Raw genomic sequence first — 57671 nt, forward strand, 5'->3', positions numbered from 1 at the left:
CCCGCCACGGCTGCCCCAGGTAGTCGTGCTTGCCGTCCAGGATCACCGCGTCGGGGCGGACGGGAAGGGCGTCCAGGGCGCGGCCGGCGGCCAGCCGCAGTGCCGCGGTCATCCCGAGCTCGTCGATCTCCTCCGGAGAGGCGTGCCCGAGAGCATGCGAGGTGACCCACTTCTCCACCTCCTCGGCCAGTTCGGCGCGGCGCTTGGGGCTGATGAGTTTGGAATCGGTCAGTCCGACGGGCGGTCGGCGCAGTCCGGTGACAGCGGCACAGACCGTGACGGGACCGGCCCACGCCCCGCGTCCGACCTCGTCGACTCCGGCGATGATCTTGGCGCCGGTGGTCGCTCTGATCGAGCGCTCGACGGTGTGGGTGGGTGGTTCGTACGGCATGGCGCCAGACAGGTTACGCCGCCCGACCCCGCCCGCGATACCCGGATTGGGTTCCTCATGCCGGACGGCGCACCCGGCCGCACGCCGGGCAGCCGTCCGGTGGGGAGCCCCGCCGCGCCGCGAGCGCCTTCCGGGCGTCCCCTTCAGGCGGTCGGCGGCCGCAGGAGCGGAATCATGACCCGGTCGATCATCTCCGCCACGTCCGCGTCGGTCCATTCGCTCCCGCACATCTTTGATCGGTACATCATCATGGCCGGCACCACGTCGACAACCATGTCGTCGGTCGCGTCGGCTCGGACGTCACCGCGCTGGATTCCACGGCGTACGACCTCCCGCATAAGGCGGGTGAAGGGCTCGACCACTCCCTTGAGGATCAGCCCATGGAGCCGTTCGGCCGTCACGGCATCGCACTCGTGAATCACCGAACGGATCGCGAAACCGGGCTTGGAGTACATCGCGTCACGCATCCGGAGGCCGAGCCGGTAGAGGTCCTCCCGGAAGCTGCCATGGTCGGCGGCCTCGTCGAACGCCGGGAGTCCGGCCTGCAGCGCGTCCGCAACCAGGTCCTCCTTCGAGGGCCAGCGGCGATAGACGGCGGCCTTGCCCGTCTGGGCGCGAGCCGCGACACCCTCCATGGTCAGCCCGTTCCAGCCGACCGTACTCAACTGCTCCAGGGCGGCGTCCAGGATCGCCCGCTCCAATACGGCACCCCGGCGCCGCAAGGACACCGGTTGCGGCCGAGCGGCGGCCGACGAGCGCGTAGTAACCATCAACAACTCTCCATCGAAACGGCTCCGTTGGCGAGGACAGTGAACGATTGCGTTCACTGACGGGCATTCACTATCGTTGGCGAGACAGTGAACGGATGCGTTCACTAACTCACTCATGGGGGATCCATAGTGACAACCTCTCCACTGGAGACACAGAGCAAGCCGGGTGCCGCCCGCCGGGAGGGACGCCCCGGAATCGCCCTCACCGTCATCGCCGCCTGTCAGTTGATGGTCGTGCTGGACGCGACGATCGTGAACATCGCGCTTCCCCACATCCAGGACGCGCTCTCCTTCTCGACCACCGACCTCTCGTGGGTGCTCAGCGCGTACACCCTCACGTTCGGCGGACTGCTGCTGCTCGGCGGCAGGGCGGGGGACATCCTGGGGCGCCGCCGGGTCTTCATGACCGGAATCCTCATCTTCACCTTCGCCTCCCTGCTGGGCGGTTTCGCCCAGGAGCCGTGGCAGTTGCTCGCCGCACGCGTGCTTCAGGGGGTGGGCGGGGCGATAGCCTCGCCCACCTCGCTCGCCCTCATCACCACCACTTTCCCGGAAGGGCCGGAGCGGAACCGGGCGTTCGGGGTCTTCGCCGCCGTCTCGGCGGGCGGCGGCGCGATCGGGCTGCTGGCCGGCGGGATGCTCACCGAGTGGCTCGACTGGCGCTGGGTCCTCTTCGTCAACGTACCGATCGGCGTGCTGATCGCCGTCCTCACGCCGCTCTACATCACCGAGTCGGAGCGCCGTCCCGGCCGCTTCGACGCCGCGGGCGCGCTGACCTCGACGGTCGGCATGGCCTCCCTCGTGTACGGATTCATCCGCGCGTCCGAGGAGGGCTGGCGCGACGCGCTCACCATCGGCTCCTTCGCCGCAGCCGTCGTGCTGCTGGCCGCCTTCGGGGTCATCGAAACGCGGGCGCGCGAGCCCATCACGCCGCTCAGGATGTTCGCCGACCGGAATCGATCGGGTACGTACATCATCATGCTGAGCCTGTCCGCCGCCATGTTCGGCATGTTCTTCTTCATCGTGCTGTTCGTGCAGAACGTGCTCGCTTACAGCCCGATCGAGTCCGGGCTCGCCTTCCTGCCCGTGACAGTGGCGATCATCACCGGAGCGGGGCTCTCCCAGCGCCTCCTCCCGGTGCTCGGTCCGAAGCCGTTCATGGTGACGGGCGCGGTGATCACGGGCGTGGGGCTCTTCTGGCAGACGCTCATCTCACCGGACAGTTCGTACGTGGGCGGTGTCCTCGGTCCGATGCTGCTGTTCGGCTTCGGCATGGGGCTGAACTTCGTGACCCTGACGCTGACGGCCGTCTCCGGCGTCGCGCAGCACGAGGCGGGCGCGGCCTCCGGTCTGCTCAACGCCTCACAACAGGTGGGTGGTTCCCTGGGCCTGTCCATCCTGGTGACGGTTTTCGGCACGGCGAGCCGGGAGGAGGCCCAGAAGCAGGTCCCGGCCTTGATGGCGGAGGCCAGTCCTCAGCAGCGGGAACAGTTCGCGGCCAGCCACGAACTCCCCCCGCCGTGGGGGCACGACGTGCTGACGGCAGGGATCTCGACGGCGTTCACGGCCGCGGTGGGCATGGTCGCCGTGGCGCTGCTCACCGCGTTGATCGTGATACGGGTCCGGAAGAGCGACCTGGAGGCGCTCAACGGCACATCGGCGGCGGCCGGACCGGTCGGGCCGGGGGTGTAGCCCCCGGCCCGGGGTGACGTGCGCCGGCCCCCGGCCGCCTAGTAGTCGTGCTCGTCGAATTCGTCGTCGTAGCCGTTGCGCTGCGGTGTGCAGGAGTAGCCCGTGACCCGGACACCGCGCTTGTCGAGGATGTCCTGGGCACGGGTCTCGCCCCGGCTCACCGCGTACCAGGGCGTCTCGTCGGCGTCGAGGGTCCCCGCGATGTTCGCGAGGGCGCAGGAGCGCAGGGGCTCGGGGAGCCGGTCGAGGGCGGGCACGGCGTCGGCCGACAGGCCGTCCAGATAGCCGATGTCGATCTGCCCGGTCCTCTCGTAGCGCTGTACGTTCCGCTCGGCGACGAGCCCGTCCGGCGACACGAGCCCGAAGGCGAGGACGCCTGCCGCCGCGCTCACCGCGACGGCGCGCGGCAGGTGCAGTCGGCGCGCGCCGAGAACGCCGGCTGCCATGATCAGTACGATCACCAGGCCGAGCCACAGTTCCATGGCGGCCACCGAGATCCTGAGCCGGGTGAGCCCGTACGCGTCGACGTACAGATCCATACGGCGCAGCGCTGACGCCACCACGACCAGGGTGAGCAGGCAGAGGGTGCCGAGGACGGACCGGACCAGGGCGCGGTCGCGGGCGCCGTCACGGGGAGCCCAGCGGAGGGCCAGGGCGATGACGGCCAGGGTGAGCAGGGTGGCCCACAGGAGTTGCCAGAAGCCCTGGCGTGCGTACTCGGCGTAGGTGAGCCCGGTCTGGCTCAGCACCTTCTCGTACCCGCCGAAGAGCACGGTGAGCTGGACGGCGTTGAAGACGGCGAAGAGCAGGTTGAGCACGATGAGCGGAAGCGCCCATTCGAGGCGGGCTCGCGGCCGGCCCGGGCGTGCCTTCAGGCGGTCCCATCGCAGCGGGGCGGCGGCCGTACGGGCGGCGGCGAGCGCGCCGACCAGTCCCAGGGCGAACAGGAGGGAATGCCAGGGCCCGTCGGTGGCCGACACGTCCGGTGTCAGCGAGCCGAGCAGGTCGGCGAAGGCGGCGTCGGCGCCAGCGAACAGGGCGCCGAACACGATCAGCAGGCCGACGGCCACCCCGATCGTACGCAGCACCGGGCCCACCCGGCCCTGGGCGCCGCCGGTGCGCTCACGCAGTCCGCGCCAGGCCCAGACGAGGCCGGGACCGATCGAGTCGACGAGACCGAAGGGGCTGAAGAGGATGCCGCGCCAGTTGCGGCTGCCGTGCAAGGCGAGCGACGCGAGGCCCAGGGCGGAGACGACGGCGAGGAAGGTGGGCCAGCCCGCGTCGCGCAGGGCGGGTACCACCAGCAGGGCGAGGCCGCCGAGACCCCAGACCACGGTCCAGGGGCGGAGGCGCCGGCCGGCCGCGACAGCGGCGAAGTAGGCGGTGAGGGTGGCCGGTATGGCGACGATCAGCAGGTTGAGGCCGAGACCGTCGCCGAGCAGGAGCGTGCTGAGGACGGCGGTGGCCAGGGCCGACCAGAGCGCGGCGGCCGGTATCGGGCCGGGCGGGCGCGGGCGGATGCGCGTCAGCCAGGTCTCGACCGGCGGCGGTGCGGCGGGCCGGAACCCCGGCTGGGCGGCGGCCGGCCTCCCGGGCACTGCTCCGGCGCGGGTGCGGGCGTCGCTGGGGGCGGTGCCGGGGGCGGCGCTGGGGGCGTTCCCCGGGGCCGCGCTGGGTGCCTTCTCCATGGAGGGCGGGGCCTGCGAGGCCTGCGGTTCTTGTGGCACCTGTGGGGCCTCAGAGGCCGACGAATCCTGCGAGTCCTGCGAGTCCTGCGAGTCCTGCGAGTCCTGTGAGGACTGCGGGGACTGCGAGCCTTGAGGGGACCGCGAGTCCTGAAGGGACTGCGAATCCTGAAGGGACTGCGAGTCCTGCGAGGACCGCGGAGACTGCGGAGACTGCGGTGATGGAGATGGCGATGATGGCGATGCGGACGGCGTATCTGGCACGGGACCCCCTCCCGACCGGGGCCCGCACACGTCGAAGCGGCAGTGTCGTACGGTCCCGGTGTCTGGTCAGCGCGCGCTTGTCATGATCAAGGCGGCGGTGTGGCCGAAAGGGTAGCCCGGAAGCCGGCCTGTTCCCCTTCGGCCTCCGCCCTGTGGCAGGACCGTGACACTTCCGTCAGTGGCCGGCCGGCCCCGCGGGCAGCCAGTCGGGCAGCGCCTCGGTCCGGTCCAGCCACTCGGCCGGCGGAGCCCCGGCAGCCGTGGCGGCCACCACTCCCCCGGCGATGGCGCACGTCGTGTCGACGTCCCCGCCGACCTGCGCCGTGGTCCAGAAGGCCCGCTCGTAGTCGCCCAGCGCGCGGGCGGCCGACCAGAGCGCGAACGGCACCGTGTCGTGCGCACTCGTACGCCGACCGCTGCCGAGCACCGCCGCGACCGTCGCCGCGTCGCCGTAGTCGAGCATGTCCCGGGCGCGCCGCAGCCCCGCACCCACCGCGCTGCGCGGCACGAGCGCGACGACGCCGTCGAGCAGCTCCTCCGGCTTGGGCGGCCCGGCCGGATCGGCCGCGAGGGCGGCGGCGGCCGCGACCGCCATGCATCCCACGACGGCTTCCCGGTGCTGATGGGTGGTGTACGAGGAGATCTCCGCCTGGTGCGTCGCCTGCTCCGGGTCGTCGGCGTACCAGGCGCCCAGCGGGGCGATGCGCATGGCGGCGCCGTTGCCCCAGGAGCCCTGCCCCTTGAACAGCCCGGCGGCCAGTTCCCGCCAGTCGCCGCCCTCGCGGATCAGCCGGAGCATCCGGTTGACGGCGGGCCCGTACCCGCGGTCGAAGTCGTGGTGCTCGGCGAACGAGTGGGCGAGCGCGTCCTGGTCGATCCGGCCGTGCTCGGCGAGCACGGCCAGCACGGAGCAGGCCATCTCGGTGTCGTCGGTCCACTGCCAGGACCCGGGCGGCAGCTCGCGCCGCTTCAGCAGTGGATAGTTGGCAGGTACGAAGAACTGGGAGCCCAGGGCGTCTCCCACGGACAGCCCGCGCAGGCTGGCCAGGGCGCGGTCGAAGCGCCGGTCGGAAGAGGAATCAGCGGTCATCGCACTGCCACTCTAATTCGTGGCTAACGGATCCAGCACCATCCAGGTGGTTCCGCTGGGTCTGTTCGAGCACGGGGACCGTGACATCTATTGCCACTCCGGCTGATGGAAGCCTCCGGATAGACCGGTGCACGGTCCTGGTGCTTGTGGTGGTGGCGGCCGCGTGGGCGTCGAACGGATGTCTTCATGCGACTTGGTCCAGGAGAGACCTACCCAGAGAACGGCGGCGCTCGACGTCCTCGCGACCGCCACCACCGAGGCGGAAGTTGACGGGCCCGCGAGCGTCGATCGGACGCCTATAAAGGGCCTGGCCTCGAGGCCTCCTATCAGAGCGGCAGCGATCGCCCCCCCCCCCCATCCCGTCAACAACCGTCGGCTTGATCACTCGTTGGAGTTGGTGGTGCGAGCCCTCCGCATGGTGACCTCTTGAAGCTCCCGAGCCGGTTCGAGCTCCCGAGTAGACCGAGGCCCGTGAGGGTGAGCTGGTGCCACGAACACGGCTGATGAGGTGTCGGACCAGCCCCTGGTGGCTGAGTCCTGGAATTAGGTCGCTGCGTGGCCCGCATGCGCTCGTGACCAGCGCAAACACCCGCAACCATGGGGAGGGGAACAACTTGATCTACTGCGGTATCGACTGGGCCGAACGCCACCACGACGTCGCTCTGGTCGACGACACCGGCGAGCTGCTTGCCAAGCGCCGGATCACCGACGACGCTGCCGGCTATCAACTTCTGCTGGAGCTGCTCGCCGAGTACGGCGACACGGAAGACGCTCCGATCCCGGTGGCGATCGAGACCTCCCGCGGCCTGCTGGTCGCCGTGCTGCGGACCGGCAAGCGCCAGGTCTTCGCCATCAACCCGATGGCCGCCGCCCGCTACCGCGACCGCCACTCCGTCTCCCGCAAGAAGTCCGACCCGGGCGACGCCCTGGTCCTGGCAAACATTCTCCGCACCGACATGCACGCGCACCGGCCGCTGCCGCAGGACAGCGACTTGGCCCGCGCTATCGCTGTCCTGGCCCGAGCTCAGCAGGACGCCACCTGGAACCGGCAGCAGTCCTCCAACCAGCTCCGCTCTCTGCTGCGCGAGTACTACCCGTCCGCCCTGGACGCCTTCGCGACCTGGCAGAACGGCCTGTGCCGTCCCGAGGCACGTGAGCTGCTCAGGCTCGCTCCCACGCCCTCCCAGGCCGCGCGGCTGAGCCGCACGCAGATTCAGGCTGCTCTCAAGCGAGCCGGCCGCAAGCGCGGCATCGAGGCCGAGGCCGACCGGATCCGCGAAGCCTTCCGCGCCGAGTGGGCCCACCAGCCGCCTCTGGTCGAGGACGCGCTCGGCAAGCAGATGCTCGCCCTCCTGGGCCAGCTCCAGGCTGCCTGCACCGCCGCCGACGATCTCGCGAAGGCGGTGGAAGAGGCTTTCCCTCAGCACCCGGACGCTGAAGTCATCCTCAGCTTCCCCGGCCTCGGCGTCCAGCTCGGCGCCCGGGTGCTGGCCGAGATCGGCGACGACCGAAGCCGGTTCGCCGACGCCCGCGGCCTGAAGGCTTACGCCGGCTCCTCACCTATCACCAGGGCTTCCGGCAAGAAGTCGAGCATCATCCGGCGAAGGGTGAAGAACGACCGTCTCAACCACGCCGGCTATCTGTGGGCCTTCGCGGCCCCCAACGGATCACCCGGGGCTAAGGCCCACTACCGTCGTCGACGCGATGTCCACGGAGACTGGCACGCGGCTGCCCTGCGCAACCTCTTCAACCGGATGCTCGGCCAGCTCTATCGCTGCCTGCGGGAGCACGAGCTGTTCGATGAACAGACGGCGTTCCCCGTCCCGCTCGCCGCCGCAGCTTGACTCTTAGCTTCATGAGGTGTCTATCCGGTGGTGCCATACGGTTCGGGGGTCCGCCAGCGCTCGAAGGGCCGGTCCAGCGTGTACCGCCCGTTCTCGCCGAGCAGCAGCATGCGTGTCTCGCCGTTGCGCGGGTTGGACAGTGACTCGAAGTCCGCGACCGTCCAGTGGAACCAGCGCATGCAGAACAGCCGCATGGTGAGGCCATGGGTGACCAGCAGGACGTTCGGCGGATGGTCGGGCGCCTCGAAGCTGCGGTGGAGGCTCTCCAGAAAGGCCCCGACCCGGTCGTACACGTCCGCCCCGGACTCGCCCTGGGCGAACCGGTAGAAGAAGTGCCCGTACGCGTCCCGGTACGCCTTCTGGAGCCGGACGTCATCCCTGTCCTGCCAGTTTCCCCAGTCCTGCTCCCGCAGCCGCGGTTCCTCCCTGACCCGTACCAGGGCCGGGTCCAGCCCGAACAGCTGGAAGGTCTCGTGGGTGCGGCGGTACGGCGAGATGTAGACGCTGACCCGCTCGTCGCCGAACAGTGCCCGCAGCCGCTCGCCCGTCTCCTCGGCCTGGCGCCGCCCCCGCTCGGTGAGCCTCAGCGCGTGATCGGGCTCGCGTTCGTACACGGTGTCATCGTCATTGCCCTCCGATTCGCCGTGCCGTACGAGAACGATGCGCCGCGGTCGTGCCATGCCACGACCCTAGAGGGCCCGTACGGGCCGGGCTCAGCCGGACAGGTGTCCGGACTCCATCCGGCGTACGAGCCGCCCTGACCGCCCGCACGCGTGCGTGCCCCCGCCTCACACCGTCCAGGCCGCTTCCAGGTCCACGACGTCCCCCGTCAGCGCCGCCACGTCCGCCTCGATCTGCGCGCGCAGCGCGAGCCGCTCCACGCGCTCCGCGCGGTACTTGCCGTGCTCGGCCGCCGACCGCCACATCGACAGGACCAGGAACTCGTTCCCCGGCGCTTCCCCGAACAGCCCGCGCAGCATCCCCGGCGACCCCGCCATGGCCGGGTTCCACACCTTCTCCTGCATGAGCGCGTAGTGCTCGACCCGCTCCTCGTGGATCCTGCTGTGCGCGACGCGGACGACGTCGGCGTCGGTGAAGCGGGGCTCGAACCCCGTCTTCACGTCGAAGCGGTGGTCGAACAGCTTGACCTGTACGTCCTTGTACGTGCCCGACTGCGCGGCCGCCAGCCTGTCGTGCGAGCGCGCCATGAACGAATCGTAGAAGGGCCGGCTCTCCCAGAAGGCGAAAACATGGGCGACGCCGGGTCGGCTCCGGCTCCAACCACCGCCCTGCCCACGGAATCCCGGCTCACCCAGCAGCCCCGCCCACTTCCGCTGCCCCCGCTCGAACCCACGACGGTCCACCACGGTGCAGCGAATCCACTTGACCAGCACCGCGCCATCGTACGGCGCCGGGCGAGGCACCGGTCCCGGTCTCGCACACTGCGCCACCATCGGCCAACGGCCGTGGAACACACGTCCGGACGCGGTCCGAACGGCCCCGGCACAATGACCGGATGACCGCGCTGCACATCAACCCTCTCTTCGCCCGCCTCGAATCCGCCGAACGCGTCCTCGTCGCGGGCGCCGGCGGCGGCTTCGACATCTACGCGGGGCTCCCGCTGGCGCTGTCACTGCGCCACCAGGGCAAGGAGGTCCACCTCGCCAACCTGGCCTTCAGCGCCGTGGAGGGCCTGCCCCTCGATGCCTGGCTCGCGCCCGACGTCGCCGTCGTCACCCCCGATTCGGCGCCGCATCAGACGTACTTCCCGGAACGCACCCTCGCCCAATGGCTCGCGCTGCACGGCTTCCCCAGCACCGTCCACGCCTTCGCGCGCGTGGGGGTCCAGCCGCTGCGTGCGGCGTACAAGGCGCTGATCGAGCACTACGGGATCGACGCGGTCGTCCTGGTCGACGGCGGCACCGACATCCTCATGCGGGGCGACGAGTCCGGTCTTGGCACCCCGGAGGAGGACCTGACCAGCGTCGCCGCCCTCGCGGGCCTGGATGTGCCCGAACGCCTCATCGCGTCGATCGGTTTCGGTGTCGACGCGTACCACGGCGTCAGCCATGGCCTGGTGCTGGAGAACATCGCCGCCCTGGAGAAGGACGGCGCCTATCTGGGTGCCTTTTCCGTTCCGCGTACAACCCGTGAGGGTGCTCTTTTCGTGGACGCGGTCGCGCACGCGCAGAGCCGTACGCCCGACTTCCCGAGCATCGTCAACGGCTCCATAGCGGCCGCTGTCCAGGGCTCTTTCGGGGACGTCCAGTTCACCTCCCGTACCCGTGGCAGTGAACTGTTCATCAACCCCCTCATGTCGATCTACTTCGCCTTCGAGCTGGAGGGTGTGGCGCGCCGCTGCCTGTACCTGGACCGTATCGAGGACACGCATCTCATCCGTCAGGTGAGCAGCCGTATAGAGGCCTTCCGTGAGGAGGTCCCCCGGCAGCGTCCGTCACGCCGGATCCCCCACTGAGTCCGCGTGACACCATGGGCAAGGAGCTGTGTGCCACGGGCAGTTGGCCTTGCCCGTACGAGAGAGGGGAATCCCGTGAGCAGTGCCAACAAGGGGGTCGGCAAGGTCGAGGTGACACTCAAGTGGGATCCGAGCCCCGCGGGCGTCTCCGACCATGATCTCGACATCATCGCCGCCGTCTACCGGGCCGAGGACCCCTATGGCGCCCCGGTGTATCTGGTGCACTTCGGCAGCCGTTCGCCGGACGGGACCATCACCCTCCAGAGGGAAAGCCGCACCGGCCAGGGCTTCGGCTTCGACGAGGCGATGACGCTGGAGCTGAACCGCCTGTCACCGGCCTACGCGCGCGTGGTGGTGGGCGTGGCCATACAGCAGGGCGGCGGACGCACCACGTTCTCCGAGATCACCAATGCCCTGGTGCTGGTGAAGGAGGGCTACCGGGAGCTGGACCGCTACGACTTCGCGGACCTCCGCCACGCCACGGCCGTGACCGTGGCGGAGTTCTTCCGCGACGGTACGGGGGGATGGGGCTGGCGCCGTGCCGTGCGGGGTTTCGACGCCGACCCGCAGGCCTTCACGGAGCTGATGGGCGCGAAACCGGCCTGAGCCGCGCATACAGAACGGGAGAGCCGGAATGTCCGGCTCTCCCGTTCTGCTCAGTCGGTCAACGCCCGTGCGTCAGCAGCCGTCAGCAGCCGTCAGCTGCAGCCGCTGGTCGAGCCGCAGCCCTCGCAGATGTAGCAGGAACCGGCCCGCTGCATCTTCGTACCGCACGAGAAGCACAGCGGAGCGTCCGCGCTGATGCCCAGCTGCATCTCGACGAGCTCCGCCGAGGTGTGTGCCTGCTTGGGCGCCGGGGCCTCGGCCTTCGGCGCGGCGGCCACGGCCTTCGGGGCCTCCTGCTGGCGCGGGGCGGACTGGGCCAGGCCCTCGACGTCCACCTCGTCGTCGGCCGGCTCGTACGAACCGGTCTCCAGGTGACGCTGACGCTCCTCGGCCGAGTGGATGCCGAGCGCCGAGCGGGTCTCGAAGGGCAGGAAGTCCAGCGCCAGGCGGCGGAAGATGTAGTCGACGATCGACTGCGCCATCCGCACGTCCGGGTCGTCCGTCATACCGGCCGGCTCGAAGCGCATGTTGGTGAACTTCGAGACGTACGTCTCCAGGGGCACGCCGTACTGGAGACCGACCGAGACGGCGATGGAGAAGGCGTCCATCATGCCCGCGAGCGTCGAGCCCTGCTTCGACATCTTCAGGAAGACCTCGCCGAGACCGTCGTCAGGGTAGGAGTTGGCGGTCATGTAGCCCTCGGCGCCGCCCACCGTGAAGGAGGTGGTGATGCCGGGACGGCCCTTGGGGAGGCGCTTGCGGACGGGGCGGTACTCGACGACCTTCTCGACCGCCGCGCGGATCGTCTCCTCGGCCTTCTCGGTGACCTCGGCCTTTTCCTGCTCCTTCTTCTTCGCGGAGAGGGGCTGGCCGACCTTGCAGTTGTCGCGGTAGATCGCGAGCGCCTTGACGCCCATCTTCCACGCCTCGAAGTAGACCTCCTCGACGTCCTCGACGGTGGCCGTCTCGGGGAGGTTGACCGTCTTCGAGAGCGCGCCGGAGATCCACGGCTGGATGGCGGCCATCATGCGGACGTGGCCCATCGCGGAGATGGAACGCTCGCCCATGGCGCAGTCGAAGACCTCGTAGTGCTCCTGCTTGAGGCCAGGCGCGTCGATCACATTGCCGTGCTCGGCGATGTGGGCGACGATCGCCTCGATCTGCTCCTCCTGGTAACCCAGGCGGCGCAGGGCCTGCGGCACGGTGCCGTTGACGATCTGCATCGAGCCGCCGCCGACCAGCTTCTTGAACTTGACCAGGGCGAGGTCGGGCTCCAGGCCGGTGGTGTCGCAGGACATCGCCAGACCGATGGTGCCGGTCGGGGCGATGACGGACGCCTGGGAGTTGCGGAAGCCGTTCTTCTCGCCGAGGCGGAGCACGTCCTGCCAGGCCTCCGTGGCGGCGGCCCAGACCGGGGTGTCCAGGTCATCCATGCGGACGGCCTTGGCGTTGGCGTCGGCGTGCTGCCTCATGACGCGCTTGTGCGGCTCGGCGTTGAGGGCGTAGCCGTCGTACGGGCCGACGACCGCGGCCAGCTCGGCGGAGCGGCGGTACGAGGTTCCGGTCATGAGGGAGGTGATGGCACCGGCGAGCGCACGGCCGCCGTCGGAGTCGTACGCGTGGCCCGTGGCCATCAGCAGGGCGCCGAGGTTGGCGTAGCCGATGCCCAGCTGGCGGAAGGCGCGGGTGTTCTCGCCGATCTTCTGGGTCGGGAAGTCCGCGAAGCAGATGGAGATGTCCATCGCGGTGATGACCAGCTCGACGACCTTGGCGAAGCGCTCGGACTCGAACGACTGGTTGCCCTTGCCGTCGTCCTTCAGGAACTTCATCAGGTTCAGCGAGGCGAGGTTGCACGAGGTGTTGTCCAGGTGCATGTACTCGCTGCACGGGTTCGAGCCGTTGATGCGGCCGGACTCCGGGCACGTGTGCCAGCGGTTGATCGTGTCGTCGTACTGGATGCCCGGGTCGGCGCAGGCCCAGGCGGCCTCGGCCATCTTGCGGAAGAGCGCCTTGGCCTCGACCTGCTCGATGACCTCGCCGGTCATACGGGCGCGCAGGCCGAACGTGCCGCCGGACTCCACGGCCTTCATGAACTCGTCGTTCACGCGGACGGAGTTGTTGGCGTTCTGGTACTGGACGGACGTGATGTCGTCGCCGCCCAGGTCCATGTCGAAGCCCGCGTCACGCAGGGCGCGGATCTTCTCCTCTTCCTTGACCTTGGTCTCGATGAAGTCCTCGATGTCGGGGTGGTCGACATCCAGGATGACCATCTTGGCGGCGCGGCGGGTGGCGCCACCGGACTTGATCGTTCCGGCGGAGGCGTCGGCGCCACGCATGAAGGAGACGGGACCGGAGGCGTTGCCACCGGAGGAGAGCAGCTCCTTGGAGGAGCGGATACGGGAGAGGTTCAGGCCGGCGCCGGAGCCGCCCTTGAAGATCATGCCCTCTTCCTTGTACCAGTCGAGGATCGACTCCATGGAGTCGTCGACGGACAGGATGAAACAGGCGGAGACCTGCTGCGGCTGCGGCGTGCCGACGTTGAACCACACCGGCGAGTTGAAGCTGAAGATCTGGTGCAGGAGGGCGTACGCCAGTTCGTGCTCGAAGATCTCGGCGTCGGCCGGGGTGGCGAAGTAGTTGTAGTCCTCACCGGCCTTGCGGTAGGTCTGCACGATCCGGTCGATCAGCTGCTTGAGGCCGGTCTCGCGCTGCGGGGTGCCGACGGCCCCGCGGAAGTACTTGCTGGTGACGATGTTGACCGCGTTCACCGACCAGAAGTCGGGGAACTCGACGCCACGCTGCTCGAAGTTCACCGAGCCGTCGCGCCAGTTGGTCATGACGACGTCACGACGCTCCCACACGACCTCGTCGTACGGATGCACGCCAGGGGTGGTGTGGATGCGCTCGATACGCAGGCCCTTGCTCACCTTGGACCCCTTGGTACGGGACCCTCGTGCCGGGCCGCTCGCCGTCTCTGTCATGCCGCCTCCCATATACGGGCAAAAACACCCTGAAGTGCCCAGATCTTCCCAAGGCACGGTTTCTGTCTGTTGTCACGGGCACCACGCACAGCACCTGTGACACGTCAATTGCCGCTCAGCGGCTGATCGCCGGTCGCTCGCCGGTCCGGACGATCAGTCGGCGGCGACCGCGGGAACCGGGACCTCTGGGGTCGCACCGGTCCCGCTTTCCTCCACGGGGGGCCGCCGCTCGCGGAGCTCCGCGATGGCGGCCTCGAAGTCTTCGAGCGAGTCGAACGCCCGGTACACGGACGCGAAGCGCAGGTACGCGACGAGGTCGAGCTCCTGCAGCGGGCCGAGTATGGCGAGTCCGACGTCGTGAGTGGTCAGTTCCGCGCTGCCGGTGGCACGCACCGCCTCCTCGACCCGCTGGCCGAGCTTCGCGAGAGCATCCTCGGTGACCGGCCGCCCCTGGCACGCCTTGCGCACCCCGGAGATGACCTTGGTGCGGCTGAAGGGTTCCGTGACCCCGCTGCGCTTGATCACCATGAGGGACGCGGTCTCCACCGTGGTGAAACGGCGGGAGCAGTCGGGGCACTGGCGGCGGCGGCGGATGGCCGTCCCGTCGTCGGTGGTGCGACTGTCGACGACACGGCTGTCGGGGTGCCTGCAGAAGGGGCAGTGCATCTCCCAACCCTCCTTCACAGCACGACTGAATAGCCTCGTCAGGGCCCGTCAGAGCCCCTCGAAGCAGCCACAAGCATAGGCGATGACCACACCCCCAACAGACCGGGGACCACAACTTGTGGGTGGCCGGGTCAATCCAACCACTAGATCTGGGGTCCAGCCGTCTTTTCGGCCCACAGCGCGTGTCGCGCACCCCGTCATCGCCGACCGGCCCAGAGCCTACGGGAGGGGCACGTCGCCACGGATTCCGGGGGTCGGGGTCATCGCCCCGGTCGGCCTGCCGGAGGCCAGGCCGGACCGCCTCGGCGCCGCCTCATGGCTGCCTCGCGGGTCACCGTGGGCGGCGACCGTTGGGGCCGCCGCCCCGGAGGCAGCGGCCGGGACCGTACGCCCGACGGGGGCGCCCACGGACGGCCGGGAGCACCGCAACCGCCGGGCGCCGCCGGGCGCCCGGTACGCCACCGGGCGCCGCCGCGTCGCCAGCGGGTGCCACCGGATGCCCGGAGCGCCACCCGGTGCCACCGAGCGCCGCAGCCACCAGGCGCCACCGGCCGCCACCAGGTGTCCCGGGGGGTGCCGCAGGCCACCGCCTGGGCGTCCCAACAGCCGCCGGCACCGCCGGGCACCGGGATGGGTGCCGCAGGGCCGCCGGGTTGCCTCTGGCGCCGCCGGGCGTCGCGTGCCCGGGTTGCCGCCACGTGCCCGGTGCCGCCGGGCCGCCGGGGCCCGCGGGGGCCGCCGGGGCCCGCTCGGAGGTCGCCGACGGTGCCGCCGGGCGCCGCGTGGCGCCGCCGTGCGCATCGGGACCCCCGGCGGACCCGCCATGGAGGCTGGTGCGGGTGCCGGCGGAATGCACCCGAGGTGACCGTGGAGATCACCGTGCAGATCGCTGTGAAGATCGCTGCGGGGCTGCCTGGAAATACAAGGCGGCTATAGGCGGGGTCCCACCGACACCCCACGAGTCACCTGGCGGTGGCGGATTCCCGCAGTGCCCAGGTGATCGCCTTGCGGCACCGCGGCAATCGCTCGGCGGGCATTTCGAAGATCGTCAGGCGGAACGCCGTGACGATCACGGTACGGGACCACCCGGCGGGCCAAGCGGCCACGCGGCCCGCGGCCGTCCTGCGGGGCCACCAGGGCGAACGCCCGACCGCGCTCGATTCATGCCCCGCCCCACCCGGCGTCGGCGGTGGGCGTTACCGTGATGGCCTGAATTGCCACCGCGCAAGAGGCCCACGGGGCGCGAGAGACCCCACGGGCCGTAGAAAGATCACCAAGCGATCGCACATACACCTAGTCACACGCACACGTAAGCCAATCTGCGATTTTTCACTCGAACGTGTGTTTGGCGCAACCTTTCGAAAGCAACTACCGTTGTCCAGCTAGGGAGACCATTCGAGAGGGGCCGACGTGACCACCACCGCAGACAGTGCCACTATCACTGCCCAGGACCGTTCCCAGAGCCGACTCGAGCCGGTGCATGCCATGAACGAAGTGACCACGAGTGCGGAGGGCCCCAAGCCCACGCGCTCGCTGCCCGGGCGACCTCCAGGCATCCGGGCGGACAGCTCCGGGCTCACGGACCGGCAGCGGCGGGTCATCGAGGTCATTCGGGACTCGGTGCAGCGGCGCGGTTACCCGCCGTCGATGCGCGAGATCGGCCAGGCGGTGGGGCTGTCCAGCACCTCGTCGGTCGCGCACCAGCTGATGGCACTGGAGCGCAAGGGGTTCTTGCGCAGGGACCCGCACCGGCCCAGGGCCTACGAGGTCCGCGGGTCCGACCAGCCGAGCACCCAGCCGACCGACACCACGGGCAAGCCCGCCGCGTCGTACGTCCCGCTCGTCGGCCGTATCGCGGCCGGTGGCCCCATTCTCGCCGAGGAATCGGTCGAGGACGTGTTCCCCCTCCCCCGCCAGCTGGTCGGTGACGGCGAGCTGTTCGTGCTGAAGGTCGTCGGCGACTCGATGATCGAGGCCGCCATCTGTGACGGCGACTGGGTGACCGTGCGCCGCCAGCCCGTCGCGGAGAACGGCGACATCGTCGCCGCGATGCTGGACGGCGAAGCCACCGTCAAGCGCTTCAAGCGGGAGGACGGCCATGTCTGGCTGCTCCCGCACAACGCGGCATACCAGCCGATCCCGGGTGACGAGGCGACGATCCTCGGCAAGGTGGTGGCGGTACTGCGGCGGGTGTGACACACCTCGCCGGCTCCGACCGGGCCCCGGGACCCACTGCGCCGGTCCCGGGGTCTGCTTGTGCGCACACGGCTCCTGCGGCTCCCCGGTCCCGGCCGGTCCCGCCGGTGAACCGGCGGGACCGGCCGGACCCGCCGGGACCGGGCAGGCGTAACCGTTACGCGTCGGCCGCCTTGGCGGCGGCATCGATCGCGGCAAGGGAGCGGCGCACCTGGTTGCGGTCCGTGGTGTACCAGAAGTCGGGCAGCGAGGCCCGCAGGTAGCTGCCGTACCGGGCGTTCGCCAGGCGGGGGTCCAGAACGGCGACCACTCCACGGTCGCCCGTGGCACGGACCAGCCGCCCCGCACCCTGCGCCATGAGCAGCGCCGCGTGCGTCGCCGCGACAGCCATGAAGCCGTTCCCGCCCGCCTCCTCCACCGCCTTCTGGCGGGCGCTCATCAGCGGGTCGTCGGGCCTGGGGAACGGGATGCGGTCCATCACGACGAGCTGGCAGTTCGGCCCGGGAACATCGACGCCCTGCCAGAGCGAGAGGGTGCCGAAGAGGCAGGTCTCCGGGTCATTCGCGAAGTTCTTGATCAGTTCGCCCAGCGTGTCCTCACCCTGGAGCAGGATCGGCTTGTCGAGCCTGCCGCGAAGCTCCTCAGCCGCGGCCTGGGCCGCCCGCATGGACGAGAAGAGACCCAGCGTACGGCCGCCGGCGGCTTCGACGAGCTCGGCGAGCTCATCCATCATGTCGCCGCGGCTGCCCTCCCTGCCCGGGGTGGCCAGGTGCCTGGCGACGTACAGGATTCCCTGCTTGGGGTAGTCGAACGGCGAGCCGACGTCGATGCCCTTCCAGACCGGTACGTCCTCGTCCTCCGTGCCGGCGGTGCCCTCCGGGGGAAGGCCGAGGGAGGCGCCGACACCGTTGAAGTCACCGCCGAGCTTGAGCGTGGCGGAGGTGAGGACGACGGACCGCTCGGCGAAGAGCTTCTCGCGCAGCAGGCCGGAGACGGACAGCGGCGCCACCCGCAGCGACGCCCCGAAACGGTCATGGCGCTCGTACCAGACGACGTCGTACTCGGATCCCTGGGTGATGCGCTCGGCCACGTCATGGACGGTCTCCACGGACGCCTTGGCCTGCTTGCGGACCGCGTCCTCGTCCTGGACGGACTTGTCACGCGTCGTGCCCAGGGACGAGATGACCGCCCGCGCCGCGTCACGCAGCGCCATCAGCGCGTACGCGAGGTCCTCCGGGATCTCCTCCAGGCGGCCGGGCAGGGCCAGCTCCATCAGCCGCTCGAAGCCTTCGGCCGCAGTCTGGAGCTGATCGGCGACCTTCTCGTCGACCAGCTTGGCCGCTCGGCGTACGGCACGGTTGACCTGGCCGGGCGTGAGCTCGCCGGTGGCGACGCCGGTGACCCGGGAGACCAGCTCGTGAGCCTCGTCGACGATCAGGACGTCGTGCTGCGGGAGCACCGGCGCGCCCTCGATCGCGTCGATGGCGAGCAGGGCGTGGTTGGTGACCACGACATCGGCGAGCTTGGCGCGCTCCCGCGCGGCCTCGGCGAAGCACTCGGCTCCGTAGGCGCACTTCGACGCGCCCAGGCATTCGCGGGACGAGACGGAGACCTGGCCCCAGGCGCGGTCCGACACACCGGGCGTCAGATCGTCCCTGTCCCCGGTCTCGGTCTCGTCGGACCAGTCGCGCAGGCGCAGCAGGTCCTGGCCGAGCTTGCTGGTCGGCGCGGCCGCCTCGAAGGGATCGAAGAGGCCGTCCTCCTCTTCCTGCGGGACGCCCTCGTGGAGGCGGTGCAGACACAGGTAGTTCGAGCGTCCCTTGAGCATGGCGAACTCCGGGCGGCGCCGCAGCTGCGGATGCAGGGCGTCGACCGTGCGCGGCAGGTCGCGCTCCACGAGCTGCCGCTGGAGGGCCAGCGTCGCGGTGGCGACCACCACCCGGTCCCCGTGGGCCAGCGCGGGCACCAGGTAACCCAGGGACTTTCCGGTGCCGGTGCCGGCCTGGACCAGCAGGTGGGAACCGTCGTCGATGGCCTGCGCGACGGCCTCGGCCATGGTGACCTGGCCTGGCCGTTCCACGCCGCCGACGGCGGTGACGGCGGCGTGGAGGAGCTCGGGGAGGGATGGCTTCGTCATAGCCAGTCCACCCTACGGCGCGCCACTGACAATCGGATCACGCGAGTGGATTGCGGACGGTGCCGTGGATGGCGGCGTGCGGGCGCTCGGAACGGTCGCGGTAGCCGTCCAGGTGCAGCCGGTTGCGGTTGAGGCACAGCCGCTGGATACGCGGTGTGAGCAGGTCGAACAGCTCGTAACGGTCCTTGAGCGCCGGGAAGCGCGCCTGGTGCCGCAGGATTTCAGCCCGTACGAGTGACCAGAAGTCCTCCTCGGGTACTCCCAGTTGCTCTTCGCACAGGGGCGCCAGGAAGCGGAAAACGCCGACGAAGAGGCCGGAGTGGATGAACTGGGTCAGGAAGCCGGGCTCCTCGGTCAGGAGGACGGCCCGTACGTCGTCCGGCATCGTGTCGTGCTCGGGCAGCGGCCGGGCACTGACGTTGATGTCGTCGACGAAGTCCTTGATCGCCAGCCGTACGGGGACGTCGTGGTCGTCGAAGACGACGATGGCGTTCTCGCCGTGCGGGGAGAAGACGGTGCCGTAGCGGTAGAGGAAGTGCAGGAGGGGTGGCAGCAGGGCGGCGAAGAGGTGGCGGAGCCAGGCTTTGGGGGTCAGCCCCGACCGGGCCACCAGTTCGGCGGTGAAGGCGCGGCCCCGGGGGTCGGTGTGGAGGAGCGACGCGAGGGTACGGGCGCGTTCGCCGGGCGGCAGGCACAGCGGTTCGCGCCAGATCGCGCCGAGCAGTTCCTTGTACTGGTACGGGGCCTCGGGGAGGTGGTCGTACAGCGGATGCTCGACCGTGACGGAGGCGACCTCGCCCAGGAGGATCACACCGCAGTCGTCGCGCAGGAACGGATCGGCGTCCCGCAGCGCGTGCACCCAGGCGGTGACGGCGGGAGCCGCCAGGGTGCGCTCGGTCGGCAGTCCGCGCCAGACGAGGGTGTTCAGGACGGACAGCGGCAGCTTGACGCTGAACCGGTCGGGCCGGCTGACGTTGAGGAACGTACGGATCGACTGCTGCGGCAGCCGCAGATCGCTGTCGGCGGGGAGCGGCACGATCGCGCCCTCGGCGACGGCGGGCGCGTAGAGCGGCAGCAGCACCTCGTCCCACTGCCAGGGGTGCACGGGGAGGTAGAGGTACGTCGCGGGGTCGAGGCCGCGGGCGCGGAGTACGGCGGCGAAGGTGTCGCGGACGGCCGGGGCGAGCTCGCGGTCGTAGAGGTGCGCGGGGGTGTCGAGTGCGGGAACCCCGCGGTAGGCGGCGAGAGCGGTGCTCACGGCGATCCAGGGCAGCGGGGCGGGTCGGCGTGCTTCGGGCGCCCACTGGACCGCGTCGGTGGCGGAGAAGCCGATGCGGCCCTTGTTGAAGACGATCCACGGGTGGCCGGTCTGGTGGCCTTCGAGTTCCGCGTAACCGAGGTCGGCGAGCCGGTCGGCCGGGAGGGCGCTGTGGTCCAGCCGGGCGTCGGCGGCGAGGGTGATGGTCAGCTCGCGGAGGAGGTGGCCGAGCGTGGCTCCGTCCAGGCGGAGGAGGCGGCGGGCCCGGACCAGGAAGTCGAGGGGGTCGGTGTAGGGGTGGCCGTCGCGGGCGATCGAGTGGGGGTCGACCCGCCAGCTGCCGTAGGCGGTCCGGCGCGCCGCGAAGGCGAGGGCGGAGCCGTCGTCGAGTCTCAGCGTGTACGCGTCGGTCGGCGGCCCTCCGTCCGGCGTGTGCCGGGCACCGGTCCCGCTCCGGCCGGCTGCGTGACCGGCCCGGGAGGCGGCGGAGTCACCGTCCTGCGCGGTGGATGGCCGGGTCGGCTCGATGATCTCCTCGTAGGCGAATTCGCCGAGCATCTTCGCGAGGAGGCGGCGGGAGGCCCGGGCCCACGCCTGCGGATTCAGCTCGGCCGGCGCGGCCGGAGCCGGCGGCACCGGGTGCGTCGGCGGGATGGCCGGGGCCGGCGGTGCTGCGGGCGTCGGCGGAGTGGTCCGGGCCGGCGGCACTGCGGGCGTCGGCGGGGCGGGTGCTGTCGGCGGGGCGGGCGGCTCCGCGGAGTCATGGGTGGCAGGGGGTTTCGGCACGGGGACTCCTCCGGGTGGAACCGATGCGGGTCGAGCGGTGTATGTAAAGCAGCAGGGTGTTCACAGCAGGTGTCGCAAGGCTCGGTCGCGGATCATGAGGGCAGCTCGCTTGTCGGGAAGGTCGAGTTCGGCGGAGAAGCGGAAGCCGGCGCTCAGAAAGGCCGAGACGGAGGGGGTGTTGCGGATGTCCGGTTCGGCGATGACACGTGTGCAGCTGAGGCGGTTGTCGAGGACGAGGTCGGAGACGGCTCTGAGCAGGGTGGTGCCGACGCCCCGGCCGCGGTCGGCGACGCCTCCGATGAGCAGGTGGATACCGGTGTCGTGAGGCCGGGCCGGATACTGGCGGGCCAGCGGGTCGAGGTCGGCGCGGTAGATCTCGAAGTAGCTCACGGGAGTGCCTTCGAGCACGCCCAGGCACGGCACGCTGCGTCCGTCGCCGTCGAGTTGGGCGCGCAGGTGGGCGTCCGTGACGGACTCGGGTCCGGCGAGTTCCCAGAACGCGGCGACTGCGGGGTCGTTCATCCACCGGCTGATCAGCGCGAGGTCGCGCGCGATGCGTACGGGGACGAGTTGGAAGTGACCGAGGGGGGTGGGGGCAGGGCCCCAGCCGGCGACGGTGTCGAGCAGATCGCCGGCGCCGTCGTCCAGCGGCTGGTGTCCGCTGGACGGGCCGTCCGGGCCGTCCGGGCCGTCCGGGCCGTCCGGGCCGTCCGGGCCGTCCGGGCCGTCCGGGCCGAACAGCGAGATCAGCTCGTCGGGCAACCGCAGATCCAGGGTGTCCTCCGTGCCCACGCCGGCCGGCGCGGGGGAACTGGGTCCGGTGTCGGAGCTCGCATCGGTGGGAGGCACGGGGCGCTGTCCTCTCGGCGGTTCGGGTGGTGTGTGGGGTCAGCGACGAAGGGGGTTGGCGATGGTGACGTAGACGGACTGGGTGTCCACGGGGCCGACGAGCTCGTCGAGACCGTTCAGCCGGGTCAGGAGGTTGGCCTTGCAGCGGAGGGTCGGGCTGTCCAGGAGGCGGGTGGGCAGGGGTGAGCCGAGTCCGGTGGCCGTGGTGAGGAACTGGCGGAAGGCGGCGAGGAGGAGGCGTTCGTCGGCGAGGCGCTGCGCGCCGAATGCCCCGATCAGGCCGAGGACGTTGTTGATGCCGAGGTAGTAGGCGAAGCGCTCGTCGGTGACGTCGTCGGAGACGAAGGTGTCGCTGTGGGTGCCGATGCCCGGGAGTCGGCGCTCCAGTGCGGCGCGGTGGGACTCGCGGAAGTAGTAGCCCTGGTTGTCGCGGTAGCGGCCGCCGCGGGGCCAGCCGTCGGGGTCGAGGATGACCAGGGTGTTCTGCTGGTGGGCCTCCAGGGCCACACCGGCCGTGCCGTCCAGCCAGAGGACGGGGCGGACCACCTGGTCGAGGTAGCGCAGGAACCACTCGGCGGCGACGGCCCCGGTGGGCCGGCCGGTGCGGGCGGCGAGCCGGGACACCGTGACGGCCAGGCGCGATCGCATCCGGGGGCTTCCGGGCCAGGGCCGCGGGGCGGTGAGGCTGGCGATGCAGACGGCGTCGTCGCCGAGGCCGAAGGGGTTGTGCCGGAGCATCACGTCGAGTCCGGGGACGGGCTCGCCGGAGGGGGTGTCGACGGCGAGCCACGCCGGGTCGCGCACGATGTCGAAGCCCGGGTGGGCGGCCTGCCACTCCTTGGCGAGGCCGGTGCGCAGCAGGCGGTGCACTTCGGCGCCTCGGTGGAGTTCCTTGCGCAGGTTCTCCCGGCGGGAGTTGGTGATGCGTACACCGAGGGACAGCTTGAGCATGGCGGGCGCGCCCGGCCGGTGGACGGTTCGGACGGAGGAGGTGGGGTGCCAGGGGTCACCGTGGGGGCCCAGGTCGTGGAGGAGGCCGGCGGAGAGGAGTTCGGTGACGGCGGGGCGGTGGAGCAGTTCGCGCGCCTGCCAGGGGTGCAGGGGCAGGGCTGCGGTGTTGTCGGGGAGGGTGAGGTCTTGGGCGAGACGGGAGGTGAGTTGCCCGGCGGTCAGTGTGCGGCCCTGTTCGGTCCAGGCCGAGTCGGTGGCGAGTACGGACCGGTCGACGGCCACCCAGTGCAGGGGGAAGCAGCCGTTCAACTCGGGTGAGTAGAGCCTGGCTTCGGATTCGGAGAGACCTTCGCGGCTCTTGGGCGTGGGATGGAGGGGGTGGCCCAGCAGCAGGGACTGTTCGGCGGTGAGGAAGAAGTCGGCGTCGGCGGTGGGGCCGGGGTGCCGGCGCCGGTGGGTGATGAAGTCGGCGGTACGGCGGGTGGAGTCGGCGACCCTGCCGACCAGGTCGGCACCCTCCCGGTGGTTGCCGGCGGGGCCCGACTCACGGCTGAGGAGGGCCGCGACGGTCACCGCGTCGACGGACGGGGCGGTGGGCGGAGCGCCTTCGAGGGCGGGCGGGCCGAAGCGGTGCCAGCCGGTGGGTGACCAGTAGTGGACGGGGACGAGGAGAGCGGTCCCGCTGGCGGCGAGGGGGACGCGCAGGGTCTTCCCGGCCGGTTGGGGGAGGTTCTTCTCCCGTGCCCAGCAGCGGAGGAGGTTCTCGACGGTGGCCGCGTCGGCGGCGTGGTGCGCGTCCGGGTGGTCGAGGTGGTCGGCCTCACGGCGGTCGTGGGCGGGGCTGGGCCCGGGCAGGTCTTCGTACCCGCCCGAATGCTGGCGCGGCACTGTTGTCGACTCGCCCGGGCGGGGGCCGCCGGGGGCGGAGGGAGGGCCGTCGGCGCCGGGGGCTTCGGGTACGGGGGTGGGGTTCACGGAGGGATCTTTCTGGTGAGGAGGTTCGGGTTCAGCGGGACGGTCCTGGGTCGCTCGGGAGGGAGGGGGTGCGCTCGGCGGCGGCCAGAGCGTCGGCGAAGCGGTCGAGGACGGCCACCGCCTGTTCGTCGGTGAGCGTCAGGGGAGGGAGGAGGCGTACGACGGCGCTGTGGCGGCCGCCGAGTTCGACGATGAGCCCGCGCCGGAGGCACTCGCGCTGGACGGCCGCGGCGAGGGCGGGGTCGGGGGGCGGAACGTCGGCGGTGGTGTCCGGGGCGACGAGTTCGATGCCGATCATCAGGCCCCGGCCGCGCACGTCCCCGACGCTGGGGTGGGCGGCGGCCAGGCCCTGGAGCTGCCCCAGCATGCGCGCGCCGAGGGTCGCCGCGCGCTCGGCGAGGCGGTTCTCGCGTACGAAGGCGAGGGTGGCCGCGCCGGCCGCCATGGCGAGCTGGTTGCCGCGGAAGGTGCCCGCGTGGGCGCCGGGCTGCCAGACGTCCAGCGCCGACCGGTAGACGATGACGGCCAGGGGAAGGGAGCCTCCGATGGCCTTGGACAGGACCATCACATCGGGGACGACGCCGCTGTGCTCGACCGCCCAGAAAGCGCCGGTGCGGCCCACGCCCGTCTGCACCTCGTCGGCGATCAGCGGGATGGAGCGGTCGGCGGTGATCCGGCGCATCCGGCGCAGCCAGGTGTCGGGCGCGGGGATCACACCGCCCTCGCCCTGGACGGGTTCGAGGATCATCCCGGCCGGTGTCGGGACGCCGGACTTGGGGTCGTCGAGGAGGCTCTCGGTCCAGCGGGCGGCGATGTCGGCGCCGCGCTCGCCGCCGAGCCCGAAGGGGCATCGGTAGTCGTGCGGGAAGGGCAGGCGGGTGACCGTGACGTCGGTGGCGCCGCCGGAGGCGGCCAGGGCGCCGGCCGTCATGCCGTGGTACGCGCCGGTGAAGGCGAGCAGGCCGCGGCGGCCGGTCGCGTTGCGGACGAGTTTGAGCGCCGCCTCGACCGCGTCCGTACCGGCCGGTCCGCAGAACTGGATCCGTGCGTCGTCGGCGAGCGGGCGTGGCAGCGTGGTGAACAGCTCGGTGGTGAAGGCGTCCTTGACCGGCGTGGCGAGGTCGAGGACGTGCAGCGGGGCGCCGGAGTCGATGACCTTCTTGATGGCCTCCAGGACCACCGGGTGGTTGTGACCGAGGGCCAGTGTTCCCGCTCCGGAGAGGCAGTCGAGGTAGCGTCGCCCGTCGGCGCCCTCGATCGTCAGACCGCGTGCCCGCACCGGGACGATGGGCAGGGAGCGCGCATAGGTACGGGCGGCCGATTCGCGCAGTGACTGGCGGCGCAGGATCCCTTCGTGCGTGGACGTCGGTGCCACCGGGGCTGATTCGGTCACGGCCACGGTTCGGGTCCTCCCGGTCACGGTTGCGTTGCTCATCGGTAGGTGACTCGTCCGCCGCAAGGCAGCGACGAGCGCCGACCTTGTGTCCCCCGTACGTACCAACGACGACATGTGTTCAGGATCACGGCCGCCGCGAAGATCCTTGAGGTGGGGGAACCGCGGCCCTGCCGCGTGCCGTCCCCAACGGCACCGGCATAGTGGGGGGCCGCACTCCGGTGCCGAAGTTCAGCCGAGTACAGACGTGTTCTGTCACGAAGTCCCAGGGGGATCACGACATGCGACCCATTCGTCCGCTGCTCGCCGCAGCCTCCGTCGCCGCGGCGCTGGCGATGACGGCCACTGCCTGTGGCCCGAGCGAGGACAACGCGGGCGGTGAGCCGACCGCTTCCGCGAGCCAGACGGCCGACGGGAAGATCACGATTCCGGACGATCTGAAGGACCGGCTCAAGGAGCACGGGATCGATCTGGACAAGTGGAAGAACGGCGAGTGGAAGAACTGGGACAAGGACACCTGGCTGCGTGAGGCCAAGGACTACGTCAACCCGATCATCGAGGACCTGTGGGACCCGGACCGGATGAGGGACGCCGAGCAGCCTGAACGGCCGGTCGAGGACGGCGACATCTCCGGCGACGAGGGCGTCACGGACCCGACGCCCGAGCCGGTCGAGGCGACGGCCGTGAAGGCGCCGTACCACTCCAGTGTCCCGGAGGCCGGCAAGGTCCTCTTCGACGGGCCCGAGGGCTCGATGGTGTGTTCCGCGACGGTGGTGAAGGACCCCGCGAACCCGGGCAAGTCCAACCTGGTGTGGACCGCGGGCCACTGCGTGCACGCGGGCAAGAACGGCGGCTGGTACCGCAACATCGCGTTCGTCCCCTCGTACAACGACGGCGGCAAGACCGGCGCGGAGCTGGAGAACGCGACCCGCGAGGACATCGCTCCGTACGGTGTGTGGTGGGGTGACTGGGCGCAAACCTCCGAGCAGTGGATCTCCCAGGGTGCGGCCACCGGTGGCCAGGGAGCCCCGTACGACTACGCGGTCATCCACGTGACCCCGGAGAAGGGCGGCAACGGCAAGTCGCTGGAGGAGACGGTCGGTTCGGCGCTTCCGGTCGAGTTCAACGCCCCGGCCGCGCCGGAGATCACGAAGATGGAGGCGACGGGGTACCCGGCGGCGCCGCCGTTCGACGGCCAGCAGATGTTCCAGTGCGCGGACAAGCCGGGCCGGCTGTCCCTCGACACCGCCCAGCCGACGATGTACCGCATCGGCTGCACCATGACGGGCGGTTCCTCCGGTGGCGGCTGGGTCGCGCGGGGCCAGGACGGCAAGCCCGCACTGGTGTCCAACACCTCCATCGGCCCGGTGACGGCGGGGTGGCTGGCCGGTCCGCGCCTGGGCGACGAGGCGAAGGGCATCTACGAGGCGGTCAGCAAGAAGTTCGCAGGGCGGTAACAGCGGGAGCAAAGGGCCGGCCCGTCCAGGGTCGGCGGGCCGGGCGTTTCGGTCGTGTACGAAGACGCCCGGCCCCGGCGGCGCCGCCAGGTGGAGACTCCGTGCAGGTCACCGTGGGTGGCAACTGCCCCTGGGGGGACCGGCATAGAGTAGGGGCGCATTCTCACGCGGGCGGTCCCGGAAGACCGCCCATTTGCGTGACAGGTCCATGGCATTTCGTACATGCACATGCGTTATCAGGGGGAATCGTTCTCATGCGATCACGATCCATACGCCCACTCCTGGCCGTCACCGGCCTGGCCGCGGCGCTGGCGCTGACGGCCACCGCCTGTGGCCCCACCGAGGACAAGGCAATCGGCACACCGGCCACGGCGAGCCCCGCCGACGGTCAGGGCGGCGGCGACGCCGAACTTCCCAAGGACTTCGCCGACAAGCTCAAGGAGCACGGCGTCGACCCGGAGAAGTGGAAGAACGGCGAGTGGAAGAACTGGGACAAGGACACATGGCTGCGTGAGGCCAAGGACTTCGTCAACCCGGTGATCGAGGGGCTGTGGAAGCCCGAGCGGATGCGGTCCGCCACGTCCCCGCAGAAGACGATGGCCGCCGGAGCCGTCACGGGCGACCAGGGTGCCACCGACCCCGAGCCCCGGCCGGTCCAGGCCGTGGCGGAGGAGAAGCCGTACCACAAGAACGCCGCTCCGGTCGGCAAGGTCTTCTTCGACGCACCCGAGGGCTCGATGGTCTGCTCCGCCACGGTGATCAAGGACCCCAAGAACCCCGGCAAGTCCAACCTCGTCTGGACCGCGGGCCACTGCGTGCACGCCGGCAAGGCGGGCGGCTGGTTCCGCAACATCGCCTTCGTCCCCGCCTACAACGACCTGGGCAAGTCCCCGGCCGCGCTGGAGAACGCCCGGCCGCAGGAGGTCGCCCCCTACGGCGTCTACTGGGCGGACTGGGTCGCGACCTCCGGCGAGTGGATCTCGCAGGGCGGCCCGACCGGCGGCGAGGGAGCCCCGTACGACTACGCCGTGATGCACGTGAAGCCGGAGAACGGCACCAAGTCCCTGGAGGAGACGGTCGGCGTCGCACTCGACGTCGACTTCAACGCCCCACAGGCGGCGGGCATCCCCGCGATGGGCGCCTGGGGCTACCCGGCCGCCCCGCCGTACGACGGTGCGCTGATGCACAAGTGCGTCGACCGCCCCGGCCGCCTCACCCTGACGCCCGGTACGCCGACCATGTGGCGGATCGGCTGCACCATGACCGGCGGTTCCTCCGGCGGTGGCTGGTTCATCGAGAAGCCGGGCAACAAGCTGGCGCTGGTGTCCAACACCTCCATCGGCCCGGTCACGGCCGGCTGGCTGGCCGGCCCGCGCCTGGACCGGGACGCGGAGCAGATCTACACGATGATGAGCGAGAAGTTCGCCGGTCAGTAACAGACGACCGGCGAAAGGCGAAGGCCCGCCCCCTCTTTGGGAGGGGACGGGCCTTCGGTCGCTCGGTCCTTCGTACGACGGCCGTCAGTGCGCCGCAGGGACGTACGGCGCCAGGAACGCGGCCAGTTCCTCGTGCACCCGCGCCTTGAGCAGCGTGCCCTCCGGGGTGTGCTCCTCGGAGAGGACCTCGCCCTCGGCGTGCGCCCGCGAGACCAGCCCGCCCTGCGTGTACGGCAGGAGCACCTCGATCTCCACCTGCGGGCGCGGCAGCTCGGCGTCGATCAGCGCGAGCAGCTCGTCCATGCCCGCGCCGGTCCGCGCCGACACCGCGATCGAGTGCCGCTCGATGCGCAGCAGCCGCTGCAGTACGAGCGGGTCGGCGGCGTCCGCCTTGTTGATGACCACGATCTCGGGCACGTCCACCGCGCCCACGTCGCGGATCACCTCGCGCACGGCGGCCAGCTGCTCCTCCGGCGCCGGGTGCGAGCCGTCCACCACGTGCAGGATCAGATCGGAGTCGCCGACCTCCTCCATGGTGGAGCGGAACGCCTCGACGAGGTGGTGCGGCAGGTGCCGTACGAACCCGACGGTGTCCGCCAGCGTGTACAGGCGGCCGCTGGGCGTCTCGGCCCGGCGCACGGTCGGGTCGAGGGTGGCGAACAGCGCGTTCTCCACCAGCACGCCCGCGCCCGTCAGCCGGTTCAGCAGGGACGACTTGCCGGCGTTGGTGTACCCGGCGATGGCGACCGACGGCACCTTGTTGCGCCGCCGCTCCTGCCGCTTGATGTCACGGCCGGTCTTCATCTCCGCGATCTCACGGCGCATCTTCGCCATCTTCTCGCGGATCCGTCGCCGGTCCGTCTCGATCTTGGTCTCACCGGGACCACGGGTGGCCATGCCGCCACCGCCGCCGCCACCCATCTGCCGGGACAGCGACTGACCCCAGCCTCGCAGCCGCGGCAGCATGTACTGCATCTGCGCGAGCGCGACCTGTGCCTTGCCCTCACGGGACTTGGCGTGCTGGGCGAAGATGTCGAGGATCAGGGCGGTCCGGTCGACCACCTTGACCTTGACGACGTCCTCGAGGTGGATCAGCTGGCCGGGGCTGAGCTCACCGTCGCAGACGACGGTGTCGGCCCCGGTCTCGAGCACGATGTCACGCAGCTCGTCCGCCTTGCCCGAGCCGATGTACGTGGCCGGGTCCGGCTTGTCGCGGCGCTGGATCACTCCGTCGAGGACCAGCGCGCCCGCCGTCTCGGCGAGCGCGGCCAGCTCCGCGAGGGAGTTCTCCGCGTCCTGCACGGTCCCCGAGGTCCATACGCCGACCAGCACCACACGCTCCAGGCGCAGCTGCCGGTACTCGACCTCGGTGACGTCCTCGAGTTCGGTGGAGAGACCCGCCACGCGGCGCAGCGCCGCGCGCTCGGACCGGTCGAACTGGTCGCCGTCCCGCTCTCCGTCGATCTCGAAGCTCCAGGCGACGTCCTCTTCCATCAGGGCATCGGCCCGAAGGCTCTCGGTGCGGTTCGTGTCCGCGAAGCTCTGCGCGTCCTGGGAAGGGGATGAAGAGGAGGTCATTGGATCCTTACGTCGTGGGAGTACTCGGGCGGCTCAAGCGCCTCGAGCGGAAACACTCGTACGTCAGTCACAACGCGTGACTCCCCCGGATCATTCCCGGGGGCGGGCCCTCGGCATTCCGGGGGTCCGGCAGCGCCGCCGACACCTTGATGGTCGCACGGTACGGCCGGGCCCGTCACGCGGGTTTTCCGTGCTTGGCGGCGGAGGCCGGCGCCTTCGTGGAGCCCTTCGCCGGGGCCTTGCTGCTCCACTCCGGGTGGCCCGGCATCCTCGGGGTGCGCTCCCCGTACAGCCATCCCTTCATGAACCCGGTCAGGTCCCGCCCTGCCTCCTCCGAGGCCAGGCGTACGAAGTCGGCGGTGCTCGCCGTCCCGTGCGCGTACTGCGTCACCCAGCGCCGCTCCAGCCGCTCGAAGGCGTCCCTGCCGATCTCCTGCCGCAGCGCGTACAGGACCAGGGCGCTGCCGTCGTAGACGACCGGCCGGAACAGGCTGATCTTCTGGCCCGCCGCGGGCGGCCTGGGCGCGGCCGGTGGCCCGCCCGCGGCGCGCCAGCGGTCGGAGTCGGCGTACGCCTGGCGCATGCGCCGCTCCAGGGACTGGTTCGCGGTCTCCTCCGCGTACAGCGCCTCGTACCAGGTGGCGTGTCCTTCGTTGAGCCACAGGTCGGCCCAACGGCGCGGCGAGACGCTGTTGCCGAACCAGTGGTGGGCCAGCTCGTGCACCATGATCGATTCGACGAACCACTTGGGGAGGGTGCCCCGGGTGAACAGCGAGCGTTCGAAGAGGGAGAGCGTCTGGGTCTCCAGCTCGAAGCCGGTGTCGGCGTCGGCGACGAGCAGCCCGTACGTCTCGAAGGGGTAGCGGCCGACCTTGCGCTCCATCCACTCCAGGTGGGCGGGGGTCCTCTTCAGCCACGGTTCCATCCGCTCGACGTCGGCGGAGGGCACCACGTCGCGTACGGGCAGGCCGTGCGGGCCGGTGCGGTGGACGACGGTGGAGCGGCCGATGGACACCTGGGCCAGCTCCGTGGCCATGGGCTCGCTGCCCCGGTACAGCCAGGTCCGGATGTCGCCGGTGAGCGCCCGGGCGACCCTGCGCCCGTTGGCGACCACGGTCAGGTCCTTGGGGGCGGTGATACGGAAGGTGAAGTACGCCTTGTCGGCGGGGTGGTCGTTGCCGGGGAAGACGCGGTGGGCGGCGTCGGCCTGGTTGGCCATGGCCAGTCCGTCGGCGGTACGGACCCAGCCGCCGGCGTTCCTGGGACCGACCGGGTCGCTGGTGTGGGTGACGGCGAGGCGTACCTGTTCGCCGGCGCGGACGGCCTGTGGCGGCTCGATGACCAGGTCCTCGCCGGTGAGCGCGAACTCCGCGGGCTTGCCGTCGACCTCGACGGTGCGGACGGTGCCGTGCGCGAAGTCCAGGTTGATGCGGTCGAGCCGGTCGGTCGCCCGCGCCTCGATCGTGGTGACGGCGTCCAGCGGCTTGCTGTTGTCGCCCCGGTAGGTGAAGGCGATGTCGTACGAGAGGACGTCGTAGCCGGGGTTCCCGAGCTGCGGGAAGAGCGGGTCGCCGATGCCGAGCGGCTGCGGTGAGGGCAGCGCCGCGCCGATCAGCCCCGCCGAGGCGGCTGCCACCAGGGCCACGCGGAGGCGTCGGGACGCGCGGCGAGCGGTGCGAGGTGTACGTGATGTGAGGGACATGGAGCAACCGCTACCAGCGCGCCGACCCGGGAACGCGACGGCGCGCGCCCCGCGCACCCGAACGGAGCCGAGGGGGCGGCGGCTCACCCGGTGGCGGCCGCGGGCTGCTGGGCGCGGCTCACGTCGTACACGCCGGGCACATCGCGCATGGCGCGCATCAGGGCGGGCAGCTCGGCGGCGTCGGGGAGCTGGAGCGTGTACGTGTGGCGGACGCGCTGCTCGCTGGGCGGCTCCACGGTGGCCGAGACGATCGCCGCGCCCGCCGTGGCGATGGCCTCCGTGAGGTCGGCGAGCAGCCGTGGCCGCCCGAACGATTCGGCGACCAGGGTGACCCGGCACTCGGCCGCCTCGCCCCACCGCACCTCGACCGGCACCCGCCCGGCCGCCTCCATGCGCCGTACGGCGGGGCATCCGACCCGGTGGACGGTGACGTTCCCGCCGCGTACCGGAAAGCCGGTGACCGCGTCGGGCGGCACGGGTGTGCAGCAGCGGGCCAGCCGCACGGGGGCGTCCGGCAGGTCGACGACGACGGCGTTCGCCGCGGCGTCCCGCGCCGGGGGGTCGGCGCTCACGGTGGTGGCCGGCGCGCGGGGGGCGGCCGCCGGTACCTTCGCGCCCTCCGGATGCGCCGCGAGCCAGCCGCTGATCGCGATCCGCGCGGCCGGGGTACGCGCGTACGTCAACCACTCGGGCGACGGCCCGGCGGCGGGGTCGTCGGCGTCGGGAACGCCGTGGGCGGGGCCGGGGACGGGGCCGGGGCCCGCGTGGGCGGGGCCGGGATGGGCGGGGGCGTCCTGGGCGCAGACGGGGGCGGGGTCACCGTAGGCGGAAGCGCGGTGGGCGCTGGCGTCCGGGGCGGGGGCGCCGTGCGGTGGGGCCCCGTGCGCGGAAGCGCCGGGGGCGGGGGCGTCCCCTGCAGGGTCACCGTGGGCGGGGGCACCGTGCGGTGGGGCCCCTGGCGCGCCCCCGTTGTGGGTACGGGCTCCATGCGCGGCCCTCCCGTGGGCTCCGGCACCGTGGGCTCCGGCACCGTGGGCACAGCCCCCGTCGGCCGCCCCGTGCGCGCCGGCAGCGGAGGCGGAGGCTCCGCGGGCGGAAGCGCGGGGGGCGCTGACGTCCTGGGCGAGGGCGCCGTGCGGTGGGGCCACGTGGGCGCCCCCGTCGTGGGTACGGGCTCCGTGCGCGTCGGCGTCGTGGGGGCCCGCCCCGTGCGTACCGCACCCGTGGGCGTACACGTCCTGGGCCGGGGCGCCACACGCCCCGCCGCATCGCGCGGGGTCCTCGGCGGCCGAGTCGGCGCGGGCGGGACCGGGGCCTGACCCGCCCCCGGGGCGGCCGCCCGGCTCGCCCCGTGCGAGCAGCAGTTGCACCGTGTCCCCGTCGTTCAGGACCGTCCCCAGCGCCGCCAGGCGGCCGTTGACGCGCGCGCCGACGCAGGTGTGGGCCGCCTCGCCGTACTGCGCGTAGGCGGCGTCCACGCACGTCGCACCGGCCGGCAGCGCGAGCGTGCCGCCGTCGGAGCGGAAGACGGTGATCTCGCCGTCCTGGGCGAGGTCGGCGCGCAGCGAGGTCCAGAAGGTGTCGGGGTCGGGGGTGGCCTGCTGCCACTCGAGCAGCCGGGAGAGCCAGCCGGGCCGGGTCGGGTCGGTACGCTCGCCGTCCTCGGCCGGACCGGCGGGAACGGCCGGGTCGACGCCCTCGGCCGGCGTCGCGTACGGGTTGCCGAGGGCGACGACGCCCGCTTCGGCGACCTTGTGCATCTGGTGCGTACGGATGAGGACTTCGGCGACGGCTCCGTCGGGCGCGGCGACGGCCGTGTGCAGCGACTGGTAGAGGTTGAACTTGGGCGCGGCGATGAAATCCTTGAACTCGGAGATCACCGGGGTGAAGCAGGTGTGCAGCTCACCGAGCACTCCGTAGCAGTCCGCGTCCTCCCCCACCAGGACGAGCAGCCGCCCGAAGTCGGTGCCGCGCATGTCGCCGCGCTTGAGCCGGACGCGGTGCACGGAGACGAAGTGGCGTGGCCGGACGAGCACTTCGGCCGGGATGCGGGCCTCCCTGAGGACGGCCCTGACGTCGTCGGCGATGGCGGTCAGCGCGTCCACCGCGGTGGCGTTGTCGGCGATGAGGGCGCGGGTGTTCTCGTACTCGGCGGGGTGGAGGATGGCGAAGACCAGATCCTCCAGCTCGGTCTTGAGGGCCTGTACGCCGAGCCGTTCGGCGAGCGGGATGAGCACGTCGCGGGTGACCTTGGCGATGCGGACCTGTTTCTCGGGGCGCATCACGCCGAGGGTGCGCATGTTGTGCAGCCGATCGGCGAGCTTGATGGACATGACGCGTACGTCGTTTCCCGTCGCGACGAGCATCTTGCGGAAGGTCTCGGGCTCGGCGGCGGCCCCGTAGTCGACCTTCTCGAGTTTGGTGACGCCGTCGACGAGGTAGCAGACCTCCTCGCCGAACTCCTCCCTCACCTGATCCAGGGTCACGTCCGTGTCCTCGACGGTGTCGTGGAGGAGGGACGCGGTCAAGGTGGTGGTTTCGGCGCCCAGTTCGGCGAGGATGAGGGTGACGGCCAGTGGGTGGGTGATGTACGGCTCGCCGCTCTTGCGGAACTGGCCCCGGTGCGAGGACTCGGCGAGCACGTACGCCCGGTGCAGGACGGCCAGGTCGGCGTCCGGGTGGTGGGCGCGGTGCGCCTCGGCGACATGACTGATCGCGTCGGGCAGCCGGTCCCGCGTGCCGGGACCGAGCAGTGCGGCGCGGCCGAGCCTCCGGAGGTCGATCCTCGGGCGGCCGCGCCGACGGCTGGGCGCGGGGTTCGTGGCCTCTGCACTCAGGTTGGTGGCCTCTGCGCTCATGGGGCACCTCCGACGGCGTCGACCGGCGGTGGGACGGGCAAGGAATGCCCGCCGGGCCGGTGCTTGATGCTACCGAGCCCACCACGTAGCGCCGACCTGCTCTCGCTCAGCGTGAACCGGATCACCCATTCGAGCGAAGGCTGCGCAAAGGTCCAGGCGGACGTTCAGACGAGCGCGGAGGCGAACCAGGCCAGGTCGATGTGGCCTTCGGCGACGATGACCGCGGGGCCGGTCATCTCGATCTCACCGTCGGGGCGCTCGGTGATCAGCAGCGTGCCGCCGAGGACGTCGACGGTGTACGTGACCGGCGTCCCCGTCTCGGCCGGGTCGGCGCCGTCGCGGCGGGCGGCGGCGACGGCCACCGCGCACGCGCCCGTGCCGCACGAGCGGGTCTCGGCGGCGCCGCGCTCGTGGACGCGCATGGCCACGTGGTGGGGGCCGCGGTCGACGACGAACTCGATGTTGACGCCGTCCGGGTAGACCGCAGTGGGGGCGTACGGCGGCTCGGTGAACAGATCACCGGCGTGGTCGAGGTCCTCGACGAAGGCCACCGCGTGCGGGTTGCCCATGTTCACGTTCCGCGCGGGCCAGCTGCGGCCGCCGACGGTCACGGTGACGCCGTCCTCGGGGAGCCGGGCGCGGCCCATGGAGACGGTGACGTCCCCGTTCTTGGCGAGGTGGACGCGCTTGACGCCGCCGCGGGTGGCGACGGAGAGGTCACCGGCGGTGACGTGTCCGGCGTGCTGGAGGTAGCGGGCGAAGACCCGGACGCCGTTGCCGCACATCTCGGCGACCGAGCCGTCGGCGTTGCGGTAGTCCATGAACCACTCTGCCTCGCCGGCCATGTCCCGCGCCTCCGGATGGGCGGCGGACCGGACGACGTGCAGCAACCCGTCGCCGCCGATGCCGGCCCGGCGGTCGCAGACGCGGGCCACGACGGAGGCGGGCAGGTCGATGGCGTTGTCCGGGTCGGGCACGATCACGAAGTCGTTCTCGGTGCCGTGGCCCTTGAGGAAGGCGATGGGCGCGGTGGTCACGGGATCAATCGTACGGGTGGGGTCCGACACCCGACCGCTCAGCCCGTCCCAGGCCCGGCCGGCACGGTCCGGTGCCGGGTGGGGTGCCGTGCCCGGGCGGGGGTCACCGCACCGCGGGCGTCAGCGGAGGCGGGCGACGCGCCAGACGGCGAGGATCACCGGGACGGCGACGCCGACGGCGTACAGGGCGATCACGCGCCAGTCGGGGCGCTCGCCGGAGCCGCGGGCGGGCAGGCCCGGCCAGGTGTAGCCGACGCGGCGGGCGGCCATCATGCCCCAGCCGGCGGCGCAGCCGCACAGCAGCAGGCCCAGCATGGCGAGGACCGCGCCACCGTCGCCCGAGCCGAAGGCGAGGGGGAAACCGAACATCAGCGAGCCGATCACGGCGAGGCCGACGATGGGGGCGAGCTGCCAGATGCGCAGCTTGCGCTGCGGGCGCAGTTCGACCTCGACCTCGTCGGGGGTGATCTCCGGGGTCCCGTCCTCGTTGAGGTCGGGACCGTCCGGGCTCAGGCCCGGTGCGTCACTGGCCACCTGGGGTTCGTCCGGTACTTCCTGGTGTTCTCTGTCGCGAGGGCCGGCCTCCATCGCCACGCGCCCTCCCAAATCGGATCCACTGGTCGATCGATGCTCGATGATGGCACGCCCCCGACCGCCTGAATGACGGGCAGGGCGTCCCGATGCCATCACGTGATCAGGCTGTAACCGCTCGTTCGACCAACGTCAGCGCCTGATGCGGAAGTTCCGCGCGGTGGGCGGCGGCGCCGCTCAGCCAGTGCACGCGCGGGTCGCGCCGGAACCACGAGTCCTGGCGGCGCGCGAAGCGCTTGGTGGCGCGTACGGTCTCGGCGCGCGCCTCCTCCTCGGTGCACTCGCCCGCGAGCGCGGCGAGCACCTGCTGGTAGCCGAGCGCGCGGGAGGCGGTGCGGCCCTCGCGCAGGCCGCGGGCCTCCAGGGCGCGGACCTCGTCGACGAGTCCCGCCTCCCACATCCGGTCCACGCGCGCGGTGATCCGCTCGTCGAGCTCGGGGCGTTCGACGTCGACGCCGATCTGGACGGTGTCGTACACCGAGTCGTGACCGGGGAGGTTGGCTGTGAAGGGCTTGCCGGTGATCTCGATGACCTCCAGGGCGCGTACGATCCGGCGGCCGTTGCTGGGCAGGATGACGCGCGCGGCCTCGGGGTCGGCGGCGGCGAGGCGGGCGTGCAGGACCCCGGAGCCGCGCTCTTCGAGCTCGGCCTCGAGGCGGGCGCGGACGGCCGGGTCGGTGCCGGGGAACTCCAGGGTGTCGATGGCGCCGCGTACGTACAGCCCGGAGCCGCCGACGAGGACGGGCGTACGGCCGGCGGCGAGCAGTCGGTCGATCTCCGCGCGGGCCAGCCTCTGGTACTCGGCGACGCTGGCGGCCTCGGTGACGTCCCAGATGTCGAGGAGGTGGTGCGGGATGCCTCCCCGCTCCTCGGGCGTCAGTTTGGCGGTGCCGATGTCCATCCCCCGGTAGAGCTGCATGGAGTCGGCGTTGACGACTTCACCGCCCAGCTGCTGGGCGAGGTGGACGCCCAGATCGGACTTTCCGGCCGCGGTGGGACCGACGACGGCGATGACCCGCGGGGCGGGAGCTGCACTTCTCACTGTCCCAGTCTCGCAAACGTCCAGGCCGGTCCCCGAACGAGTTACGTGACGGCATGACATCGGCGTCGTTGCCTGTTGCGAGGTTCCGACCGCCGGTTTACGGACCGGCTCCACCGGGCGACGCAATGGGACGCTCCGGACGGCGCGGAATTTCGCCCACACGAGTACGCTATGGAGTAGATATGGGCGTTTTTGCACGGTTTCGCCGGCGTAAGGAGTCTGCCGAGGCCTCGTCCCAGGAGACGGCGGCCGTGACCTCGGCCGTCGAGCCGGCGGACACCGCGGAGGAGACCGCGGAGGCGTCGGGCACGGCGGAGGCGGGCCGGCCGGGGGAGGCCGCGGCCGCCGAGGGTGTGGAGATTCCCAAGCAGCAGTCGGCCGAGGAGGCGGCGGACAACGAGGCCGGCGAGGGCGCCCGTAAGTAGGATCCTTACGACGGTTACTCCGAGGGAAGGTGCCCCATGGGCTTCCTGGATTCGTTGAAGGCCAAGCTCGCCCCTGCCAAGGAGAAGGTCTCGGACCTCGCGCAGCAGCATGAGGGCAAGATCGACCAGGGGCTGGAAAAGGCCGCCAGGATGGTCGACCAGAAGACCAAGGGCAAGTACAGCGACAAGATCGAATCGGGTACGGGCAAGGCCAAGGACGCCTTGGGCCGGATCGCCCACAAGGACGACGGCGGTACGTCCACGACACCGCCGGCCCCACCGGCCTCCTGACCTCGTTCAGCCGGCCACGGCACGACGGACGGCCGCGAAGCACGATGCTGTGCTTCGCGGCCGTCCGTCGTCGTTCTCCTCCTAGGACCAGGCGGCGACGAAGTAACCCACGCCGTACGGGGCGTCCTCGTAGAGCAGCCGCCCCTCCAGGCCCGCGCCCTCGGCGGCGCCGGCGAGGACCTGCCAGGGCGCCCGGCCGGCCGCCTTCAGCTCGTACGCGAGATGCTCGTCCAGCGCCTCGAGGGCGCCCGTGTCGGCCGAGCCGAGCGCCCGGGCGGCCCGCTCGTCGAAGGCGGCGGCGCGGTCGTCGAAGTAGCCCGGCGCCTTGACGCTGCGGCACGCGCTGCCGTCCCCCAGCACCAGCAGGGCGACGCGCCCGGCCTGCGCGGCCAGCTCGCGGCCCGCCTCGGCGCACCGCTCGGGCGCGAGCCGCTCGCTGACGGCGAGGCCCTCGAGGGGGGCGTCGGCCCAGCCGGTGCGCGCGAGCAGCCAGGCGCCCACGGCGAGCGACGCGGGCAGCGGCCCCGAACCGGCGGGCCCGGACCCGGACCCGGTCCTGGTGCCGGACCCTGACCCGGCCCTGGTGCCGGTCCCGGCCTCCGTACCGAGCCGTACGTCGACGTCCACGCCGAAGCCCCGGAAGTCCCCCACCGCCCCCGCCGGGTACCGTTCCAGGCCCTCCTCCGCCCCCGGTCCGACCACGATCAGCCGGTCCGGGCGCGAGGCGGCCAGCACCGCGAGCGCGTCGGAGCACGCCGTGCGCGCACCGTCGAGCTCGGGCGCGGCTCCGGCGGCGACGTCGGGCACCAGGAGCGGGGGGCAGGGGCAGACGGCGGCGGCGACAAGCATGATCCGCAGCGTAGCCGGTGAGGCCCGTCAAACGCGCCGCAGGACCAGCCGGCCGCAACCCGCCGAACGCCCCCCAGGCGCCGCCGGCTCGCCAAAACCCCCGGCAGGCCCAGCCCGCCGAAAGCGCCGGGTCAGCCGACCGTGCAGCCGCCCGTGACCGGGGGCAGCGGGGCCGGGGCACCGATCTGGGGCAGGCCCAGCATGACGCCCGCGGGCTTGGCCGCCTCGGCGGCGTTGCGCTTCTCCCAGGCGTCGCCCGAGCGGGTGCGGCGTACGTGCGCCGTCGGGCCCTCCGCCAGGAGGTGGTGCGGGGCCGCGTAGGTGATCTCCACGGTCACCACGTCACCCGGGCGCACGTCCTGCTCCGGCTTGGTGAAGTGCACCAGTCGGTTGTCGGGCGCACGGCCGGACAGGCGGTGCGTGGCACCGTCCTTGCGGCCCTCGCCCTCCGCGACCATGACCTCCAGGGTGCGGCCGACCTGCTTCTTGTTCTCCTTCCAGGAGATCTCCTCCTGGAGGGCGACCAGGCGCATGTAGCGGTCCTGCACGACCTCCTTCGGGATCTGGCCGTCCATGGTCGCCGCCGGGGTGCCGGGGCGCTTGGAGTACTGGAAGGTGAAGGCCTGCGCGAAGCGCGCCTCGCGCACCACGTGCATGGTCTGCTCGAAGTCCTCCTCCGTCTCACCGGGGAAGCCCACGATGATGTCGGTGGAGATGGCGGCGTGCGGGATGGCCTCCCGCACCTTGCGGATGATCCCCAGGTAGCGGTCCTGGCGGTACGAGCGGCGCATCACCTTCAGGACGGTGTCCGAGCCGGACTGGAGCGGCATGTGGAGCTGCGGCATCACGTTGGGCGTCTCGGCCATCGCGGCGATCACGTCGTCCGTGAAGTCGCGCGGGTGCGGGGAGGTGAAGCGGACGCGCTCCAGCCCCTCGATCGTCCCGCAGGCGCGCAGCAGCTTGCTGAAGGCCTCGCGGTCGCCGATGTCGGAGCCGTACGCGTTGACGTTCTGGCCGAGCAGGGTGATCTCGGATACGCCCTCGGCGACCAGCGCCTCGATCTCGGCGAGGATGTCGCCGGGGCGGCGGTCCTTCTCCTTGCCGCGCAGCGCCGGGACGATGCAGAAGGTGCAGGTGTTGTTGCAGCCGACGGAGATGGACACCCACGCGGCGTACGCGGACTCGCGCCGGGTCGGCAGCGTGGAGGGGAACGCCTCCAGCGACTCGGCGATCTCGACCTGCGCCTCCTCCTGGACGCGGGCGCGCTCCAGGAGGACCGGCAGCTTGCCGATGTTGTGCGTACCGAAGACGACGTCGACCCACGGCGCCTTCTTGACGATGGTGTCGCGGTCCTTCTGGGCCAGGCAGCCGCCGACGGCGATCTGCATGCCGGGCCGCTTGGTCTTCATCGGGGCGAGCCGGCCGAGGTTGCCGTACAGCTTGTTGTCGGCGTTCTCGCGCACCGCGCAGGTGTTGAAGACGACGACGTCGGCATCGCCGTCGGAACCCTCGGGAGCGCGTACGTACCCGGCGTCCTCCAGCAGGCCCGACAGACGCTCGGAGTCGTGAACGTTCATCTGGCACCCGTAGGTGCGTACCTCGTACGTCTTCAAACCGTCCACTACTCCGCCAGCCACGTCGTTACCGCTCACCCGTCAAGGGTAAGGGGTCCTCACCGGCCGGGGGTGACGACGGCGGCGAGGCCGTCGAGGAGGAGGGCGAGGCCCGCCTCGAAGCCGCGGTCGTCGAGGCCGGGCAGCCCCGAGGGGGCGGCGGCGGCGTCTTCGAGGGCGGCGGCGAGGGAAGGGTAGGCCGGACGGTAGCCGTCCGGGGGGCGGGTGAAGCCGGCGGTGAAGGTCTCCAGGGCCGAGCCGAGGACCAGGTAGTCCAGGGCGGCGGCGACCTCGGCCGCCTTGGCGGGGGTGCAGCCGATACGGGTCAGGGCGGCGAGCAGCGTGTCGTAGCCGCGCAGGGCCTTGTCCGCCTCCACACGGCGCCGGGCCACCAGGGCGATCATGTGCGGGTAGCGGAGGTACACGCGGCGGTAGCCGCGGGCGTACGCCGCGATGCCCTCGCGCCAGCGCGGGTCGTCGAGCGGGGTGAGGTCGATCTCCTCGTTGATCCGCTCCAGTGCCGCGTCCAGCAGGTCGTCCTTGGACGCCACGTGGTGGTAGAGCGACGCCCCGCGCACTCCCAGGCGCTGCGCGAGGGCTCGCATCGTCAGGGCTTGGGGGCCCGTCTCCTCGAGGAGTTCGAGCGCCGTGCGCGCGATGCTCTCGCGGCTCAGCAGTGGCTGGCTCGGTCGGCCCATCGCGGTGCTCCCCCTCTTTCCGTCGCCAGGTTACCGGGCGGGAGGGGTTCACATTCGGCCAGTGGCGCGTTAAGTTCCCCGCACCCCGATACCTAACAACGTTAGATTTAGAACGCCGAGCCGCCGAGGTGAACCAATGACGCCGACCCCACCCGAACCTCCAGCCCTGGACAATGACGCCGCCCGACTCGGTGACCTGGGCTACCGGCAGGAACTGCGCCGCAGCCTCGGCATCCTGGGGAACATCTCCATGGGCTTCGCCGTGGTCTCCCCGGTGGTGGCCCTCTACGCGGTGGCCATGGTCGGCACGACCGTCGCGGGTCCCGCCTGGATCTGGGCGCTGCCGGTGGTGCTCGTCGGCCAGTGCCTGGTCGTCAACGTCTACTCCGAGCTCGCGTCCCAGTGGCCGCTCGCGGGCGGCCCGTACCAGTGGAGCCGCCGCCTGCTGGGGCCGGCCTTCGGCTGGATGGGCGGCTGGGTGTGGCAGTTCGCCGTGATGTTCGGCAACACCACCGTGGCGTACCTCGCCTCCCCCTGGGTCTTCGCCCTGTTCGGGATCACGCCCTCGCCCGGGGCGATGGTGGCGGTGGCCGTCTCCATCCTGCTCGGCTGCATGCTGATCAACGCGTACGGCATCCGGGTGCTGAGCTTCATCGTGTCCCTGGGCATCGCCGCCGAGGCGGTCGCGTCCGTCGTCGTCGGCTTCTCCCTGCTGCTGTTCTTCCGGGAGCACGACTTCGTCCTGTTCACGGACACCATGGGCGCCGAGGTGCTGTCGGGCGGTTCCACCGCCCTGGGCTTCCTCGCCGCGATCGCGGTGGCCGGCTGGGCGTTCATCGGTTTCGACGCCTGCGTCTCCACCTCCGAGGAGACCAAGGACGCGGGCCGGCAGGTGCCCCGCGCCATGTGGTGGGCGCTGCTCAGTGTCGGCGCGGTCGTGATCCTGAACGCGATGGCGGTCGCCCTGTCCCACCCCGCCCCCGAGAAGGTCGTCCTCGGCGAGGACATCGACCCGGTGACCACGGCGGTGGTGCACTCCTTCGGGTCGTGGTCCGACAAGCCCTTCGTGGCCGTCGTCCTGGTCGGCTTCCTCGCCTGCGCCATGGCGTCCCAAGGAGGCGCGGCGCGCGGGCTGTACTCCCTGGCCCGGGACGGCGTCTTCCCCTTCTCCCGGCAGGTACGGAAGGTCAACAGCCGTCAGGCGCCCATCGGTGGTCTGGTCGCCTCCACCCTGGTCAGCGGTACGGCGCTGCTGCTGGGCCTCGACGCCACCGCCATCGGCAGCCTGATCGCCTTCGGTACGGCGGCGACCTTCCTGCCGTTCTTCCTGACGTCCCTGGCAGCCCTGGTCGCCCGGCTGCGCGGCACGTGGGTGCCCTCCGGTCACATCCGGCAGGGCGGGAAGGGCACCGTCCTCAACGCCCTGGCCGTGCTGTGGACCGGCTTCGAGGTGGTGAACGTCTGCTGGCCGCGCGCCATCCTCGCCCCTCCGGGCGCCCCCTGGTACCAGGTCTGGGCCGGGCTCATCGGCACCGCCGTGATCATCCTCGCCGGGCTGGTCTACCTGGTCACGAAGCGCCCGCAGGACAAGATCCGCGAGGGCGGCGACCGGCCGGCGGCCACCGGCTCCGGCGCGCCGGACGCGGATCCGACCGCCGCCGCGCTCGCGGCCGACGCCTCCTGACGGCGCGGCACGCCCGCCGCAGCCGAAGCGCCCCGGCGCATACCGTCAGCCCGCGCGGCGCCCCGCCGGGGCCGGTGTTCCGCGGTCCGACGCGGTCCGACGCGGTCCGAGCCTGGCGCTACGGAGCTGGGCACCACGGAACGGCACCGGTCACAGGCCGGGACGGCGCCAAGCGACCGCAGCCCGGCGCACCCGCCCTCGCCGGACGCGCCCCCGCACCGGCCCCCGCACGCATCCCCCGTACCCGCCCCCCAGTCACGTACCACCCAGCCAAGAGGAGAGACGAGATGAGCCTGCCCCGCACGCACCGCGTCCCGCAGCTGAGCAGAAGGGTCTTCGGCGGCGCGGCCCTGACAGCCGCCGCGGCCGCCCTGCTCGGCCCCGGCCGTGCCGTCGCCGCCGCCTCCACCGCCTCCACCGCCTCGACCGCCTCGACCGCCTCGACCGCCAAGGAGGAGACGACCGTGTTCCACGCCCCCGCGGAGTGGGAAGCGCACTCCGGCTGTGTCATGGCCTGGCCCTGGGACCCGGCCGTCGGCTGGGGCGGGCTGCTGCGCGACGTCCAGGCCGAGATAGCCGGGATCGCCCGGGAGATCGCCCGCTTCGAGTCCGTCCTCATGGTCGCCGAGCCGGGCCGCGGCGCGGAGGCCCGCGCCCAGTGCGGCAGCACGGTCACCGTCATCGAGTACCCGATCAACGACTGCTGGACGCGCGACACGGGCCCCGTCTTCGCCGTCGACGCGGGCAGCACGCGGAAGATCGGCCTGGACTTCCGGTTCAACGGCTGGGGCGAGAAGTACCCGTACGACAAGGACGACCTGCTCCCGGTCGGCGTCTGCGACCACCTGGGCGTACCGCGCAAGGCCGTCGACCTGGTCCTGGAGGGCGGGGCGGTCATCACGGACGGACAGGGCACGCTCATCACCACCGAGGAGTGCCTGCTCCACCCCAACCGCAACCCCTCCATGAGCCGCGCCGAGATCGAGGCGGCGCTGCTGGCGGCGTACGGAGCGAGCAAGGTCGTCTGGCTGCCGTACGGGCTCCACAACGACGACATCACCAACGGTCACGTCGACCTCGTCGCCGCCTACCTCGGCCCGGCGAAGGTCCTCCTCCACACCCAGCCCGACGCCACGAGCCCCAACCACGCCCGGATGGCGGCCAACAAGGCGGTGCTGAACAACGCCACGGACGCGCGCGGGCGCCGGTTCGAGATCGTGGAGCTCCACCACCAGCCGCACTACCGGCTCAACGGGCTGCTGGTGGAGACGTTCAGCTACACCAACTACTACGAGACCGGCGGCAGCGTCGTCGTCCCCCTGTCCGGCGAGCCGGCGGACGCCCTCGCCCTCGCCCAGTTCCGCACCCTGTTCCCCACCCGCGAGGTCGTCGGCGCCAGGGCGCGCGTCCTGGGCTGGGGCGGTGGCGGAGTCCACTGCGTCACGCAGCACGTCCCGAGGACGCAGTAGCGCGGAGGGTGGCGTTCAGGGGGGCCGACGGCTGGAGCAGCAGGCCCACCCTGGGCGCCACCTCCCCGGCCGGAAGGTCGAGCCGGAAGCGCTGCGCGAGGGTGGCCAGCAGCAGAACGGCTTCCACCTGGGCGAACCGGGCGCCGAGGCAGGTGCGCTGGCCGCCGCCGAAGGGGTACCAGGCGTGGTCGGGTACGGCGTCGGCGCCTCCGGCGTCCCAGCGTTCGGGCCGGAACGCCTCCGGGTGCGGGAACCAGCGCGGGTCGCGGTGGGTGGTCCACGGGCTGCACCAGACGATGGTGCGGGCCGGGACGCGGGTGCCGCCGAGGGTGGCGCCTTCACGGGCGACGGCCGCGAGGAGCCAGGCGGGCGGGTAGAGCCGCAGGGCCTCCTTGACGATCTGCTGGGCCCAGGTGAGCCGGTCGTAGTCGTCGATGGTCGGGGTACGTCCGGCCAGTACGCGCTCGAGTTCGGCGTCGAGGCGGTCCCGGACGGCAGGGGACGCCGAGAGCAGGTACCACATCCAGGTCAGGGCGGTGGACGTCGTCTCGTGCCCGGCCGCCCACAGGGTGACCGCCTCGTCGCGCACCTCCCGGGGCGACAGCGGCCGGCCGTCCTCGTCGCGGGCCGCGAGGAGCCGCCCCAGCAGGTCGTCCCGGCCCTCCTCGCCCTCGGCGGCCTCCCGCAGCCGCGCCCTGATGAGCCGGTGCACTTCGGCGTCGATCGTGGCCACGGCCGCCCGCAGCCGCTGCCGCGCCGGGGTGGTGACCCAGCCGGGCATGAACAGGCTCATGCTCCGCAGTTCGGCGCCGATCACGTGCTCGGCCACGTTCATGGCGTCGGCCAGCGCCCGGGTCGCGTCGCCCAGGTCGTTGCCGAACAGACAGCGCAGCACCACCCGCTGGGTGATGAGCGCCATCTCCCGGCGTACGTCGATCCGTTCGCCGTCCCGCCACTGATCGGCCGCCGACCGGGCGCACTCCACCATGGTCGCCGCGTACGTCTTGACCTGACGCGGACGTACGGTGGGCTGGACCAGCGAGCGCTTGCGGCGCCAGTCGTCGCCCTTGCTCATGATCACGCTCTGGCCGACGACCCGCTTGAACGCCCAGCCGATCTCCAGGATGTCGTACGCGTGCTCACGGGCGCCCAGCAGCTCCGCGATGTGCTCGGGGTGGGACACGAACAGGCTCTGCCGGGGCCCCAGCGACCAGCGCGCGGCGTCCCCGAACTCGTCCCGCAACCGCGTCAGGAACGCCAGCGGATCCCTGCCGAACTCCGGGAGGTTGCCCAGTACGGGCAGGCCCCGGGGGCCTGGCACGGGGGTGAGGGGAACGCTGCACGTGGTCACATGGGCTCCAGCGGTCGGGCTCGCGCTCTACGGCGGTACGCGGTACTCGGCACCCTTAACGCGGCAGGCTCCATGAGGTGGCGACTGTGGGCTTCCCGACGGACGACACGGCCGACCCGTCGCTGCGCGTCATCGGCGGATGGATATGGCAACGGAACCTGGCCCCGTGCAGCGCTGACGCCGGTTGCCGGCTGCCGACTGCCGACTGCCGACTGCCGACTGCCGACTGCCGGCCGAACCGTTGTACGCCGGGCCTGGTCAGCGCCGGGAGTGAGCTGGCAGGATCGCGCCATGCTCCAGGTCCTGTCCCGCATCAGCCGCCGCCGCGCCCTCCAGGGGTCGGCGGTGGGTCTCGTGGTGCTGGGCCTGCTCCTGTGGTGGCTGGCGCCCACCGGGGAGCCGTCCCCGCGCGGGAAGGTCACCTTCAGCACCGGCGTACCGACCGGGGTGTACCAGCGGTACGGCGAGCTGCTGGAGGAGGCGCTCGGGCGCAATGTGCCGGACGTGGCCATAACCCTGCTCAATAGCGAGGGCTCCCGGCAGAACCTGGAGCGGCTCGCGTCCGGGGAGGCCGACTTCACGATCGCCACGGCCGACGCGGCGGCGACGTACATACGGGACAGCCGGCCGGGTGCGTACGCGCTGCGCGGCTGTGCGCGGCTGTACGACGACTATGTGCAGCTCGTCGTGCCCAAGGGCTCGAAGGTCCGCTCCACCCGCGATCTGCGGGGCATGCGGGTCGGCGTGGGGCAGGACGGGTCGGGCGTACGGCTGATCGCGAACCGGCTGCTCCAGGCGGCCGGGATCGATCCGGCCACGGGGATCAAGCCCGTCTCGGCCGGGATCGACACCATGCCGACGCTGCTGGAGAACGACCGGCTGGACGCGTTCTTCTGGTCGGGCGGCCTGCCCACCAGCGCCGTGCAGAAGTTGTCGGAGCGCTTCCCGATCCGGCTCGTCCCGCTGGAGGACGACCTGATCAACCGGGTGCACGAGGGCAGCGGCAACGGCCGCCACTACCGCTCGGCCGTGGTGCCCGCCGACGCCTACGCCCTCGCCCAGGAGGGCCGGCAGGTCGAGACGGTCGCCGTGGCGAACCTGCTCGTCACCACCGACCGTACGGACCCGGCGCTGGTGGAGGCCTTCACGCGCACGGTGATCCACAGCCGGGACCGGATCGGGCGCGAGGTGCACCCCGCGCAGCTGGTCGACCTGCGGACGGCGCTCTACACCGACCCGCTGCCACTGCACGAGGGAGCGCGGCGCTACTACCGCTCGGTCAAGCCCTAGCCGATTCGGGCTGGGTGCGCGGGACGCTGACCGTGACGCGCAGGCCGTGCGGCTCGTGGTGGGAGTACGCGATCGAGCCGCCACCCGCCGCGAGCAGGGCGCGCGAGATGGACAGGCCGAGGCCCGAGCCCTTGACGTTCTGGTGCCGGTTGCTGCGCCAGAAGCGGTCGCCGACGCGCGCCAGTTCCTCGTCGGTCAGGCCGGGGCCGCGGTCCGTGACCACGATCGTGGAGGTGTCGCCGTCGGCGGCGACGGTCACGGTGACCTCCTCCCCGGCCGGGGTGAACTTCAGCGCGTTGTCGATCACGGCGTCGAGGGCGCTGGAGAGCGCCACCGGGTCGGCCCAGGCGGTGACGGCCGAGCCGCACCCGGTCAGGCGGACGCCCTTCTCGTCGGCGAGCGGCCGCCAGGCGGCGACGCGCTCGCCGGCCAGCTCGCCGATGTCGGTGAGCCTCAGGTCGGCGGGGGCGTGCTCGGCCAGGGCGAGGTCCAGCAGGTCGTCGAGGACCTGGGCCAGGCGCTTGCCCTCGGTGCGTACGGAGGCGATCTCCTCGTTGCCGGGCGGCAGTTCCAGCGCGAGGAGCTCGATGCGCAGCAGGAGCGCGGCGAGCGGGTTGCGCAGCTGGTGCGAGGCGTCGGCGACGAAGGCGCGCTGTTGCTCCAGCACCTCTTCGACGTTGTCCGCCATCTCGTTGAACGACCGGGCCAGGCGGCGCAGTTCCGGGGGGCCGCCGGCCGCCGCGACCCGGGAGTTCATCCGGCCGGTCGCGATGTCGTGCGTTGCCGCGTCCAGGATCCGGACGGGCTTGAGCACCCACCCGGTGAGCCGGAACGCCGCGCCGACCGCCAGCAGCATCGCCGCGACCTCTCCGGCGGCGATCAGCAGCCAGCCATGCAGGATGCGCGAGCGCAGCTGGCCGGTGGGCGAGTCGGTGAGCACGACGGCGACGACGTCTCCGTCCCGTACGACCGGTGAGGCCACCGCGAGCCGGGCGTGCGGCTGCCAGGGCCAGACCTGGGGCGGGTCGTGGCTGCGGCGGCCCAGCAGGGCCTCGCGGAAGGCGCGGCGGGGCTCGCCGCTCTCGGGGACGTCCCAGTCCTTGGGGGCGCGGGCCATGGCGGTGGTGTCGCGGTAGAAGACGCCGACCTCGATCCCGTACACCTCGTGGTAGCGGACCAGTTCGCCCTGGAGGGTGGACTGCCGCTCGTCTATGCCGGCGCCGCGCTCGGTGACGAACTGGGCGAGTGCCGCGAAACGGGCGGTGTCGTCGATCCGGTCGACGACGACGGTCTGCTGCTGGGCGGCGGCGAGGCTGGCCGCGAGCGGGAAGCCGAGCGCCAGCAGCACGCCCGCCATGAGGACGAGGAGCAGCGGGAGCAGGCGGGTGCGCACAGGGTCTTCAGGGCGTTACGCGGCCGGCGCGACCAGGCGGTAGCCGACGCCGCGCACGGTCTCGATGAGGGCGGGCATCCGCAGCTTGGCGCGCAGGGACGCCACATGCACCTCCAGGGTGCGGCCGGTCCCCTCCCAGCTGGTGCGCCAGACCTCGCTGATGATCTGCTCCCGCCGGAAGACGACGCCGGGCCGCTGCGCGAGCAGGGCGAGCAGGTCGAACTCCTTGCGGGTGAGCTGGACCTCCGTTCCCGCCACGCTGACCCGGCGGGTGGGCAGCTCGATGGTGACGGAGCCGAGCCGCAGCGGCGCCGCCTCGTCCGTACCACCCGTACCGCCCGTACCGCCGCTGTCGTCGGTGTCCGCGGGGCCCGAGCGGCGGCTGACGGCGTGGATGCGGGCGAGCAACTCGCCCGTGTCGTACGGCTTGACGACGTAGTCGTCGGCGCCGAGGTTGAGCCCGTGGATCCGGGAGCGGACGTCGGCCCGCGCGGTGACCATGATCACCGGCGTGGAGGTGAGCTTCCGGATCTTGCCGCACACCTGGTAGCCGTCCTGATCGGGCAGGCCGAGGTCGAGGAGTACGACGCCGAAGGGGGCCCGTCCGGCGTTGGCGGCGGGCAGCACGGCCTGGAGCGCCTCCTCGCCGTTGCGGGCGTGGGTGACCTCGAACCCGTGCTTCTTGAGGATCGCGGACAGGGCCGCGGCGACATGGTCGTCGTCCTCGACGAGCAGCAGTCTCATGGCCCCCCTCCGAAAGGTGCGATCGCTTCGGTGACCATACGGCCACTTGGGCATGAACGCCGATGCACGGCCCGCCAGTCAAGAGGGTTCCGGGCGCATCGGGGTTTCCGTTATGCACCCGTACTCCGGACCGCCGTCCCTGGGCCGCCCCGGGCCCGTCCCGTTCACGCATAGTGTCCGGTTGCAGCCGGATCGTTATGCTCAATTTCCGCTCAGATGTAATGACGCTGGTCGCACTGCGTGATTAGTGTCCTCCCAACCGAGGAGGACGGAGCAAGAAGCCGATGAGCGGAGTGTCAGTGACCAAGGGCGCGGAGGACGCCGTACCGACGGCGAGCGACCTGGTCGTGCTGAGCAACGTCAACAAGCACTTCGGCGCGCTGCATGTGCTCCAGGACATCGACCTGACCATCGCCCGTGGCGAGGTCGTGGTCGTCATCGGACCGTCCGGGTCCGGCAAGTCCACGCTGTGCCGCACCATCAACCGCCTGGAGACGATCGACTCGGGCAGCATCACCATCGACGGCAAGCCGCTGCCACAGGAGGGCAAGGAGCTCGCCCGGCTGCGCGCCGACGTCGGCATGGTCTTCCAGTCGTTCAACCTCTTCGCGCACAAGACGGTGCTGGAGAACGTCATGCTGGGCCAGGTCAAGGTCCGCAAGGCGGACAAGAAGGCCGCGGAGCAGAAGGCCCGGACGCTGCTCGACCGGGTGGGCGTCGGCTCCCAGGCCGACAAGTACCCGGCGCAGCTGTCCGGCGGGCAGCAGCAGCGCGTCGCGATCGCCCGGGCCCTGGCGATGGACCCGAAGGTGATGCTCTTCGACGAGCCCACGTCGGCGCTCGACCCCGAGATGATCAACGAGGTCCTCGAGGTCATGCAGCAGCTGGCGCGGGACGGGATGACGATGATCGTCGTCACCCACGAGATGGGCTTCGCCCGGTCCGCCGCGAACCGGGTCGTCTTCATGGCGGACGGCCGGATCGTCGAAGAGGCGACGCCGGAGCAGTTCTTCAGCAGTCCGCGCAGCGACCGGGCCAAGGACTTCCTGTCGAAGATCCTGCACCACTGAACGGATCCCACCGTCCCGCGTACCAGCGGCGGTGACGACGACGACCTACGAACCACGACATAAGGGATGTTCACCATGAAGCTCCGCAAGACGGCCGCGCTGGCCGTTGCTGTGCTCGCGCTGACCGCGACCGCCTGTGGTGGCAAGGAGGGCTCCGCGGGCGACAAGCCGGGCGGCGTCCAGCCCGGCGCCACCAACGCGCCGGCCCTGCCGAAGTACGTCGTCGCCACGGGCGTCACCCTGGACTCGCCGACGTTCAAGGCCGCCAAGGAGCGCGGCAAGCTGATCATCGGTTCCAAGGCGGACCAGCCGTACCTCGGCTTCGAGGACCAGGCCACCAAGAAGCGCTCCGGCTTCGACGTCGAGATCGCCAAGATGATCGCCGCCGACCTGGGCTTCACCGAGTCCCAGATCGAGTGGAAGACGGTCGACTCCAGCACCCGTGAGACCGCCATCTCCAAGGGCCAGGTCGACTACTACGTCGGTACCTACACGATCAACGACAAGCGCAAGGCGCTGGTCGGCTTCGCGGGCCCGTACTACAAGGCCGGCGCCGACCTCCTGGTCCGCAAGGACGACACCTCGATCACCGGCCCGGAGACCGTCAAGGGCAAGAAGGTCTGCTCCATCACGGGCTCCACGCCGCTGCAGGAGATCAAGCAGCCGAAGTACGGCGCCGAGACCACCGAGCTCGGCAAGTACTCGGACTGCGTCCAGCAGCTGCTCACCAAGCAGGTCGACGCGGTGACGACGGACGACGCGATCCTCAAGGGGTACGCCGCCCAGAACCCGACCAAGCTGAAGGTCGTCGGCAAGCCGTTCACGCAGGAGCCGTACGGCATCGGCATGAACAAGGAGGACAAGGTCCTGCGCGACGCGGTCAACGACGCGCTGGAGAAGCGGATCCAGGACGGCACGTACAAGAAGATCTACGAGGCCACCCTCGGTCTGTCCGGCTCGGCCTACACCGCGCCGCCGGCGCTCGAGCGCTACTGATCGCCCCGCTTCACGACGAAGCGCCCCGTACCTGATGCGTACGGGGCGCTCCGCCGCCCGTGCTTGGCGCGCGGCGCCCTCTGCCCCGTAGGCACGTCGACCGCACGCCCCACGCCCCACGCACCGCACGCACCCCACGCACGCCGTACCGCACGCACGCTGTACCTCGCACACGCTGCCCCGCAAGCACCCTGCCCCTCACGCGCCCCGTACCCCGCACACCACGCACCTTGCCTCGCACGCACCTTGACCGCCAGCCGCTGACCGCCGACGCGGAGACCCCATGAACGTACTGCTCGACCACTTCTCAGAGTTCCGCGACGGCTTCATAGGAACCGTGTCGATCACCGCCGTCAGCACCGCCATCGCGCTGGTCCTCGGCATCGCCATCGCCGGTTGCCGGGTCTCCCCCGTCCCGCCGCTGCGCTGGTTCGGCACGGCGTGGGTCACCCTGCTGCGCAACACTCCACTGACGCTGCTGTTCCTGGTGACGACGTTCGTGGTGCCCGAGATCCTCTTCCCGGGCATGAGCGCCTTCGTCCTCGCCTCGATCGCACTCGGCTTCTACACCTCCTCGTTCATCTGCGAGGCGGTCCGCTCCGGCATCAACACGGTGCCGCTCGGCCAGGCCGAGGCTGCCCGCTCCCTCGGCATGACGTTCTCGCAGACGCTGCGGATGATCGTGCTGCCCCAGGCCACCCGTACCGTGCTGCCGCCGCTGAGCTCGATCCTCATCGCGCTCACCAAGAACTCGGCCATCGCGGGCGCCTTCAGCGTCACCGAACTCTTCGGCTGGCAGAAGCTGATGAGCGAAGAGGGCTACGACATCATCCCCATCTTCGTCTGGGTCTCCCTCGCCTACCTGGTGGTCACCTTCTCCATCAGTGGTGTCTTCCGATTCCTTGAGCGCCGCCTGGAGGTCGCCCGATGAGCGCCAGCGTTCTCTTCGACGCCCCCGGCCCCAAGGCCGTCATCCGCAACCGCGTCTACGCCGTCCTCGGCACCGCCGCCATCGTGGGGCTGCTCGCCGTCGTGATCATGCGGCTGGGCGACAAGGGGCACCTCGCCCCCGAGATGTGGGACATCTTCAACTACGCCGGTATCCGGCAGAACATCGCCGACGCCATCCTCGCCACCCTGAAGGCCTTCGGCATCGCGGCCGTCGGCTCACTCGTGCTGGGCGTGCTGCTGGCCGTCGCACGGCTCTCCGACCACAAGCCGGTCCGGTGGCTGGCGACCGGCTTCATCGAGCTGTTCCGCTCCATCCCGCTGCTGATCACGATCTACGCCGTTTGGGTCGGTTTCCTGACCGACTACTCGATGTGGGCGCTGGCGGTCGGCCTGTCGATCTACAACGGCTGCGTCCAGGCCGAGGTGCTGCGCGCCGGCGTCAACTCCGTGCCGAAGGGCCAGCGGGAAGCCGCGTACGCGCTCGGCATGAGCAAGACGCAGGTCATGACGACCGTGCTGATGCCGCAGGCCGTCCGGGCGATGCTGCCGACGATCATCAGCCAGCTGGTGGTGACCCTCAAGGACACCTCGCTCGGCTTCATCATCCTGTACCCCGAGCTGCTCCAGACGGCCCGGCTGATCGCCTCCAACACGCAGGTCAACGGCATGTACCCGTACGTGTCGACGATCGTGGTGATCGGCGCCATCTACGTCGCGATGTGCCTGGCGCTGTCCGCGCTCGCGACCTGGATCGAGAAGCGCGGGCGCCGCGCCAAGACGGGCATCGGACCGGCCGACCCGGCCGGTAGCGCGGCCGTGCTGGCCGGCGATGCCGGTAACGCGGCGGGGCTCGGCACCTTCCCCGACGCGCCAGGGCCCACGAAGGACTGACGGTATGTGACATCATCCGGGTGTCTTGCACGGTGTACGGGGGCAGTGGCGTTCGCGCCGCTGCCCCCGTCACTTGACGCAAGCAGCGGCAGTGGGTTGCATACGTTCTGTGATCACGTCGCGTCGGGCTCCAGCCGAACTGTCCCGTGTTTCCCCTGCTCACCGCATGGCCGTACGGGCCTCAGGAGCCACGTCGTGGACCCGGTGATCGTGGTCGGCGCCGGTCCGGTCGGGCTGGCGCTCTCCCTCGCCCTGGCCGCGCAGGGCGTACCCTCCGTCGTCCTCGACGAGGGCCCCGGCAAGGACGAGCCGCGCGCCGCGCGCACCGCCGTACTGCGCCCGGACACGGCGGCGTTCGTGGAGCGTCTCGGCTGCGCCACCGTACGGGACGAGGGGGCGCGGTGGACCGGCTGGCGGTCGATGCGCCGCCGGCAGCATATGCGGCACGTCGAGTTCGGCCTGGACGCCCCGTCGCCGCTGCACATCCCGCAGCACGCCCTGACGCGCGGGCTCCGGGAGGCCATCGCCGCGCTCCCGGACCCGGAACTGGTGCGGGTGGTCACGCACAGCCGCCTGGACGGTATCGAGCAGGACGCGCACGGCGTCACCGCGCACACGCGCGGGCCCGGTGCGACCTGGTGGCGCGGCAGTCACCTGGTCGGCTGCGACGGGGCCCGCTCGACCGTGCGCAAGCTGCTGGGCGTCCGTTTCCCGGGGCGTACGGCGGTGGAACGGCACGCGGTGGCCGCCCTGCACGCCGAACTGCCCTGGCCCGACGAGGCCCTGCTGCACCGTCAGCCGCCGTGGCGGGGCGTGGGCGAGGAGGTCACGGCCCGGCCGCTGCCGGACGGCGCGTGGCGGCTGGACTGGCTGCTGCCGCCGCGCGGCGACCTGGTGACGCCCGACGCGCTGGTGTCCCGGATCCGCGAGACGCTGGCCGGCTGGTGCGGTGCGACACCGGCGTACGACCTGGTCGACACCGGCGTCTACACGCTGCACCACCGGCTCGCGAAGCGGTGGCGCGTGGAGCGGGCCTTCCTCGCTGGGGACGCCGCCCACCTGCTGGGCGCGCTCGGTACGCAGGGGCTGGACGAGGGGCTGCGGGACGTCGAGAACCTGGCGTGGAAGCTGGCGCTGGCCTGGCGCCACGGGGCGTCGGAGGCGCTGCTGGACAGCTACCAGGCCGAGCGGCGCACGGCGGTCGCGGCCCGGCTGCGGGCGGCCGACCAGTCGTTGCCGGTGCTGCGCGGTGCGGGCGGGCTGCGGACGTATCTGCGGGGCGGTGGGCATGACGCCCTGCTGATGGACGGTCACGTGGGGCGCGGCCCGCTCGGTGCGCCGCCCGCGTACCCGCACTCCCCCCTCGCGCCTCCGTACGCCGAGGCGCACACGGGCGTCGGTACGCCGCCGGGTGCGCCGGTCGCGGACGTGCGGGTCACGGCTCCGGAGGACGGCACGACCGCGCGGCTGCGGGACCGGCTGGGCCGGGGCAGGCTCCTGGCGGTGCTGGTCGCGCCGGGTACGGGGGTGTGGGACCGGCGGCACTGGATGTCCGCGGGCGTGATGCCCCGGCTGGTGGAGGCGGTGGCCGGTCTTCCGGTCGAGGGGGAGGTGCTGGTCACGGAGGCGTACCCCGGGGCGGCCGCGCACACCGTACTGCTGGTGCGGCCCGACGGGCATCTGGCGGCGGCCTTCACCGGGGTCCGGCCGGCGGAACTGCACGCCGCGGCCGACGCGGTGCGCGGCGGTGCGCCGTCGCCCGAGCACAGCGACCGGACGGCCGACGTCAATTGACGTGATGGGGAGTACGTGCTGTACTCCCGATCATGAACGGCACCGATGTGCGCCTGTGGCGGAGGGTCCATATGGACCTGGTCCGCTATGCGGGCTGCGTGTGTCGTCGGTCCTGCTGAACTCGCTCTTTTCCCTTACGCGCCGTTTCGCCGTGCGCGTTTTCCGCGACTTCATGTCCAGGACCCAGGACGGTTTCCCATGTCCCAGCCTGTCTCCCTCTCCGCCTCGGCCTCCGTGGTCACCGATGTGCCAACGGCTGCCCAGCTCCTCGACTTCGTCCGCCGCACCGCGGCCGACACCGCACTGGTCGCCTCCCTCCCGCTCGACCCGGAGGGTCGCACGTGGGTGCGGCTCGACGGGCCGGGCGGCAGCGAGGCCTGGCTCATCGGCTGGCCGCCCGGCACCGGCACGGGGTGGCACGACCACGCCGAGTCGACCGGCGCCTTCGCCACGGCACGCGGCGCGCTGAAGGAGAACTCCCTGTCCGTGCGGCTGCCTTCGGGCGGCTGGCGGTCACTCGAGCTGAATGAGGGCGTCGACCGCGAGCGCCTGCTGCGGGCGGGCCAGGGGCGGGCGTTCGGCCGGCACCATGTGCACGAGGTGCTGAACGAGTCGCCCGCCGAGCACGCCGTGTCCGTCCACGCGTACTACCCGCCGCTGCCGCTGATCCGGCGCTTCAGCCGTACCGGCCCGGTGCTGTGTCTGGAGCAGGTCGAGCGTCCGGAGGACTGGCAGTGACCATCGACGAGTTGCTGGAGCAGGTCCGGGCGGGGCTGGACCGGGTGACCCCACACGAGGCGTTCGCGGCGGCCGAGGCGGGCGACGCACTCCTGGTGGACATCCGGTACGCGGCGCTGCGCGAGCGCGACGGGCTGATCCCCGGGGCGCTGGTCGTGGAGCGCAACGAACTGGAGTGGCGCCTCGATCCCCAGGGCAGCCACCGCGCCCCGGAGGCGGTGAGCCACGACCTGCGGGTCGTCGTGGTGTGCAACGACGGGTACGCCTCGTCCCTGGCGGCCGCGTCCTTGCACCACCTGGGCCTCCACCGCGCGACCGACCTCGTCGGCGGCTTCCAAGCCTGGAAGGCGGCGGGCCTCCCGGTCACCGCCCCCTGACGCCCCGGCCGCGTCGACGTCCCCCGCTACCCCAGTCACCGCAGCCAAGCCACCCCGCCGACTCACCCCCACCCCTCGACGCGCTCTCCCCCCGAGCCACCCGTCTCACAAGTCGCCGAGCGCAAGGCCCGACCGGCGCCGGCTGCCGCCCGGGCGCGGTAGCCGCCCAGGCGCGGTAGCCGACCGGGCGCGAGGCCTACCAAGCACGTGGCCCGACCGACACCAGTGCCAGACCAGCACGGGCCCATCCAGCGCCGGTGCCGGGTTCGACCGGACCGGGCGCACGGTCCACCAGGCACGAGTGACAGGCACAGCCCGAGCCACGCGTGGGGCGCCGACCAGGCGCGCGGCGTACCAGGGGCACGTGGCCGGACGGAGGCCGAGCCGGGCGCGAGGCGCCCGGCATGGCCTGCCGTCGCGCGACCGGCCAGGCCGCGGGGCGGCGGGTCAGAGGCCCTCGTAGGGCAGGTCCTCCGTGTCCTCGCCCTCCGCCTCCAGCGCCTGCCGGACCACCCGCAAGGCCATGCCTTCCGGGTAACCCTTGCGAGCGAGCATGCCGGCGAGGCGGCGGAGGCGGCGGTCGCGGTCGAGGCCGCGGGTCGACCGGAGTTTGCGGGCGACCAGCTCGCGGGCCGTCTCCTCCTCCTGCTCGGAGTCGAGCTGACCCACCGCTTCGTCGATCAGCTCGGCGTCCACCCCCTTGGTGCGCAGCTCCCGCGCGAGGGCACGGCGGGCGAGGCCCCGCCCGTGGTGCCGGGATTCCACCCATGCCCCTGCGAAGGCCGCGTCGTCGATCAGGCCGACGTCCTCGAAGCGGGAGAGGACCTCGTCGGCGACCTCGTCGGGGATCTCACGTTTGCGCAGCGCGTTCGCGAGCTGCTTGCGGGTGCGCGGGGTCCCGGTGAGCAGGCGCAGGCAGATCGCCCGCGCCCGCTCAGCCGGATCCTGGGGCGACAGCTCCTTCTCGGCCCTCGACGAGTCGGTGCTGTCGCCCGGCCATTCGGTGCGCCGGACCACGGGGTCAGGCCTTGGCGGCCGCGGTCTTGGTCGCCTTGGTGGCCTTGGCCGCCGGGGCCGGGACGGACTTCGCCGGCTCGTCCGAGGCCGCCGCCGCTCCCGCGGCTCCCGCCGCGTCCGTGCCGGGCTCGGCCGCCGGGGCCTCGGGCCGGACGCCGACGCCCAGCTTCTCCTTGATCTTCTTCTCGATCTCGTTGGCGAGGTCGGGGTTGTCCTTCAGGAAGTTGCGGGCGTTCTCCTTGCCCTGGCCCAGCTGGTCGCCCTCGTACGTGTACCAGGCGCCCGCCTTGCGGACGAAGCCGTGCTCGACGCCCATGTCGATCAGGCCGCCCTCGCGGCTGATGCCCTGGCCGTAGAGGATGTCGAACTCGGCCTGCTTGAACGGCGGCGCGACCTTGTTCTTGACGACCTTGCAACGGGTGCGGTTGCCGACCGCCTCCGTGCCGTCCTTGAGGGTCTCGATACGGCGGATGTCGATACGCACCGAGGCGTAGAACTTCAGCGCCCGGCCACCCGTCGTGGTCTCCGGCGAGCCGAACATCACACCGATCTTCTCGCGGAGCTGGTTGATGAAGATCGCCGTGGTCTTGGACTGGTTGAGCGCGCTGGTGATCTTCCGGAGCGCCTGGCTCATCAGACGGGCCTGCAGACCCACGTGCGAGTCGCCCATCTCGCCCTCGATCTCCGCGCGCGGCACGAGCGCCGCCACGGAGTCGATGACGATCAGGTCGAGCGCGCCGGAGCGGACCAGCATGTCCACGATCTCCAGGGCCTGCTCGCCGTTGTCGGGCTGGGACAGGATCAGGTTGTCGATGTCGACACCGAGCTTCTTCGCGTACTCGGGGTCGAGGGCGTGCTCGGCGTCCACGAACGCCACCTGGCCGCCGGCCTTCTGCGCGTTGGCCACGGCGTGCAGGGTGAGGGTCGTCTTACCGGAGGACTCCGGGCCGTACACCTCCACCACACGCCCGCGGGGCAGCCCGCCGACGCCGAGGGCGACGTCCAGCGCGGTCGACCCGGTCGGGATCACCTCGATGGGCTCGTTCGGCCGCTCGCCGAGGCGCATCACCGCGCCCTTGCCGAATTGCCGTTCAATCTGTGCGAGCGCGGCGTCGAGCGCCTTCTCGCGGTCGGTTCCTGCCATGGGTTCCACCCGGTTTGCTTGAGTCGATCGCTTCACGTCAAAGACGCTAACCCCTGCCACTGACAATGGGCCCCGACGTCCCTCCGACCTGTGGATAACTCAGCGGCCGACACCTCGTCGCCCCCGTCGTCGCCCCCGTAATTCCGGGCCGGAACCCCCATAAGAATGGATGTTC

General features: G+C 71.5%; 46 protein-coding genes and 1 pseudogene (1 of these 47 only partly in view). 20 read left to right on the forward strand and 27 right to left on the reverse strand.

Annotated features, from left to right (window positions below; genetic code table 11):
• On the reverse strand, nucleotides 1-391 hold the 5' portion of the coding sequence (locus AMK26_RS16755; RefSeq protein ID WP_073755423.1) for a ribonuclease HII. It extends 320 nt beyond the left edge of the window; the window shows 391 of its 711 coding nt (coding positions 1-391); its start codon is at nucleotides 389-391; its stop codon lies off the left edge, out of view.
• A gap of 143 nt (nucleotides 392-534) precedes the next feature.
• Nucleotides 535-1161: a TetR/AcrR family transcriptional regulator gene (locus AMK26_RS16760; protein WP_073755424.1), complete on the reverse strand. Its 627-nt coding sequence runs from the start codon at nucleotides 1159-1161 to the stop codon at nucleotides 535-537.
• 129 nt (nucleotides 1162-1290) lie between these two features.
• Between AMK26_RS16760 and AMK26_RS16765 the strand changes: the two genes are divergently transcribed.
• Nucleotides 1291-2853: an MFS transporter gene (locus AMK26_RS16765; protein WP_073755425.1), complete on the forward strand. Its 1563-nt coding sequence runs from the start codon at nucleotides 1291-1293 to the stop codon at nucleotides 2851-2853.
• A gap of 38 nt (nucleotides 2854-2891) precedes the next feature.
• On the opposite strand, the gene AMK26_RS16770 is transcribed toward AMK26_RS16765, so the two are convergent.
• On the reverse strand, nucleotides 2892-4541 hold the full coding sequence (locus tag AMK26_RS16770) for a DUF4153 domain-containing protein (RefSeq protein ID WP_079277628.1): 1650 nt from the start codon (nucleotides 4539-4541) through the stop codon (nucleotides 2892-2894).
• A 436-nt stretch (nucleotides 4542-4977) separates the two neighbouring features.
• Nucleotides 4978-5892, reverse strand: coding sequence for an ADP-ribosylglycohydrolase family protein (locus tag AMK26_RS16775; protein ID WP_073755427.1), 915 nt, complete (start codon nucleotides 5890-5892; stop codon nucleotides 4978-4980).
• Nucleotides 5893-6506: 614 nt separating this feature from the next.
• Here AMK26_RS16775 and AMK26_RS16780 point away from each other — a divergent pair.
• Entirely contained in the window at nucleotides 6507-7736 is a 1230-nt protein-coding gene (locus AMK26_RS16780; protein WP_073755428.1) for an IS110 family transposase, read from the forward strand.
• 20 nt (nucleotides 7737-7756) lie between these two features.
• Here AMK26_RS16780 and AMK26_RS16785 read toward each other — a convergent pair whose 3' ends face one another.
• Both AMK26_RS16785 and AMK26_RS16790 read right to left on the reverse strand, forming a co-directional pair.
• On the reverse strand, nucleotides 7757-8416 hold the full coding sequence (locus AMK26_RS16785; RefSeq protein ID WP_073755429.1) for a histidine phosphatase family protein: 660 nt from the start codon (nucleotides 8414-8416) through the stop codon (nucleotides 7757-7759).
• Between the two features lie 108 nt (nucleotides 8417-8524).
• On the reverse strand, nucleotides 8525-9130 hold the full coding sequence (locus tag AMK26_RS16790; RefSeq protein ID WP_073755430.1) for a YdbC family protein: 606 nt from the start codon (nucleotides 9128-9130) through the stop codon (nucleotides 8525-8527).
• A gap of 122 nt (nucleotides 9131-9252) precedes the next feature.
• Between AMK26_RS16790 and AMK26_RS16795 the strand changes: the two genes are divergently transcribed.
• Nucleotides 9253-10212 (forward strand): DUF1152 domain-containing protein, encoded by a 960-nt coding sequence (locus tag AMK26_RS16795; RefSeq protein WP_073755431.1) that lies wholly within the window; start codon nucleotides 9253-9255, stop codon nucleotides 10210-10212.
• A 75-nt stretch (nucleotides 10213-10287) separates the two neighbouring features.
• Complete coding sequence (locus tag AMK26_RS16800; protein WP_073755432.1) at nucleotides 10288-10818, forward strand: TerD family protein; 531 nt, start codon at nucleotides 10288-10290, stop codon at nucleotides 10816-10818.
• Nucleotides 10819-10910: 92 nt separating this feature from the next.
• Here AMK26_RS16800 and AMK26_RS16805 read toward each other — a convergent pair whose 3' ends face one another.
• Entirely contained in the window at nucleotides 10911-13799 is a 2889-nt protein-coding gene (locus AMK26_RS16805) for a vitamin B12-dependent ribonucleotide reductase (RefSeq protein ID WP_073755553.1), read from the reverse strand.
• 153 nt (nucleotides 13800-13952) lie between these two features.
• Nucleotides 13953-14465: a transcriptional regulator NrdR gene (gene nrdR, locus AMK26_RS16810; RefSeq protein WP_073755433.1), complete on the reverse strand. Its 513-nt coding sequence runs from the start codon at nucleotides 14463-14465 to the stop codon at nucleotides 13953-13955.
• Between the two features lie 1410 nt (nucleotides 14466-15875).
• Between nrdR and lexA the strand changes: the two genes are divergently transcribed.
• Entirely contained in the window at nucleotides 15876-16661 is a 786-nt protein-coding gene (gene lexA / locus AMK26_RS16815; protein WP_073755434.1) for a transcriptional repressor LexA, read from the forward strand.
• 157 nt (nucleotides 16662-16818) lie between these two features.
• Here lexA and AMK26_RS16820 read toward each other — a convergent pair whose 3' ends face one another.
• From AMK26_RS16820 to AMK26_RS16840, 5 genes are all read right to left on the reverse strand, one after another.
• Complete coding sequence (locus AMK26_RS16820; protein ID WP_073755435.1) at nucleotides 16819-18798, reverse strand: ATP-dependent DNA helicase; 1980 nt, start codon at nucleotides 18796-18798, stop codon at nucleotides 16819-16821.
• 37 nt (nucleotides 18799-18835) lie between these two features.
• A complete protein-coding gene (locus AMK26_RS16825; protein ID WP_443333167.1) occupies nucleotides 18836-20764 on the reverse strand; it encodes an IucA/IucC family protein in 1929 nt (642 codons plus the stop codon).
• 138 nt (nucleotides 20765-20902) lie between these two features.
• On the reverse strand, nucleotides 20903-21691 hold the full coding sequence (locus AMK26_RS16830) for a GNAT family N-acetyltransferase (protein ID WP_073755437.1): 789 nt from the start codon (nucleotides 21689-21691) through the stop codon (nucleotides 20903-20905).
• Nucleotides 21692-21730: 39 nt separating this feature from the next.
• Nucleotides 21731-23617 (reverse strand): IucA/IucC family protein, encoded by a 1887-nt coding sequence (locus AMK26_RS16835; RefSeq protein ID WP_073755438.1) that lies wholly within the window; start codon nucleotides 23615-23617, stop codon nucleotides 21731-21733.
• A gap of 31 nt (nucleotides 23618-23648) precedes the next feature.
• Entirely contained in the window at nucleotides 23649-25016 is a 1368-nt protein-coding gene (locus AMK26_RS16840; protein WP_073755439.1) for a diaminobutyrate--2-oxoglutarate transaminase family protein, read from the reverse strand.
• Between the two features lie 275 nt (nucleotides 25017-25291).
• Between AMK26_RS16840 and AMK26_RS16845 the strand changes: the two genes are divergently transcribed.
• Together AMK26_RS16845 and AMK26_RS16850 are read left to right on the forward strand one after the other, a co-directional pair.
• Nucleotides 25292-26467, forward strand: a complete 1176-nt coding sequence (locus tag AMK26_RS16845; RefSeq protein WP_073755440.1) for a trypsin-like serine peptidase — start codon at nucleotides 25292-25294, stop codon at nucleotides 26465-26467.
• Between the two features lie 254 nt (nucleotides 26468-26721).
• The gene (locus AMK26_RS16850; RefSeq protein WP_073755441.1) at nucleotides 26722-27903 is read left to right on the forward strand and encodes a trypsin-like serine peptidase; all 1182 of its coding nucleotides are present in this window, start codon (nucleotides 26722-26724) and stop codon (nucleotides 27901-27903) included.
• Between the two features lie 84 nt (nucleotides 27904-27987).
• On the opposite strand, the gene hflX is transcribed toward AMK26_RS16850, so the two are convergent.
• The 6 genes from hflX to miaA all read right to left on the reverse strand — a co-directional run bounded on the left by hflX (nucleotide 27988) and on the right by miaA (nucleotide 36711).
• Nucleotides 27988-29481, reverse strand: coding sequence for a GTPase HflX (gene hflX / locus AMK26_RS16855; RefSeq protein ID WP_073755442.1), 1494 nt, complete (start codon nucleotides 29479-29481; stop codon nucleotides 27988-27990).
• Nucleotides 29482-29656: 175 nt separating this feature from the next.
• Nucleotides 29657-31183, reverse strand: coding sequence for a M1 family metallopeptidase (locus AMK26_RS16860; protein WP_073755443.1), 1527 nt, complete (start codon nucleotides 31181-31183; stop codon nucleotides 29657-29659).
• Between the two features lie 83 nt (nucleotides 31184-31266).
• The gene (locus tag AMK26_RS37755) at nucleotides 31267-34020 is read right to left on the reverse strand and encodes an HD domain-containing protein (protein ID WP_079277645.1); all 2754 of its coding nucleotides are present in this window, start codon (nucleotides 34018-34020) and stop codon (nucleotides 31267-31269) included.
• Between the two features lie 185 nt (nucleotides 34021-34205).
• Complete coding sequence (dapF, locus tag AMK26_RS16875; RefSeq protein WP_073755554.1) at nucleotides 34206-35078, reverse strand: diaminopimelate epimerase; 873 nt, start codon at nucleotides 35076-35078, stop codon at nucleotides 34206-34208.
• A 120-nt stretch (nucleotides 35079-35198) separates the two neighbouring features.
• A complete protein-coding gene (locus AMK26_RS16880) occupies nucleotides 35199-35666 on the reverse strand; it encodes a hypothetical protein (protein WP_073755444.1) in 468 nt (155 codons plus the stop codon).
• Between the two features lie 106 nt (nucleotides 35667-35772).
• Nucleotides 35773-36711: a tRNA (adenosine(37)-N6)-dimethylallyltransferase MiaA gene (gene miaA / locus AMK26_RS16885; RefSeq protein ID WP_073755445.1), complete on the reverse strand. Its 939-nt coding sequence runs from the start codon at nucleotides 36709-36711 to the stop codon at nucleotides 35773-35775.
• A 251-nt stretch (nucleotides 36712-36962) separates the two neighbouring features.
• On the opposite strand from miaA, the gene AMK26_RS16890 reads away from it, so the two are divergent.
• A complete protein-coding gene (locus tag AMK26_RS16890) occupies nucleotides 36963-37136 on the forward strand; it encodes a gliding motility protein (RefSeq protein ID WP_338015578.1) in 174 nt (57 codons plus the stop codon).
• 36 nt (nucleotides 37137-37172) lie between these two features.
• Complete coding sequence (locus tag AMK26_RS16895) at nucleotides 37173-37427, forward strand: antitoxin (protein WP_073755447.1); 255 nt, start codon at nucleotides 37173-37175, stop codon at nucleotides 37425-37427.
• A gap of 81 nt (nucleotides 37428-37508) precedes the next feature.
• Here AMK26_RS16895 and AMK26_RS16900 read toward each other — a convergent pair whose 3' ends face one another.
• From AMK26_RS16900 to AMK26_RS16910, 3 genes are all read right to left on the reverse strand, one after another.
• On the reverse strand, nucleotides 37509-38276 hold the full coding sequence (locus tag AMK26_RS16900; RefSeq protein ID WP_073755448.1) for a class III extradiol dioxygenase subunit B-like domain-containing protein: 768 nt from the start codon (nucleotides 38274-38276) through the stop codon (nucleotides 37509-37511).
• Between the two features lie 131 nt (nucleotides 38277-38407).
• A complete protein-coding gene (gene miaB / locus AMK26_RS16905; RefSeq protein WP_198944091.1) occupies nucleotides 38408-39898 on the reverse strand; it encodes a tRNA (N6-isopentenyl adenosine(37)-C2)-methylthiotransferase MiaB in 1491 nt (496 codons plus the stop codon).
• A gap of 50 nt (nucleotides 39899-39948) precedes the next feature.
• A complete protein-coding gene (locus AMK26_RS16910; RefSeq protein WP_073755450.1) occupies nucleotides 39949-40587 on the reverse strand; it encodes a TetR/AcrR family transcriptional regulator in 639 nt (212 codons plus the stop codon).
• A gap of 136 nt (nucleotides 40588-40723) precedes the next feature.
• On the opposite strand from AMK26_RS16910, the gene AMK26_RS16915 reads away from it, so the two are divergent.
• Entirely contained in the window at nucleotides 40724-42271 is a 1548-nt protein-coding gene (locus AMK26_RS16915; protein ID WP_073755451.1) for an APC family permease, read from the forward strand.
• Nucleotides 42272-42558: 287 nt separating this feature from the next.
• Nucleotides 42559-43740: an agmatine deiminase family protein gene (locus tag AMK26_RS16920; RefSeq protein WP_079277629.1), complete on the forward strand. Its 1182-nt coding sequence runs from the start codon at nucleotides 42559-42561 to the stop codon at nucleotides 43738-43740.
• Here the strand turns inward: AMK26_RS16920 and AMK26_RS16925 are convergent.
• On the reverse strand, nucleotides 43712-45061 hold the full coding sequence (locus tag AMK26_RS16925; RefSeq protein ID WP_241837932.1) for a cytochrome P450: 1350 nt from the start codon (nucleotides 45059-45061) through the stop codon (nucleotides 43712-43714). The two genes, AMK26_RS16920 and AMK26_RS16925, sit on opposite strands and share 29 nt — an antisense overlap.
• 321 nt (nucleotides 45062-45382) lie before the next feature.
• Between AMK26_RS16925 and AMK26_RS16930 the strand changes: the two genes are divergently transcribed.
• The gene (locus AMK26_RS16930) at nucleotides 45383-46381 is read left to right on the forward strand and encodes a TAXI family TRAP transporter solute-binding subunit (RefSeq protein WP_073755453.1); all 999 of its coding nucleotides are present in this window, start codon (nucleotides 45383-45385) and stop codon (nucleotides 46379-46381) included.
• On the opposite strand, the gene AMK26_RS16935 is transcribed toward AMK26_RS16930, so the two are convergent.
• Entirely contained in the window at nucleotides 46371-47774 is a 1404-nt protein-coding gene (locus tag AMK26_RS16935; RefSeq protein WP_073755454.1) for a HAMP domain-containing sensor histidine kinase, read from the reverse strand. The two genes, AMK26_RS16930 and AMK26_RS16935, sit on opposite strands and share 11 nt — an antisense overlap.
• Nucleotides 47775-47789: 15 nt before the next feature.
• Entirely contained in the window at nucleotides 47790-48518 is a 729-nt protein-coding gene (locus tag AMK26_RS16940; RefSeq protein ID WP_073755455.1) for a response regulator transcription factor, read from the reverse strand.
• Nucleotides 48519-48802: 284 nt separating this feature from the next.
• On the opposite strand from AMK26_RS16940, the gene AMK26_RS16945 reads away from it, so the two are divergent.
• The 8 genes from AMK26_RS16945 (at nucleotide 48803) to AMK26_RS16975 (ending at nucleotide 55335) form a co-directional block, all read left to right on the forward strand.
• Nucleotides 48803-49588, forward strand: a complete 786-nt coding sequence (locus AMK26_RS16945; RefSeq protein WP_073755456.1) for an amino acid ABC transporter ATP-binding protein — start codon at nucleotides 48803-48805, stop codon at nucleotides 49586-49588.
• Nucleotides 49589-49663: 75 nt separating this feature from the next.
• The gene (locus AMK26_RS16950) at nucleotides 49664-50584 is read left to right on the forward strand and encodes a glutamate ABC transporter substrate-binding protein (protein ID WP_073755556.1); all 921 of its coding nucleotides are present in this window, start codon (nucleotides 49664-49666) and stop codon (nucleotides 50582-50584) included.
• 283 nt (nucleotides 50585-50867) lie between these two features.
• Nucleotides 50868-51515: an amino acid ABC transporter permease gene (locus AMK26_RS16955; protein ID WP_073755457.1), complete on the forward strand. Its 648-nt coding sequence runs from the start codon at nucleotides 50868-50870 to the stop codon at nucleotides 51513-51515.
• Nucleotides 51512-52426 (forward strand): amino acid ABC transporter permease, encoded by a 915-nt coding sequence (locus AMK26_RS16960; protein ID WP_073755458.1) that lies wholly within the window; start codon nucleotides 51512-51514, stop codon nucleotides 52424-52426. The genes AMK26_RS16955 and AMK26_RS16960 overlap by 4 nt, the downstream gene beginning before the upstream one ends.
• A gap of 195 nt (nucleotides 52427-52621) precedes the next feature.
• Complete coding sequence (locus AMK26_RS16965; RefSeq protein ID WP_073755459.1) at nucleotides 52622-54220, forward strand: FAD-dependent monooxygenase; 1599 nt, start codon at nucleotides 52622-52624, stop codon at nucleotides 54218-54220.
• 32 nt (nucleotides 54221-54252) lie between these two features.
• Complete coding sequence (locus AMK26_RS38545) at nucleotides 54253-54339, forward strand: putative leader peptide (RefSeq protein ID WP_338015579.1); 87 nt, start codon at nucleotides 54253-54255, stop codon at nucleotides 54337-54339.
• Between the two features lie 79 nt (nucleotides 54340-54418).
• On the forward strand, nucleotides 54419-54958 hold the full coding sequence (locus AMK26_RS16970; RefSeq protein ID WP_073755460.1) for a cysteine dioxygenase: 540 nt from the start codon (nucleotides 54419-54421) through the stop codon (nucleotides 54956-54958).
• Nucleotides 54919-55335, forward strand: coding sequence for a rhodanese-like domain-containing protein (locus AMK26_RS16975; protein ID WP_073755461.1), 417 nt, complete (start codon nucleotides 54919-54921; stop codon nucleotides 55333-55335). The genes AMK26_RS16970 and AMK26_RS16975 overlap by 40 nt, the downstream gene beginning before the upstream one ends.
• Nucleotides 55336-55782: 447 nt before the next feature.
• Here the strand turns inward: AMK26_RS16975 and recX are convergent.
• Nucleotides 55783-56457, reverse strand: a pseudogene (gene recX, locus AMK26_RS16980) (recombination regulator RecX); the annotation flags it as partial.
• A complete protein-coding gene (gene recA / locus AMK26_RS16985) occupies nucleotides 56357-57496 on the reverse strand; it encodes a recombinase RecA (RefSeq protein ID WP_198944078.1) in 1140 nt (379 codons plus the stop codon). The gene recA and the pseudogene recX, both read right to left, overlap by 101 nt.
• Nucleotides 57497-57671: the final 175 nt, after the last annotated feature.

The sequence above is a fragment of the Streptomyces sp. CB03234 genome (genome assembly GCF_001905885.1).
Classification (GTDB): Bacteria; Actinomycetota; Actinomycetes; order Streptomycetales; family Streptomycetaceae; genus Streptomyces.

Bases quoted from the DNA above. Each gene is read 5' to 3' on its own strand.
- AMK26_RS16930 (WP_073755453.1), top strand. From the start codon at position 45,383: ATGCTCCAGGTCCTGTCCCGCATCAGCCGCCGCCGCGCCCTCCAGGGG.
- AMK26_RS16785 (WP_073755429.1), bottom strand. From the start codon at position 8,416: ATGGCACGACCGCGGCGCATCGTTCTCGTACGGCACGGCGAATCGGAG.
- AMK26_RS16910 (WP_073755450.1), bottom strand. From the start codon at position 40,587: ATGGGCCGACCGAGCCAGCCACTGCTGAGCCGCGAGAGCATCGCGCGC.
- AMK26_RS16960 (WP_073755458.1), top strand. From the start codon at position 51,512: ATGAGCGCCAGCGTTCTCTTCGACGCCCCCGGCCCCAAGGCCGTCATC.
- AMK26_RS16805 (WP_073755553.1), bottom strand. From the start codon at position 13,799: ATGACAGAGACGGCGAGCGGCCCGGCACGAGGGTCCCGTACCAAGGGG.
- AMK26_RS16845 (WP_073755440.1), top strand. From the start codon at position 25,292: ATGCGACCCATTCGTCCGCTGCTCGCCGCAGCCTCCGTCGCCGCGGCG.
- AMK26_RS16775 (WP_073755427.1), bottom strand. From the start codon at position 5,892: ATGACCGCTGATTCCTCTTCCGACCGGCGCTTCGACCGCGCCCTGGCC.
- AMK26_RS16795 (WP_073755431.1), top strand. From the start codon at position 9,253: ATGACCGCGCTGCACATCAACCCTCTCTTCGCCCGCCTCGAATCCGCC.
- AMK26_RS16945 (WP_073755456.1), top strand. From the start codon at position 48,803: ATGAGCGGAGTGTCAGTGACCAAGGGCGCGGAGGACGCCGTACCGACG.
- AMK26_RS16940 (WP_073755455.1), bottom strand. From the start codon at position 48,518: ATGAGACTGCTGCTCGTCGAGGACGACGACCATGTCGCCGCGGCCCTG.
- AMK26_RS16915 (WP_073755451.1), top strand. From the start codon at position 40,724: ATGACGCCGACCCCACCCGAACCTCCAGCCCTGGACAATGACGCCGCC.
- AMK26_RS16850 (WP_073755441.1), top strand. From the start codon at position 26,722: ATGCGATCACGATCCATACGCCCACTCCTGGCCGTCACCGGCCTGGCC.
- AMK26_RS16760 (WP_073755424.1), bottom strand. From the start codon at position 1,161: ATGGTTACTACGCGCTCGTCGGCCGCCGCTCGGCCGCAACCGGTGTCC.
- nrdR (WP_073755433.1), bottom strand. From the start codon at position 14,465: ATGCACTGCCCCTTCTGCAGGCACCCCGACAGCCGTGTCGTCGACAGT.
- AMK26_RS16920 (WP_079277629.1), top strand. From the start codon at position 42,559: ATGAGCCTGCCCCGCACGCACCGCGTCCCGCAGCTGAGCAGAAGGGTC.
- AMK26_RS16820 (WP_073755435.1), bottom strand. From the start codon at position 18,798: ATGACGAAGCCATCCCTCCCCGAGCTCCTCCACGCCGCCGTCACCGCC.
- AMK26_RS16895 (WP_073755447.1), top strand. From the start codon at position 37,173: ATGGGCTTCCTGGATTCGTTGAAGGCCAAGCTCGCCCCTGCCAAGGAG.
- recA (WP_198944078.1), bottom strand. From the start codon at position 57,496: ATGGCAGGAACCGACCGCGAGAAGGCGCTCGACGCCGCGCTCGCACAG.
- AMK26_RS38545 (WP_338015579.1), top strand. From the start codon at position 54,253: ATGAACGGCACCGATGTGCGCCTGTGGCGGAGGGTCCATATGGACCTG.
- AMK26_RS16970 (WP_073755460.1), top strand. From the start codon at position 54,419: ATGTCCCAGCCTGTCTCCCTCTCCGCCTCGGCCTCCGTGGTCACCGAT.
- AMK26_RS16950 (WP_073755556.1), top strand. From the start codon at position 49,664: ATGAAGCTCCGCAAGACGGCCGCGCTGGCCGTTGCTGTGCTCGCGCTG.
- AMK26_RS16900 (WP_073755448.1), bottom strand. From the start codon at position 38,276: ATGCTTGTCGCCGCCGCCGTCTGCCCCTGCCCCCCGCTCCTGGTGCCC.
- AMK26_RS16955 (WP_073755457.1), top strand. From the start codon at position 50,868: ATGAACGTACTGCTCGACCACTTCTCAGAGTTCCGCGACGGCTTCATA.
- AMK26_RS16880 (WP_073755444.1), bottom strand. From the start codon at position 35,666: ATGGAGGCCGGCCCTCGCGACAGAGAACACCAGGAAGTACCGGACGAA.
- AMK26_RS16860 (WP_073755443.1), bottom strand. From the start codon at position 31,183: ATGTCCCTCACATCACGTACACCTCGCACCGCTCGCCGCGCGTCCCGA.
- AMK26_RS16770 (WP_079277628.1), bottom strand. From the start codon at position 4,541: ATGGAGAAGGCACCCAGCGCGGCCCCGGGGAACGCCCCCAGCGCCGCC.
- hflX (WP_073755442.1), bottom strand. From the start codon at position 29,481: ATGACCTCCTCTTCATCCCCTTCCCAGGACGCGCAGAGCTTCGCGGAC.